Source organism: Paenarthrobacter sp. NCHU4564, assembly GCF_052156435.1.
Lineage (GTDB): Bacteria > Actinomycetota > Actinomycetes > Actinomycetales > Micrococcaceae > Arthrobacter.
In genome coordinates this window covers 1-56,280 of record NZ_JBQLIS010000013.1, presented here as the reverse complement: position 1 = coordinate 56,280, position 56,280 = coordinate 1, and the positions used below count along the sequence as shown (strand labels likewise).

54 protein-coding genes (1 of these 54 only partly in view) are annotated in these 56,280 nt (G+C 64.6%); 6 read left to right on the top strand and 48 right to left on the bottom strand.

All coding sequences use genetic code 11. From position 1 onward, the window contains the following. The 7 genes from ACSVIE_RS14150 to ACSVIE_RS14120 form a co-directional block, all read right to left on the bottom strand. Nucleotides 1–564, bottom strand: the 5' portion of a protein-coding gene (locus ACSVIE_RS14150; RefSeq protein WP_426005291.1) for an ABC transporter permease. The gene continues 435 nt to the left of window position 1, outside the view; only the first 564 of its 999 coding nucleotides appear in the window; it begins with the start codon at nucleotides 562–564; its stop codon lies off the left edge, out of view. After that, a complete protein-coding gene (locus ACSVIE_RS14145; RefSeq protein ID WP_426005289.1) occupies nucleotides 561–1,472 on the bottom strand; it encodes an ATP-binding cassette domain-containing protein in 912 nt (303 codons plus the stop codon). Before ACSVIE_RS14145 ends, ACSVIE_RS14150 begins: the two co-directional genes overlap by 4 nt. Before the next feature lie 314 nt (nucleotides 1,473–1,786). Then, a complete protein-coding gene (locus ACSVIE_RS14140; protein WP_442424235.1) occupies nucleotides 1,787–2,797 on the bottom strand; it encodes a Gfo/Idh/MocA family oxidoreductase in 1,011 nt (336 codons plus the stop codon). 36 nt (nucleotides 2,798–2,833) lie between these two features. Further along, nucleotides 2,834–4,291 carry an APC family permease gene (locus ACSVIE_RS14135; RefSeq protein ID WP_426005287.1) on the bottom strand — a complete coding sequence of 486 codons (1,458 nt, stop codon included), beginning with the start codon at nucleotides 4,289–4,291 and terminating at the stop codon, nucleotides 2,834–2,836. Between the two features lie 32 nt (nucleotides 4,292–4,323). Beyond that, a complete protein-coding gene (locus ACSVIE_RS14130; RefSeq protein WP_442424234.1) occupies nucleotides 4,324–5,337 on the bottom strand; it encodes a D-2-hydroxyacid dehydrogenase in 1,014 nt (337 codons plus the stop codon). A gap of 69 nt (nucleotides 5,338–5,406) precedes the next feature. Then, a complete protein-coding gene (locus tag ACSVIE_RS14125) occupies nucleotides 5,407–7,164 on the bottom strand; it encodes an IlvD/Edd family dehydratase (protein WP_442424233.1) in 1,758 nt (585 codons plus the stop codon). A 53-nt stretch (nucleotides 7,165–7,217) separates the two neighbouring features. Then, on the bottom strand, nucleotides 7,218–7,970 hold the full coding sequence (locus ACSVIE_RS14120; RefSeq protein ID WP_442424232.1) for an SDR family NAD(P)-dependent oxidoreductase: 753 nt from the start codon (nucleotides 7,968–7,970) through the stop codon (nucleotides 7,218–7,220). A 187-nt stretch (nucleotides 7,971–8,157) separates the two neighbouring features. Here ACSVIE_RS14120 and ACSVIE_RS14115 point away from each other — a divergent pair, with 187 nt between their 5' ends. Beyond that, on the top strand, nucleotides 8,158–9,342 hold the full coding sequence (locus ACSVIE_RS14115; RefSeq protein WP_442424231.1) for a Gfo/Idh/MocA family protein: 1,185 nt from the start codon (nucleotides 8,158–8,160) through the stop codon (nucleotides 9,340–9,342). Nucleotides 9,343–9,418: 76 nt separating this feature from the next. Here ACSVIE_RS14115 and ACSVIE_RS14110 read toward each other — a convergent pair whose 3' ends face one another. From ACSVIE_RS14110 to ACSVIE_RS14065, 10 genes are all read right to left on the bottom strand, one after another. Further along, a complete protein-coding gene (locus ACSVIE_RS14110; protein ID WP_442424230.1) occupies nucleotides 9,419–10,774 on the bottom strand; it encodes an aldehyde dehydrogenase family protein in 1,356 nt (451 codons plus the stop codon). Nucleotides 10,775–10,852: 78 nt separating this feature from the next. After that, entirely contained in the window at nucleotides 10,853–12,814 is a 1,962-nt protein-coding gene (gene iolD / locus ACSVIE_RS14105) for a 3D-(3,5/4)-trihydroxycyclohexane-1,2-dione acylhydrolase (decyclizing) (RefSeq protein WP_306845569.1), read from the bottom strand. Nucleotides 12,815–13,001: 187 nt separating this feature from the next. After that, entirely contained in the window at nucleotides 13,002–14,135 is a 1,134-nt protein-coding gene (locus ACSVIE_RS14100; protein ID WP_262276846.1) for a Gfo/Idh/MocA family protein, read from the bottom strand. An 82-nt stretch (nucleotides 14,136–14,217) separates the two neighbouring features. Beyond that, nucleotides 14,218–15,978 carry a hydantoinase B/oxoprolinase family protein gene (locus ACSVIE_RS14095; protein ID WP_426005277.1) on the bottom strand — a complete coding sequence of 587 codons (1,761 nt, stop codon included), beginning with the start codon at nucleotides 15,976–15,978 and terminating at the stop codon, nucleotides 14,218–14,220. Nucleotides 15,979–15,980: 2 nt separating this feature from the next. After that, nucleotides 15,981–18,071, bottom strand: coding sequence for a hydantoinase/oxoprolinase family protein (locus ACSVIE_RS14090; RefSeq protein ID WP_442424229.1), 2,091 nt, complete (start codon nucleotides 18,069–18,071; stop codon nucleotides 15,981–15,983). 33 nt (nucleotides 18,072–18,104) lie between these two features. Continuing rightward, nucleotides 18,105–19,004: a fumarylacetoacetate hydrolase family protein gene (locus ACSVIE_RS14085; RefSeq protein ID WP_442424228.1), complete on the bottom strand. Its 900-nt coding sequence runs from the start codon at nucleotides 19,002–19,004 to the stop codon at nucleotides 18,105–18,107. Nucleotides 19,005–19,006: 2 nt separating this feature from the next. Further along, nucleotides 19,007–20,302, bottom strand: coding sequence for an aspartate aminotransferase family protein (locus tag ACSVIE_RS14080; protein WP_426005272.1), 1,296 nt, complete (start codon nucleotides 20,300–20,302; stop codon nucleotides 19,007–19,009). Between the two features lie 37 nt (nucleotides 20,303–20,339). Beyond that, on the bottom strand, nucleotides 20,340–21,287 hold the full coding sequence (locus ACSVIE_RS14075) for a C-terminal binding protein (protein ID WP_426005270.1): 948 nt from the start codon (nucleotides 21,285–21,287) through the stop codon (nucleotides 20,340–20,342). Between the two features lie 264 nt (nucleotides 21,288–21,551). Then, nucleotides 21,552–23,348 carry a sigma-54-dependent Fis family transcriptional regulator gene (locus ACSVIE_RS14070; protein ID WP_426005269.1) on the bottom strand — a complete coding sequence of 599 codons (1,797 nt, stop codon included), beginning with the start codon at nucleotides 23,346–23,348 and terminating at the stop codon, nucleotides 21,552–21,554. 30 nt (nucleotides 23,349–23,378) lie between these two features. After that, nucleotides 23,379–23,603: a hypothetical protein gene (locus ACSVIE_RS14065; RefSeq protein WP_426005267.1), complete on the bottom strand. Its 225-nt coding sequence runs from the start codon at nucleotides 23,601–23,603 to the stop codon at nucleotides 23,379–23,381. A gap of 141 nt (nucleotides 23,604–23,744) precedes the next feature. On the opposite strand from ACSVIE_RS14065, the gene ACSVIE_RS14060 reads away from it, so the two are divergent. Beyond that, nucleotides 23,745–24,398 (top strand): TetR/AcrR family transcriptional regulator, encoded by a 654-nt coding sequence (locus ACSVIE_RS14060; protein WP_426005266.1) that lies wholly within the window; start codon nucleotides 23,745–23,747, stop codon nucleotides 24,396–24,398. A 39-nt stretch (nucleotides 24,399–24,437) separates the two neighbouring features. Continuing rightward, nucleotides 24,438–25,241: an SDR family NAD(P)-dependent oxidoreductase gene (locus ACSVIE_RS14055; RefSeq protein WP_442424227.1), complete on the top strand. Its 804-nt coding sequence runs from the start codon at nucleotides 24,438–24,440 to the stop codon at nucleotides 25,239–25,241. Nucleotides 25,242–25,285: 44 nt separating this feature from the next. On the opposite strand, the gene ACSVIE_RS14050 is transcribed toward ACSVIE_RS14055, so the two are convergent. From ACSVIE_RS14050 to ACSVIE_RS13965, 18 genes are all read right to left on the bottom strand, one after another. Continuing rightward, nucleotides 25,286–25,648, bottom strand: coding sequence for a VOC family protein (locus ACSVIE_RS14050; RefSeq protein ID WP_442424226.1), 363 nt, complete (start codon nucleotides 25,646–25,648; stop codon nucleotides 25,286–25,288). A gap of 3 nt (nucleotides 25,649–25,651) precedes the next feature. Then, nucleotides 25,652–25,912 (bottom strand): DUF4235 domain-containing protein, encoded by a 261-nt coding sequence (locus ACSVIE_RS14045; protein WP_426005262.1) that lies wholly within the window; start codon nucleotides 25,910–25,912, stop codon nucleotides 25,652–25,654. Nucleotides 25,913–26,009: 97 nt separating this feature from the next. Continuing rightward, on the bottom strand, nucleotides 26,010–26,186 hold the full coding sequence (locus ACSVIE_RS14040) for a CsbD family protein (protein ID WP_426005261.1): 177 nt from the start codon (nucleotides 26,184–26,186) through the stop codon (nucleotides 26,010–26,012). A gap of 86 nt (nucleotides 26,187–26,272) precedes the next feature. Continuing rightward, nucleotides 26,273–26,956, bottom strand: coding sequence for a dihydroxyacetone kinase phosphoryl donor subunit DhaM (gene dhaM, locus ACSVIE_RS14035; protein ID WP_442424225.1), 684 nt, complete (start codon nucleotides 26,954–26,956; stop codon nucleotides 26,273–26,275). Continuing rightward, the gene (gene dhaL, locus ACSVIE_RS14030; protein WP_442424224.1) at nucleotides 26,953–27,621 is read right to left on the bottom strand and encodes a dihydroxyacetone kinase subunit DhaL; all 669 of its coding nucleotides are present in this window, start codon (nucleotides 27,619–27,621) and stop codon (nucleotides 26,953–26,955) included. The genes dhaM and dhaL overlap by 4 nt, the downstream gene beginning before the upstream one ends. A 2-nt stretch (nucleotides 27,622–27,623) precedes the next feature. After that, on the bottom strand, nucleotides 27,624–28,625 hold the full coding sequence (gene dhaK, locus ACSVIE_RS14025) for a dihydroxyacetone kinase subunit DhaK (RefSeq protein WP_442424223.1): 1,002 nt from the start codon (nucleotides 28,623–28,625) through the stop codon (nucleotides 27,624–27,626). Nucleotides 28,626–28,719: 94 nt separating this feature from the next. Then, complete coding sequence (locus ACSVIE_RS14020; protein ID WP_426005257.1) at nucleotides 28,720–28,953, bottom strand: hypothetical protein; 234 nt, start codon at nucleotides 28,951–28,953, stop codon at nucleotides 28,720–28,722. 9 nt (nucleotides 28,954–28,962) lie between these two features. Next, the gene (locus ACSVIE_RS14015; protein ID WP_442424222.1) at nucleotides 28,963–30,408 is read right to left on the bottom strand and encodes an FAD-binding oxidoreductase; all 1,446 of its coding nucleotides are present in this window, start codon (nucleotides 30,406–30,408) and stop codon (nucleotides 28,963–28,965) included. A gap of 125 nt (nucleotides 30,409–30,533) precedes the next feature. Then, complete coding sequence (locus ACSVIE_RS14010) at nucleotides 30,534–31,046, bottom strand: amino-acid N-acetyltransferase (protein ID WP_426005255.1); 513 nt, start codon at nucleotides 31,044–31,046, stop codon at nucleotides 30,534–30,536. A 431-nt stretch (nucleotides 31,047–31,477) separates the two neighbouring features. Further along, complete coding sequence (locus tag ACSVIE_RS14005) at nucleotides 31,478–32,152, bottom strand: SDR family NAD(P)-dependent oxidoreductase (RefSeq protein ID WP_442424221.1); 675 nt, start codon at nucleotides 32,150–32,152, stop codon at nucleotides 31,478–31,480. Beyond that, nucleotides 32,149–33,390, bottom strand: a complete 1,242-nt coding sequence (locus tag ACSVIE_RS14000; protein WP_442424220.1) for a sialidase family protein — start codon at nucleotides 33,388–33,390, stop codon at nucleotides 32,149–32,151. The genes ACSVIE_RS14005 and ACSVIE_RS14000 overlap by 4 nt, the downstream gene beginning before the upstream one ends. Before the next feature lie 2 nt (nucleotides 33,391–33,392). Further along, nucleotides 33,393–34,187, bottom strand: a complete 795-nt coding sequence (locus ACSVIE_RS13995) for an HpcH/HpaI aldolase family protein (protein WP_442424219.1) — start codon at nucleotides 34,185–34,187, stop codon at nucleotides 33,393–33,395. Between the two features lie 39 nt (nucleotides 34,188–34,226). After that, nucleotides 34,227–35,216: an aldo/keto reductase gene (locus ACSVIE_RS13990; protein WP_442424218.1), complete on the bottom strand. Its 990-nt coding sequence runs from the start codon at nucleotides 35,214–35,216 to the stop codon at nucleotides 34,227–34,229. Between the two features lie 51 nt (nucleotides 35,217–35,267). Further along, a complete protein-coding gene (locus ACSVIE_RS13985) occupies nucleotides 35,268–36,101 on the bottom strand; it encodes an ATP-binding cassette domain-containing protein (RefSeq protein WP_442424217.1) in 834 nt (277 codons plus the stop codon). Next, on the bottom strand, nucleotides 36,098–37,036 hold the full coding sequence (locus tag ACSVIE_RS13980; RefSeq protein WP_442424216.1) for an ABC transporter ATP-binding protein: 939 nt from the start codon (nucleotides 37,034–37,036) through the stop codon (nucleotides 36,098–36,100). Before ACSVIE_RS13980 ends, ACSVIE_RS13985 begins: the two co-directional genes overlap by 4 nt. A gap of 1 nt (nucleotide 37,037) precedes the next feature. Further along, nucleotides 37,038–37,967, bottom strand: a complete 930-nt coding sequence (locus ACSVIE_RS13975; RefSeq protein WP_442424215.1) for an ABC transporter permease — start codon at nucleotides 37,965–37,967, stop codon at nucleotides 37,038–37,040. After that, nucleotides 37,964–38,899, bottom strand: coding sequence for an ABC transporter permease (locus tag ACSVIE_RS13970; RefSeq protein ID WP_442424214.1), 936 nt, complete (start codon nucleotides 38,897–38,899; stop codon nucleotides 37,964–37,966). Before ACSVIE_RS13970 ends, ACSVIE_RS13975 begins: the two co-directional genes overlap by 4 nt. Before the next feature lie 3 nt (nucleotides 38,900–38,902). Then, nucleotides 38,903–40,477: an ABC transporter substrate-binding protein gene (locus ACSVIE_RS13965; protein ID WP_442424213.1), complete on the bottom strand. Its 1,575-nt coding sequence runs from the start codon at nucleotides 40,475–40,477 to the stop codon at nucleotides 38,903–38,905. Between the two features lie 186 nt (nucleotides 40,478–40,663). Between ACSVIE_RS13965 and pdxA the strand changes: the two genes are divergently transcribed. Together pdxA and ACSVIE_RS13955 are read left to right on the top strand one after the other, a co-directional pair. Further along, nucleotides 40,664–43,042: a 4-hydroxythreonine-4-phosphate dehydrogenase PdxA gene (gene pdxA, locus ACSVIE_RS13960; RefSeq protein ID WP_442424212.1), complete on the top strand. Its 2,379-nt coding sequence runs from the start codon at nucleotides 40,664–40,666 to the stop codon at nucleotides 43,040–43,042. A 76-nt stretch (nucleotides 43,043–43,118) separates the two neighbouring features. Beyond that, complete coding sequence (locus ACSVIE_RS13955) at nucleotides 43,119–43,955, top strand: DeoR/GlpR family DNA-binding transcription regulator (protein WP_442424211.1); 837 nt, start codon at nucleotides 43,119–43,121, stop codon at nucleotides 43,953–43,955. A gap of 455 nt (nucleotides 43,956–44,410) precedes the next feature. Here ACSVIE_RS13955 and ACSVIE_RS13950 read toward each other — a convergent pair whose 3' ends face one another. Then, nucleotides 44,411–44,791: a DUF7793 family protein gene (locus ACSVIE_RS13950; RefSeq protein WP_442424210.1), complete on the bottom strand. Its 381-nt coding sequence runs from the start codon at nucleotides 44,789–44,791 to the stop codon at nucleotides 44,411–44,413. A gap of 111 nt (nucleotides 44,792–44,902) precedes the next feature. On the opposite strand from ACSVIE_RS13950, the gene ACSVIE_RS13945 reads away from it, so the two are divergent. Beyond that, complete coding sequence (locus ACSVIE_RS13945; RefSeq protein ID WP_442424209.1) at nucleotides 44,903–45,643, top strand: ANTAR domain-containing protein; 741 nt, start codon at nucleotides 44,903–44,905, stop codon at nucleotides 45,641–45,643. 10 nt (nucleotides 45,644–45,653) lie between these two features. Here ACSVIE_RS13945 and ACSVIE_RS13940 read toward each other — a convergent pair whose 3' ends face one another. The 12 genes from ACSVIE_RS13940 to ACSVIE_RS13885 all read right to left on the bottom strand — a co-directional run bounded on the left by ACSVIE_RS13940 (nucleotide 45,654) and on the right by ACSVIE_RS13885 (nucleotide 56,017). Next, nucleotides 45,654–45,974 carry a hypothetical protein gene (locus ACSVIE_RS13940; protein WP_442424208.1) on the bottom strand — a complete coding sequence of 107 codons (321 nt, stop codon included), beginning with the start codon at nucleotides 45,972–45,974 and terminating at the stop codon, nucleotides 45,654–45,656. Beyond that, nucleotides 45,971–46,573 (bottom strand): Asp23/Gls24 family envelope stress response protein, encoded by a 603-nt coding sequence (locus ACSVIE_RS13935; RefSeq protein ID WP_442424207.1) that lies wholly within the window; start codon nucleotides 46,571–46,573, stop codon nucleotides 45,971–45,973. Before ACSVIE_RS13935 ends, ACSVIE_RS13940 begins: the two co-directional genes overlap by 4 nt. After that, the gene (locus tag ACSVIE_RS13930; RefSeq protein ID WP_426005208.1) at nucleotides 46,570–47,145 is read right to left on the bottom strand and encodes an RNA polymerase sigma factor; all 576 of its coding nucleotides are present in this window, start codon (nucleotides 47,143–47,145) and stop codon (nucleotides 46,570–46,572) included. Before ACSVIE_RS13930 ends, ACSVIE_RS13935 begins: the two co-directional genes overlap by 4 nt. Before the next feature lie 227 nt (nucleotides 47,146–47,372). Then, nucleotides 47,373–47,603: a CsbD family protein gene (locus ACSVIE_RS13925; RefSeq protein WP_442424206.1), complete on the bottom strand. Its 231-nt coding sequence runs from the start codon at nucleotides 47,601–47,603 to the stop codon at nucleotides 47,373–47,375. A 35-nt stretch (nucleotides 47,604–47,638) separates the two neighbouring features. Next, the gene (locus tag ACSVIE_RS13920; RefSeq protein WP_442424205.1) at nucleotides 47,639–48,244 is read right to left on the bottom strand and encodes a hypothetical protein; all 606 of its coding nucleotides are present in this window, start codon (nucleotides 48,242–48,244) and stop codon (nucleotides 47,639–47,641) included. Continuing rightward, on the bottom strand, nucleotides 48,241–48,822 hold the full coding sequence (locus tag ACSVIE_RS13915; protein WP_442424204.1) for a hypothetical protein: 582 nt from the start codon (nucleotides 48,820–48,822) through the stop codon (nucleotides 48,241–48,243). The genes ACSVIE_RS13920 and ACSVIE_RS13915 overlap by 4 nt, the downstream gene beginning before the upstream one ends. After that, nucleotides 48,819–49,166 carry a hypothetical protein gene (locus ACSVIE_RS13910; protein WP_442424203.1) on the bottom strand — a complete coding sequence of 116 codons (348 nt, stop codon included), beginning with the start codon at nucleotides 49,164–49,166 and terminating at the stop codon, nucleotides 48,819–48,821. Before ACSVIE_RS13910 ends, ACSVIE_RS13915 begins: the two co-directional genes overlap by 4 nt. Beyond that, nucleotides 49,163–49,354 (bottom strand): DUF2273 domain-containing protein, encoded by a 192-nt coding sequence (locus tag ACSVIE_RS13905; RefSeq protein ID WP_426005203.1) that lies wholly within the window; start codon nucleotides 49,352–49,354, stop codon nucleotides 49,163–49,165. The genes ACSVIE_RS13910 and ACSVIE_RS13905 overlap by 4 nt, the downstream gene beginning before the upstream one ends. Then, nucleotides 49,351–49,854, bottom strand: a complete 504-nt coding sequence (locus ACSVIE_RS13900; protein ID WP_442424202.1) for an Asp23/Gls24 family envelope stress response protein — start codon at nucleotides 49,852–49,854, stop codon at nucleotides 49,351–49,353. The genes ACSVIE_RS13905 and ACSVIE_RS13900 overlap by 4 nt, the downstream gene beginning before the upstream one ends. 146 nt (nucleotides 49,855–50,000) lie before the next feature. Beyond that, entirely contained in the window at nucleotides 50,001–52,097 is a 2,097-nt protein-coding gene (locus ACSVIE_RS13895) for a S9 family peptidase (RefSeq protein WP_442424201.1), read from the bottom strand. A 110-nt stretch (nucleotides 52,098–52,207) separates the two neighbouring features. After that, entirely contained in the window at nucleotides 52,208–53,428 is a 1,221-nt protein-coding gene (locus ACSVIE_RS13890; protein ID WP_442424275.1) for a glycosyltransferase, read from the bottom strand. A gap of 96 nt (nucleotides 53,429–53,524) precedes the next feature. Beyond that, nucleotides 53,525–56,017 carry an ATP-dependent Clp protease ATP-binding subunit gene (locus ACSVIE_RS13885; protein ID WP_426005196.1) on the bottom strand — a complete coding sequence of 831 codons (2,493 nt, stop codon included), beginning with the start codon at nucleotides 56,015–56,017 and terminating at the stop codon, nucleotides 53,525–53,527. Between the last annotated feature and the right edge of the window lie 263 nt (nucleotides 56,018–56,280).

Genomic DNA, 56,280 nt, shown 5'->3' with positions numbered 1-56,280 from the left:
CACGATGACCGGGACCGGGATCGGTCCGACGAACCCGGACCCGAGCCACTCAGCGGGTCCGCTGAGTCCCGAGACGACCTGGCCATCCGTCACCACCAGTGCTGCGGTGCGGGCGATCGCCATGGTGGCCAACGTCGCCAGGAAGGGAAGGATGGCACCCCAAACCACCATCGCTGCGCTAAGGAATCCCACCAGGAGGCCCACTGCCAGGCCGGCTATCAGGGGTATCCAGAATGCCCCGCCGCTTGCTGGTGCCATAATGGCGAACACCATGCCGGCCAGGCCCACAATGGAGCCGACCGACAGATCAATGCCGGCGGTAATCATGACGAAAGTCATTCCAAGCGCGATCAGGCCAATGATGGAGGACTGCCGGACCACGTTGACCAGGTTGTTCACCGTCAGGAAGTTCGGGGCGGCAACCGCGAGGAAAATGATAATGAGTGCGAAGAAGATCAGGATGCCGTAATCGCCGACGAACCTCTTGACCTTGGTGGACAGGTCACCGTCTTTCAGATCAGCCGGACCCAACTTAGTCTTCAGGCTTTCCATGGTGAGGCTCATGAGTTGCTCCCGTTGATTGTTGTTCCGCGGGCAGCCATGGCGTCCACTACAGGCAGGGACGAGGTGCTGCCGATCTTCCGCCGCTCGTCAGGTATGCCGTCCCCGTTATCGATGTAGTCGTCCAGGGTCCCGTGGGAAATAAGGTGGGCTACCTGGGCTTCGGTGACGTCCCCAACGTGGAAGCGACCCACCACCTGTCCCTGCCGCATCACGGCGAACCTGTCAGCCACGGCAAACGCCTCGTCGAGGCGGTGCGTGATGATAATGACGGCAATGCCCAGGTCTTTGAGTCGCTGGGTGACTTCAATGAGCTTGTCCACCTTGGCCACGGACAGGTTTGCCGTGGGCTCATCCATGATGATCAAGCGTGCATCGAAGGCCAGGGCGCGTCCGATCGCGACGGCCTGCCTTTGACCGCCGGAGAGCCGTTTGACCTTGAGCCGGGGGTTGATGGGGATGTCCAGGCGGTCCAGTACGCGCTTGGTTTCCGCTTCCATCTTCTTACGGTCGATGATCCGCACCAAGGGGCCAAGGAGGTTCTTCTGCGGTTCCCGTCCCAGGAATACATTGGTCCGGACATCGAGGTTGTCTGCCAGGGCGAAGTCCTGGTAGACCATCTCGACGCCTTGGTCGCGGGACGCTGACGGTGTGGGAAACTCCGTTTTCTTTCCGTCCAGCTCTATCGAGCCCCGGTCCGGCTGGTAGACACCGGTGAGGACTTTCATGAGCGTGGATTTGCCGGCAGCGTTATCGCCAAGGAGCGCAAAGGTCTCGCCTGGCATGACATCGATGCTGACGCCCCGCAAGGCGGACACCGCCCCGAATGTCTTGTGAATGTCTTTTAGTGCGACCAGCGGAGGGGTCGCAGGTGGTGCATCGGTCATCTCGTCCTCGTTTGATTGGGCCATGTAATGAACCGGTGAAACGCCTCCGGCGAGGATCAACCAAACAACGTTGTTTGATTCTGCAGATGATAGGAGCGGTTTTTAAAAAGCCCCGTCACTGCGTGACCTCCGCCACAATGTTTCACTTACTTGAACTTTGACGGACGGGATGATGGGGCATTTGTGCCAATTTGGAACACGGCTCTGAATCGATTCATTCCAGCAGGTCAATTCCTGGAGAATCGACCGGGCAACACCTGGTCCTTAAACGGCAAAACCCGGCCCCGGGCATGGACGGTTGCGAAAGCATCCATGCCCGGGCCGGGCATCAAGGGGTCCTAGGCGGACAGGTCCACGGCGATCGCAACCCCGGTCCTGGCCGACCTCTCCGCGGCATCCGCAAGAATCAGGGCAGCCCGGCCGTCCTCGAAACCGGGATTCCGGTAAGGCAGGCCGCGGACGGCGCGAAGGAACTCAGCGACCTCGAGCCGGTACGCCTCCGCATAACGCTCCAGGAAGAAGTTTTGGTACGGTGCGATCCCCTCCACGGTTCTGGAACCCCAGTGCCGGACAAGGTTGTCATTCTTGTTTGATACGTGGAGCAGGCCGGTGGAGCCGAAGGCCTCTATGCGCTGGTCATAACCAAAGGCGGAATGCCGCGAGTTCAGGATGGTCACAAGTTCACCCGTGGATCCCCTGAGGGTAACCACGGTCGAGTCGAAATCATCAGCCTGTCGGATAGCGTCGCTGAACACATTGGCGCCCCGGGCCGATACCTCCACGATGTCCGGAATGAAATAGCGGGCCATATCCAGGTCATGGATGGTCATGTCCCGGAAGATCCCGCCGGATTGGGGCAAGTACGAAGCGGGTGGCTCACCCGGGTCACGGCTGGTGATGATCAGTTGTTCCAAGGTTCCGATCTCGTTGGCAGCCACGCGCCGTTTCAACTCCACGAAGTGTCTGTCGAAGCGCTTGTTGAAACCCAGGGCTATGGGAACGTCGGTGGCCGCCGCCTTTGCCCGGAGCGCGTCAACCCGGGAAATGTCCAGGTCGATGGGCTTTTCGCAGAGAACCGGGATGCCTGCATCGATGGATTTCTCCATCAGGTCCACGTGCGTGGCTGTTGGAGAAGCCACGATCACGGCGTCGACCTCCCCGGAGGCAAAGACTTCGGCCGGGTCATCGGTGACCCGGCCACCGAACTCGGCGGCCGTGCGCTTGGCCCCCTCAATAAAGGGGTCGCATACCCAGGTGAGGGTTGCTTCTTCCAAAGTTGTCAGGCTCATGGCGTGCACCTGACCGATCCTGCCGGTACCGAACAGGCCAACTCTGATCTGTTGCGTCATTGCAGATCTCCAAAGTATTCAAATGGAAAGGGATTTTTAGTCGATCTTTTGCCGACCCAAACGCGCATAAACGTCCGGCCGCTTTGAGCGCAGGAAGTATGCGTAGACAATTCCGCCGATGAACAGAGCGAAAGTGAAGGTCATGAAAATAGCTGTCATGATCGCCGAACCACCGATCAGCTCGGGGTAGTTTGCGATGGCCAGGTACGTAATCAGGCCAAGGAACACCACGCTGACGATCGGGGCCACGATGGTCTTCCACGCAGACTCAGGGGCGTAACCACGTCGGCGGACAAAGTAGACCAGCACGGCAAAGCTCGTGATGAACATCAGGAGCAATACAGAGAAGGTGCCACTGCCGCTTGCGATCGGGTACAACGCCTCAGGAGCCACCCCCAGCAGGGTGAAGACGACAGTGGCCACCGCCCACAGCAGCCCGACGGCCAGCGCTGATACATAGGGGGACTTGTGCCGGGGGTGCACACGGCCAAGTGCGGGGGGAAGGGCTCCATCGGCGGCCAGCGAGAAGCTGTACCGTGCGGCAATGTTCTGGATCGAGAGCATGGAAGCCAGGATCGAGGTGATGAGCAGAACCACTCCGATGTCAGCGAAAATCTTGCCCACCAAGGCAGTAGCCCCATCGTTGAAGAGGTTCACTGTGTTGGCTTTGGCAGCTTCCTGCACGTTGTCTGCGCCCAGGAATGCCGTGTAAGCCCAGGCTGCCACCGCGTAGAACAGGCCGATTCCAACCACGGCCAGGTAGGTAGCCCTGGGGATGGTGCGGTCGGGATTCTTCACCTCGTCGCGGTAGATGACCGTCGCTTCGAACCCGAAGAAGTTACCGACGGCGAACAGCAGCGCGAGGCCCAAACCGGCGTCGGTAATCCACGGCATGGAAAAGCCAACACCCTGGGAGGCGTCTCCTGCGGCAAACGCGGCAACGTCGAAAATGATGACAACGGCAGACTCAAGCAGCATCACCACCGTGAGGACCTTGGCGGAAAGGTCGATCCGGTTGTATGCCAGCACAGTGGTGATGGCTATGATGCCCAGCCCGTACCAGTACCAAGGGATGTCCGGTCCGTTAAGCGTGTTCACCACGAAACTCTGCAGGGTCAGGGCGAACAGGGAGGGGGCAAAGAATCCGATGAACACGTACCCGACAAGCGCCAGCAGCGCCCCGCCCAGGCCCGCCGGCTTGCCCAGCCCGGCCGTGACGAAGGAGTAGAAGCCACCGGGGGCCTCGACGCTCCGACTCATCTTGACGAATCCCACCGAGAAAATCAGGAGCATCAGGGTCACCAGGAGGTATATCCCTGGAGCCGTGTGGCCGCTGAAAAGGAGCATCACGGGCAAGGTGCCTGCGACGGTGGTCAGCGGGGAGGAAAACGCAAGCACGTTCATCACGAGCTCGCCCACCCCCATGTTGCCGCTGAGCTTGTTTTCCTGGGTTTGGGTGGGCGTTATCGGCTTCCCCTTTGTTGAGCTTGACATGTAATCCTCGTCACGAAAGTACTAGTGCTGAATCACACTATCGACGCGGATCGTGGCAGCACTGTACCAGCTTGGGACACGGTATTTGGAGCACTTCCGCCAAGCTTTTTGAGGTCCACAACGTCGTTGAGGGGCTGGCCTGCCTTCCACTGCTGAAGGTTCCGCGCAAAGCAGTCCACTACCCGCCCACGCCACCCGATCAGGTCGCCGGAGGCGTGCGGGGAAACCAGGATGTTGTTGCGGCTCCACAACGGATTTTCGGCCGCCAACGGTTCATTCTCAAAAACATCCAAGGCTGCTGCACCGAGGTGTCCGGCATCAATGGCATCGAGCAGATCCTGCTCCACCACCACGGCCCCACGGCCCACGTTGACCAGCCGGGCGCCCGGACGCATCTTGTCGAACCGGGCAGCGTTGAACAGGCCTCTTGTCTCCTCGGTCAGCGGAACCGTCAACACCACGTCCTGCACCTCACCGAGCACCACATCCAACTCATCGAAGGAGGCGATGGCCCCCAACTGTTCGTCCTCGCGGGCACTCCTGCCAACGACAGTCACATCCATGCCCGCCGCCCGCAACAGCAGCACAGTCTCGCGACCCACAGGGCCTGGACCGACCACCAGGACATTGCGGCCCAGCAGCGGTTCAGTTTCGCGGTGCTGCCACGTCCTTGCCTGCTGCAGCTCTATGGTCCGGCGCAGGTCCTTGGTAAACATCAGAAGGACACCCAGGACCCATTCGGCGATCGGCCGCTCACAGACGCCGCGGGAGTTGCTGACGACGATGTCACTGTTGATGATCTCGTCCGTCATAAGGCTGTCGACGCCGATGCTGGACGTGTGGATCCACCGCAGCCCGCCCGGACCTACTTCTCGCAGAAGCTTGGTCCGGAAGTCGTTCAGGAACAGGATTTCCGTTCCGGGCAGCGCCGCCCTGAACTCCCCTGCCGTCCGAACCACCACCACATCGGCTTCGGCGTCTAAACGTTCCACGGGAGGAACCGGGCGGCCCTCCTGGACTATGACAATCACTTTTGGTCGTGACACACGTGCTCCCTCCCGGACCGCTCCCCGCAGGAGCGGCCCAATGTTTTGTAGTTTGTCGTTTGCGGCTGCTTACCAGCCGCCCTGCCAACCGCTCATGAGGCCGTACGGCAGCCGCTGCGGCTCTTCGTCCGGCAAGCCCTTGAGGAAATCGAAGTCGCAGCCTTCGTGTGCCTGGTTGACGTGGTCGATAAAGAGCCGGCCGTAACCACGCCGATACTTGGGCGCCGGGAGGTTGAGTTCGGCGAGTCGGGCCTTGATCTCCTCCTCCGGCAGGTCCAGGTCCAAGCGCTGGTTCTCGACGTCCAGGATGATCGGATCGCCGTCGCGAACGATCGCGAGCGGTCCGCCCACGGCGGCTTCGGGCGACACGTGTAGCACGGTTGTGCCAAATGCGGTGCCGCTCATGCGGGCATCCGAGATCCGCACAATGTCACGAACACCTTTGCGCAGCAGCTTCTGCGGAATGGGCAGCATGCCCCACTCCGGCATGCCCGGAGCACCCACCGGACCACTGTTGCGGAGCACCAGGACGGAATCCTCCGTGATGTCCAGGTCCGGATCGTCAATCCTGCGGCCGAGGTCGTAGATGTCATCGAATACCACGGCCGAACCCTTGTGCTGCAGGAGTTCCTTCGAAGCAGCGCTCCGCTTGATCACGGCACCGTTGGGGGCCAGGGAACCACGCACGACGGCGATGCCTCCTGAGGCGTCAAAGGGCGTCTCGAGCTTGCTCACGACGACGTCGTCCGGCTCGGGTGCGTTGATGTAGCCCTTTTCGAGGGACTCGCCCGTGACGGTCAGGGCGTCCCGGTTCAGGAGCGGGTCCAGCGCCTTCAGCACGGTGGAGATGCCGCCCACCTGGAACAATTGCTGCACCAGGTACTCACCGGACGGGCGGACATTGACGATCCGGGGGGTCCGCTGGGAAATCTCGTGGAAGCGGTCCAACTGCAGTTCGTAGCCGACCCTGCGGGCCAGAGCCAAAAGATGAACCACTGCGTTGGTCGAGCCACCCACGGCCATGAGCAAGGTGATGGCGTTGTCGAACGCTTCCTTGGTCAGGACCTCGCTGGGCTTCGGGCCCGACAAGGCCATTTCCACTGCCCGGCGGCCTGTGGCCTCCGCCGCCTGCCCGCGGCGTGAATCGACGGCGGGAATGGACGCAGTGCCGGGAAGGCACATGCCCAGCGCTTCAACGAGCGACGTCATGGTGGAGGCCGTGCCCATTTCGCTGCAGTGGCCGGCGGAGGGCTTGGCAGAGGACTCAAGTTCATCGAAGTCCGCCTCGGTGATCTTGCCCGCGCGCAGTTCGTCCGCGTACTTCCACGTGTCCGTGCCAACGCCCAGCTGCTTGCCCCGGAAGTACGCCGGTTCCTGCGGGCCACCCGTCAGCATGATGGTGGGAATGTCCGCGCTGGCCGCTCCCATGAGCTGTGCCGGAACCGTCTTGTCACAACCACCCAGCAGCACGATCGCATCCAGCGGGTACGCGCGGATGGATTCCTCAACGTCCATGGCCATCAGGTTGCGGAACTGCATGGCCGAGGGCTTCATCAGGCTTTCGCCCAAGGAGATGGTGGGGAACTCCAGCGGCAAACCGCCGGCCATCAGGACGCCGCGCTTCACGGCCTCGGCAAGGAGCTTGAAGTGGATGTTGCAGTTGACCAGCTCCGACCAGGAGTTTGCGATGCCAATGACCGGCCGGTCCTTGATGGCGAAGCGCGAGAAGCCTTCGGCCTGGATGGCAGTACGGTGCACGAATCCCGTGAGGTCGTGCGGCGCGAACCAGTGCGCACTGCGGAGATCGTTGTAGTTCGACTCAGGCATATCTCTCAAAGCTCCTTGGCTTGTTCGTCTCTTGTGAGGTCTTGGGCGGGCAATCAGGCAGCAGATGTGCCGCCGTCGAACGCCATGCTGGTGCCGGTGGCGAAGGTGCCGTCGACCGCCAGGAAGTAGATGGCGGCGGCCACTTCGCCGGGGTCCGCGAGCCGGCTCAGCGGAACCGTGCTTTCCTTCTGCCGCAAGGCCAGGGCGGGGTCCGGTTCGGCCTCAAGGCCGGTACGCAGCATGGGGGTGTCAATGGGTCCGGGGCAGACGGCATTGACGCGGACATCGGGGGCCAGTTCCAGCGCCAGCGCCCTGGTAAGACCCACCACACCGGCCTTGGCTGCACAGTAGTGGGCCAACCCTGCAACCCCCATGGCCGCCAGGTCAGAGGCGACGTTCACGATGGCCCCTCCCTCGGACCTGCGCATGTGCAGGCCGGTTTCCCTGGCGACGTAGAAGGTGCCGGAGAGATTGGTGCCTAACACCTCTGCCCAGCGGTGCTCGTCCAGGTCCTCCAGCGCGGCGTAGCCGGCAACCCCGGCCGCATTGACGGCTACATCCAGGCCACCCAGTGCATGGATTGCACTGCGGACACCGTTCCGCGCTGAACCGGGGTTGGAGACGTCGGCGACCACCTGGTGCGCACCGCCGTCGATTTCCTCCGCAACCCGCCGGAGTTCAGCAGGCCGCCGACCCAGCAGCGCGACCCGGGCTCCGCGACGGGCGAAAAGTTTGGCCGTTGCTTCACCGACACCCGATGTGGCTCCGGTGACGAGCACCCGCAGGGGTTTGGTTCGATCCATCATCGTCGACGGGCTCCTTTGTTGGCGTTGGCGGACTAGTACGTTCTACATAAACAGCACGCCACACTCTCCGGATGTCTCAGATTGAGACACAGCACACACCGGCAGACTTCATAGGCTGATCGGCAGATGCCGCCATTTGCGTGGCACCGTTTCCCCGAACCCAGTTGCTAGACAAGAGGAGTCTCCCTTGGAAGACCAGAACCGCATTGGCGTAGGCCTTATCTCAGTTGGGTGGATGGGACGCCTGCATTCCCGCGCCTACCTCGCCACCAAGCAGTTCTTCCCTGAACTGCCGCGTCACCCTGAGCTTGTGATCGCCGCAGACCCCGACGACGCCGGCCGTCACCACGCGGAGGACGCGCTCGGTTACAAGGAAACGGCTACTGACTACCGGAAGGTGCTGGAGAACCCGGACGTCGATGTCGTCTCGATCTGTTCCCCCAACTTCCTGCACCACGAGATCGCGCTGGCCACCATCGAGGCGGGCAAGCATTTCTGGATCGAGAAGCCCATGGGCCGCAGTGCCCGGGAATCCCGGGAGATCGCCCAGGGCGCCGAAGCTGCCGGGCTGATCACCTCGGTGGGTTTCAACTACCGGCACACCCCGGCTATCGCTGAGGCACGACGGTTGATCCGTTCCGGGGCGCTGGGCAAGGTGACCAACGTGCAGATCCGCCTGCTGACCAGCTACGCCTCGGACCCGACGCAGGTGTTCACATGGCGCTACGAGCAAGCGCGCGCAGGTTCCGGCGTATTGGGCGACATCCTGAGCCACGGTTTCGACCTGGCCCAGTTCCTGGTAGGCCGCATCACGTCGGTCAACGCGGTGACGGAAACGTTCATCAAGGAACGTCCGCTGCCAGCCGGAACGTCGTCGAATTCCTTCAACAAGGGTGAGGCCTCGGATGTGACCCGGGAGGTGGAGAACGAGGACTACACGGCCATGCTCGCCCGGTTCGAGGGCGGTGCAGTGGGCATGTTCGAGACAACCCGCGTCGCGATCGGCCCGCACGCCGAATACATCGTGGAGGTTTACGGCACCGAAGGATCCATCCGCTGGAACTTCGAGCGCATGAACCAGCTGGAAGTCGCAACGGACCGCAGTGGATACCGGACCATCATGACCCCGCCCTCCTTCGGCGAATTCGGGCGCTTCCAGCCCAACGCCGGGCCCGGCATCGGCTTCAACGACCTCAAGACCATCGAGGCCGCGCTGTTCCTGCGTTCGGTGGCCGAAGGCAAGCAGCTTGGACCTTCTGTGGCCGACGGTTGGTCGGCATCGGAACTGGTGGATGCCTCCCTGCGCAGCGCAGAGTCTTCCGCTTGGGTGGAGGTCCCGGAAGTCACAGGGAACACCACGTACGGGGCCTAGGCTCCTGCGACAAAGATGGAGGCCGGATCACGTGATCCGGCCTCCTTTTGCTGCGCTGAAATTTAGTCGCTGAAACCTACTTCGCGAAGCGGAACAGCTTCTTGTTGGCGAACTCCAGCATGCCCACCTTGCCCAGTTCGCGGCCGTAGCCGGACTTCTTGACGCCGCCGAACGGCACGTCCGCACCGCTGAGGTCGTAGGCACCCACGAAGACCATGCCGACGTCGAGCTGGTTGCCGACGCGCTCGGCGCGCTCAACGTCGTCGCAAATCACTACCGATCCCAGGCCGTACGGCGAGGAGTTGGCCAGCTTGATGGCTTCCTCGTCGCTGCTGACCTTGTATAGCTGCGCAACAGGGCCGAAGAGTTCCTCGCTGTAGACGTCCATGGCCGGCGTGATGTTGGTGATCACTGTCGGGGTGAACACGTTGCCCTGGGGCTCATTGTTGCCCACCAGGATCTCTGCGCCTTGGTCCAGGGCACCCTGCACCTGGGAAGCCAGGAACTTTGTGGCCGAATCGGAGGACATCGGTCCGAAATCGCCGTTCTCGTAGGACTGTCCGGCGATGGCTGCCTTGAACTTCTCGGAGAACTCGTCGAAGTACTTGTCCAGCACCACGATCCTCTTGGAACCGTTGCACGACTGCCCGGTGTTGCCCATGCGGCCCATGACGGCCTTCTTCACGGCAAGGTCCACGTTGTCCGTGTCCAGGACCAGGAACACATCGGCGCCGCCGAGCTCCAGCACGCACTTCTTCAGCGCACGTCCGGCCTGTTCAGCCACGATCGCTCCCACCTGCTCGGAGCCGGTGAGCGAGACACCCTGCACCCGGTCGTCCGCGATCATGGTGGAGATCTGCTGGTGGGTGGCGAACAGGTTGACGTAGGCACCCTCCGGGAAGCCTGCATCGCGGAAGAGTTCCTCCAATGCCAACGCCGACTCCGGACACTGGCTGGCGTGCCGGACAATGACGGTGTTGCCCAGGATGATGTTGGGAATCGCGAACCGTGCCACCTGGTAATACGGGTAGTTCCACGGCATGATGCCCAGGATCACACCGAGGCCCTGGTAGCGGAAGAAGCTCCGCAGCCCGTCGGCTACCTCCAGTTGCTCATCGGCGAGCCATTCTTCGGCATGTTCAGCAAAGGCAGCGGCAATGGAGCCGGAGAACTCGGCCTCGCCGGCGGCCTGCTGCAGCGGCTTGCCCATCTCGCGGTTGATGATAGCGGCCAGCTTGTCCTTCCGCTCAACAAACAGATCCGCGAGGCGTTTGGCCAGGGCAGCGCGCTCGGCGACTGTGGTGGTGCGGGACCACTCCTGGTAGGTCTGCTGGGCGGCGCTGAGCCCGGCTTCCACCTCTGCGTCAGTGGCGGCGGGGTACTCGGCGTGGATGGTTCCGGTAGCCGGATCAGTAACGGCAAATGTGCTCATAATGATTGCTCCTTGGTCAGTAAATCCCGTAAAAGAAACGGGCGGGACCGCTGGATGGAGCGGTCCCGCCCGGTGCGCCTAGCGTGCGTCAGGTGCGGTGGTGGCAGCGTAGAAGCGCTGGCGCTCACGGCCCTTGAGGTGCTTGGCAGCACCCTCCAGGGTGGCAGGCCGCTCCGAGGTCATCGGAGCTCCAACGTCCCAGAAGGCGCCGTTGCCGGAAAGGTAGCGCCACGGCTCCACCCGGGCGACGATCACTGCGGGACCCTCTGCCTCCTGCGCCTCGGTGAGGGCGGCAGAGAACTCCTCGACCGTCGTCGTCGACCATGCCGCACAGCCCATGCTGGCCGCGTTGGCGGCGATGTCGAACTCGAGTACTGCCCCGTCCAAGCGGCCGGACTCCTTGCTGCGTTCCCGGTACTGGGTGCCGAATTCGCGGCCCGGACCGCCCTTGGCAACCTGGAGCGGCCAGATGCACTGGTGGCCGCGGTTGTCGATCACGATCGTGATGATCTTCTTGCGTTCCTGGACGGCCGTGACCAGTTCCGTGGGCTGCATGAAGTAGGTGCCGTCACCGATTAGGACATACACCTCGCCCGGCGCGTCATCGCGGGCAATCCGGTAACCCAGGCCTGCGGGGATCTCGTGGCCCATGCAGGAGTTGGCGTACTCGAAGTGGATCTCGGTGCCGTTGGACGGGTCCCAGGCCTTGTGGATACCTTCGACCACGCCGCCGGAACCCAGGATCAGGGCATCCTGGCTGGTGGTGCGCTTGTTGAGCACGTCGATCACCTGGGCCTGGCTCATCAGTTCGCCCGGGAAGGCCTGGAGGTCGTGCTTGCGCACTTCCAGCGTGGCCTTGCGTGCGTCCGCGATGTCGCTGCGGAACTCGTCCGACGTCGAGTACCCGACGGCGGTGAGCCGCTCACGCAGGCCGGCCAGGTTGAGCCTGGCGTCGCCGATGACGGGGAACGAGCCCATCTTGTGGGCGTCGAACGAACCCACGTTGAGGTTCACGAACTTCACGTCCGGGTTCTGGAACAGCGAATGCGAGGCGGTGATGAAGTCCTGTAGGCGCGAGCCAACGGTAATGACGCAGTCCGCGCCGTCGGCGATCTCGTTGGCTCCCACCGTGCCGGTCACGCCCAGCGCACCGAGGTTGAGGTCGGTGATGGGTCCGCTTCCCTTGCCCGCGTAGGTCTCGGAGACCGGGATGCCGAACTCGGAGCTGAAGCGCGCCAGTTCTTCCTGCGCCTTGGAGTAGCGGACGCCGCCACCGGCGATCAGCAGCGGACGCTTGGCGTTGCGGATGATTTCCGCGGCGTCGCGAAGCTCGTCCTCAACAGCCGGACGACGGCGGATGTGCCAGACGCGCGGGGTGAAGAAGGACTCCGGGAAGTCGAACTCCGCGCCCTGGATGTCCTGCGGCAGGCAAACCACCACGGCACCGGTTTCCGCGGGATCGGTGAGGACGCGCATTGCCTCCGGGAGCGTGGACAGCAACTGGGCGGGGTGCGTGATGCGGTCGAAGTAGCGGCTGACAGGACGGAAGCAGTCGTTGGCGGACACGTCGCGTTCCACGGGGTGCTCGATCTGCTGCAGCACGGGATCGCCGAAGCGGTTGTTGATGATGTCCGCGGGGAAAAGCAGCACGGGCAGGCGGTTGGTGGTGGCTGTGGCGGCACCGGAAACCATGTTGGTGGATCCCGGACCTGCGGAAGCGGTGCAGGCCAGGGTGGCGGCACGGTTGGAGGCCTTGGCGAAGCCGATGGCCGCGTGGACCATCGACTGTTCGTTCTTGCCCTGGAAGTGCGGGAAGTCCACACCGTACTCGTCGATGCCTTGGGCCAGGCCCACGGAGTTGCCGTGCCCGAAGATGCCGTACATGCCGGCGATCAGGCGGCGTTGTTCGCCGTCGAGTTCGCTGTACTGGACCTGCAAATACTCGACGATCGCTTGTGCGACAGTGCGGCGGCGGACGGCCTTTTTATCGGCTGCGATATTGACCTCGGTGCCGATATCAGCAGCGGCTGTGCTAGTCATGCGTTCTCCTAAATTCGTAGGTGCGTCGGCATTTGCAAACCGATTCGCCCGAACATCAGGTTTTCACCGTGGGGAAGCAAAGTTGTGTCCCAGTTTGGGACGCGGGCCACCTGCCCGGACACGCAAGAACAGCAGCCGACGGCGGTACGCGCGTACCGCCGTCGGCTGCTGTTTGTTTTCGCTTGTCTTAGTCGAAGCGGTAAGGCTCCTGCGGTCCCACGGAGGGCAGCGGCCGGGGCCGCTCGCAGGTGCTTTCGATCGCGATGTGCTTGCCCTGCTCCGAAGATGCCTCGAAGGCGAGGAGGACTTCCAGCACGTGGTAGGCGAAGTCGCCGCCCGTGCGGGGTTCCACGCCGTTGCGGATGGCGTAGCCGAACTCGGCCAGGCCAATGCCGCGGTAGGCGTCGTCGCGGTGGGTGATGGGCGTTTCGCGCCAATCGCCGCCGCCGGGAGGCGTCATGTCCAGCGCGAGGTCACCAGGCTCACCGCGCCGCAGCACGGGAGCGCCAGAGAAGTGGTCTGGGTTCGGTGCTGCCAAGGAACCACCCGTGCCGTAGATCTCCAGGTGCGGCAGGTTGTGGTTCCAGATGTCCCAGCTGACGATCACGGTGGCAGAAGCGCCGGACTCGAAGTCGAGGGTGCCCGTGACGTGCGTGGGGGTCTGGATCTGGATGACTTCGCCGTCCTTGCCGGGGCGGGGACGGGTCTCGGACGAACGCGGCGTGGTTGCGGAGACGCGGGAAACGGGACCGAAGAAGTTCACCAGGTTGGTGATGAGGTAGGGTCCGATGTCCAGCATGGGGCCGGCTCCGGGGCTGTAGAAGGGGTCCACGTTCGGGTGCCAGTGCTCGTAGCCGCGGCACGCGAAGGAAGCGAATGCTGCAACGGGCTCACCGATCCAGCCGTCGTCGATGAGCTTGCGGCTGGTCTGCATGCCGGAACCCAGGAAGGTGGTGGGCGCGGAGCCAACCTTGACACCGGCTTCCCGTGCCGCGTCCAGGATCTGCTTCGCTTCCTCAAGGGACGTGGCGAAGGGCTTCTCTGAAAGGACGTGCTTGCCGGCCGCGATCGCCTGGAGCGTGACAGGCGCGTGGAGCTTGGGCGGTGTGAGGTTTAGGACCAGCTCCACGTCCTCGTCCGCCAGCAACTCGTCCGGGGTGAGTGCTTTGGGAACGTCATACTCGGCGGCGCGCTTCCGCACGGCCTCGGGGTTCACATCCGCGAGCGCCACGATGTCCACGTCAGGGTGGACGCCGATCTTGTCCAGGTATTGGTTGAGGACGTTTCCGACGCCGATAATGCCGACTCGAATGGGTTCCATGTGAATCTCCGTTTAATGATTGTTGGAACATCCCGGGGCGAGGACTATACCCCGCCCCGGGATGGGTTGCGATAGCTGCGGTTTAGCCGGCCAGGCGTTCCACGCGGGTCTTCGCCGTGGCTGCCTCGTCGATGGCACCGTCGGTGATGACCACGCCGTAGTGTGCGGCCGCGGCTTCGAGGGTCACGCGGGACTCGCGGTAGTCGTCGAGTACAGCCAGGACGTCGCGTTCCAGCGGGTCGCCGTAGCCGCCACCGCCGGGAGTGATGGAAACGACCTTCTCGCCCGACTGCAGGTCGTAGCGGCCCACTACGGGAATTTCGCGGCGTTCGCCGGTCTTGAGGTCTTCCACCCACGCGGACGGTTCGGCTCCGTCGTGGCCACCGCGGACACCCTTCGGCGGGTTGATCTTGCCTTCGATGCCATAGGTAAGGGTGACGCTCTCGCCGCGAGGCTCCATGGTGACGCGTGTGGCGAGTCCGCCGCGCTGGCGGCCGGCTCCGCCGGAGTCGGCAACCAAGGTGCGTTCGTGTACCAGGATCGGGTACCGCTGCTCGTCCACCTCCACGCTGTCGTGGTAGAGCAGGGCCCCGCAGACGGGACGTTGGTAGGTCGGCCAGCCGTCAACGTAAGGTGTGGCCGGCCCGCCGACGCCGCCTACCAGGATCTGGTTCACGTACGGGTTGCCGTTGCGTTCGTCCGTCCCGGAGATGACCGACTTGGCAGGTGCCTGGCCGGCTGCGCCCTCGGCGGTGCCGTAGCCGTCGTCAATCTGGGAGAAAGCGGCCTGGACGATGTTGACGACCCGGTCCGCCAGGTTGGTGGTGCCGGACGAGCAGGAGTACGGGTGCTTGGGAACACCGACGGCGCAGCCGTCCCGCAGCAGCACCTCGACACGGCGGAAGGTTCCCGCATTGCTCGGCAGGTTCTCCGGGATGCCGGAAAGGATGCCGGCCAGGGCGGCGCCGGTGGCAGTTGCCTTGGTGAGGTTCAGGCCGTTGGGCAGGTTGTCCGGGTTGTCGCGCAGGTCGATCACCACTTTGCCCTGCTTGGGCTTCACCTCGAGGGTTGCCTGCAGCTGCACTCCCTCCGGTCCGGTTCCGGGGAACGGATCGTGGGCGGAAGTGCCGTGTAGGACGTACTCGGGCAGCTTCTCGATCGCGCTGGCGGTCAGGCGCTCGGAGTAGTCGAACCAGGCGTCCACGAAGTCCACCAGGTCATCCACGCCGAACTTCTCGGCGAGTTCGTGGATGCGGCGCTCGGCGATGCGCGAGGCGCCGACGGAGGCCAGGTAGTCGCCGTACCACTGGTCCGGAACACGGATGCGGGACCGGCACATGCGGATGATGTCGTCGATGTCCGTGTAGTCGCGCTGGATCCGCACGCAGGGGAAGATCAACGCGCCTTCCTCGTACACGTCCCGCGCGGTGGCGAAGAACGTGGTGGGAAGCGAGTTGCCGCAGTCGGCCTGGTGGGCCTTGGTCACGGCGGTGAAGAGGTGGCGGCCCTGGATGAAGATGGGCACCAGGATCACGTGGTCTGCTGCGTGTGAGTTACCCATGTAGGGGTCGTTGTGCAGGAACGCGTCGCCTTCGCGGATGTCCTTGTGGAGTTCCACCATGTCCTCGCCCAGCGGGCCGGCACCGAAGACGTGCACGGGAACACCTTCAGCCGCGGCAAGCAACTGGTTGTCCGCGGTCAGCACGGCGCAGGAGAAGTCGCGGGCCGTGTTGATCACGGAAGAGCGGGCGGAGCGGAGCAGGCCGCTGGTCATCTCGCGGACAATGCCGTCGAATGCGTTGGCAAGGACCGAGAGCTTTACGGGATCGAATTCGCGGGTCACGGTTACGCCTCCTTACGGGTGAGGTAGATGTTGGATCGTTCATCGAGCGTCGCGTCCCATTCCGGCGGTACGACGATGGTCGTGGTGGGCTGGTCGATGACGGCCGGTCCCACGATCTTGTCGCGCGGAGCGAGCGTCACACCGCGGTAGCGCTGGGTGCTGAAGGGTTCGCCGCCAAAGACGATGCTGTCAGTGCGGTGGATTTCCGCGGTGCGGCTGAGTTCACTTTCGGACCTGGTGTGCTCCGGACGCGGGATTTCCACGCGGACACCCCAGGTGATGATCTCCACGCGGCTGTCCGGATCGTGGGTGCCGTTGCGGCGGTCGTGCTCTTCGTGGAAGGCCCGCTCGATGATGCCTGCCGCGTCACCGGAGGTGTCCGGGGCGGCGTCGAGGTAGACGCGGAGGTCCCAGGCCTGGCCGGGGTACCGAGCATCCACGAAGTAGGTGACCTTGGGCGCTTCGCCTACGCCGTCGAAGCGCTTCACGAAGAGCTCAGCCTTGGCTGTCAGATCCTCCACGGCGCGGGAGGCCGAACCGGCGTCGAAACTGCGGGTGTCGTTGTGCAGCGGGGAGAGGAACTCGGTGGCTATCGGGGCACGGTGGGCGCCGTACGCGGCCAGGACGCCGGCTGTCGCCGGGATCAGGACGGTGTCCGCTTCCAGGAGCCTGCCAATGATCGCTGCGACCATGGCGCCTGCGCCGCCGCCGGCAACAATAAGCGCACCCCGGGGGTCAACGCCCTGTTCCAGGGCAGACTGCCGGATGGCGGTAGCCATGTGGTTGGCGGAGACATCCAGAATGGCCTGGGCGGCCTGCAGGGTGTCCATCTTCAAAGGCCCGGCGATGCGGGTATCGATGGCCTTGACGGCGGCCTCGCGGTTCAAGGTAAACCCGCCTTCGAAGCCCTCCGTGTCGAGGTAGCCAAGCGCCACGCAGGCGTCGGTGACGGTCGGTTCTTCGCCGCCGCGGCCGTACGCTGCCGGACCGGGAGTGCTGCGCGCACTCTGCGGGCCCACGCGAAGGAGGCCACCGCCGTCGATCCAGGCGATGCTGCCGCCACCAGCGCCGATGCTGGAAACCGCAACGGAAGACAAGCCGGTGAGGTGACCGACGAACGGCTCCCCCAGCCAGGCTTCGCGGGTGTGGCGGACCACGCCGTTCTCCACCAGCGACACATCGAAGGTGGTGCCGCCCATGTCGCAGACCACCACGGTGTCGTGGTCCGGGGCTGCCGCCGCACCCACCAGCGGTGCCATGGACGGGCCGGAGTTCAGCAGCAGGACGGGACGGTCAAGGACATCGGCGACGTCGAGCACGGCACCTTCGGAGGTCACTACCAGGAGGTCGCCGTCGAAGCCGTATTCCTGCAGGTCCGAGCGCAGCTTACCCAGGTGGTCGGCCATGAGCGGCTTCAGGGAAGCGTCGATCGAGGCTGCCGAGGAGCGTCGGTATTCGCGGATGGTGGGGTTGGCCGCGTTGGAGAGCGTGTACGGAACGCCGGGGAGGATTTCCTTGATCAGCTCGGCAACCCGCTTCTCGTGGGCGTCGTTGATGATGGACCACAGGAAGGACACCGCAACGGCTTCGATGCCCTGTTCCTTAAAGGAACCGAGGACTTCGCGGACCTGCTCTTCGTCCAGTTCCACCAGGATGTCGCCCTCGGCCGAGATGCGCTCGGTGATTTCAAAAGTCAGGTGACGGGGAATGTAAGGCGGCGGGTAGGCAGCCTTGGAATCGAAGGCATCGCGGCGGCCACCTTCGCGGAGCAGCAGGGTGTCGGCGAAACCGTCCGTGGTCAGCAGCGCTGTTTTGGCGACCTTGCCGGTGAGCACTGCGTTGGTGGCATGCGTGGTGCCGTAGACAATGACGTCAGCGTTGCGGAGAACGTCGTCGCCGCTCCAGCCAACGGACTCGGCCGCGCGGCGGACCGAGGCTTCGAAGCCGGTGAACACGCGGTCGTAGGTGGTCAGCGCCTTGCCGACCGCCATGTCACCGCTGTTGGAACCGACCACGACGTCGGTAAAGGTACCGCCGGTGTCGACGGCGATGCGGTACCGGGCCTCGCCTGGTTGTGTTTGTACATCACTCATGGTCTTCATTACTTTCGTAGAGCTTGCAGGGGGTTAGAGCTGGGGCTTGCCCACGGTGTTGCGGAGCAGACCTACCTTGTCGATTTCGATTTCCACGGTGTCTCCCGGTTCCAGCGAGACAGGCGGGTTCCGCTTGGCACCGATGCCCTGCGGGGTTCCTGTGGCAATGACGTCGCCGGGTTCCAGGGTGAGGAAGCTTGAGAGGTAGGAGACGATCCGCGCGATCGGGAAGATCTGGAAGCTCGTGTTGGAGCGCTGCACTTCAATGCCGTTCACGCGGGTTGCGAGGTCCAGGTTCTGGGGATCGCCCACTTCGTCCAGGGTGACCAGGGCAGGGCCCCACGGGGTTGACCCGTCCACGGCTTTGCCTGCCAACCACTGGGTGCCGCGGTACTGCAGGTCGCGGGCAGTGACATCGTTCAGCGGGGCAAGTGCGGCCACATAGTTCAGCGCCTCTTCTTCCGTGACTTCACTGGCCTTGCGCCCGATGACTACTGCCAGTTCGCCCTCGAAGTCGAGGTTTTCGCTGACCTTCGCACCGCCGATTTCGTCCTCGGGCCCAACCATGGTGGAGGCGAACTTGGCGAAGACGTCAGGGTATTCCGGGAACGCGCGGCCGGTCTCGGCAACATGGTCCTTGTAGTTCAGGCCAATGCAGAGCACCTTGGAGGGATTGGGCACCGGAGTGGTCAGGCGGACATCGGCCCGGGCACCAACGTGTGCTTCCGGATCCTGTCCGGCCAAGGCGGCTGTCTCCGCGGAAATGGCCTCCAGCCGGTCGCCGTAAAGTTCCAGGAATTCCCGCACGGACGTGGTGGCTCCGTACACTGCCTGGCTGGAACCCTGCAGCAGCAGTTCCAGGTCATAGACGGTGTCCTCGATCAGGACGCCGCCGCGGATACCGGATTCGTGTTCGTAGGAAACGATCTTCATGGTTACTTGGCACCTTCCATAGTGGGAGCCTCCGAGGCGACAGCCAGGACAGCGTCGGCCAGGCGGTCAGTGATGTCTTGGACCACCTTTTCGTCCATGGGCGTGGACAGCGACAGCAGGTTGGCTGGGGAACCAAGCAGTCCCCGTTCGTAGGAGGCCCACCACAATTGGTGCTGCGTGCGCTCGTCCACCTTCTCCGCACCCGCGGGAACCGCGCGGAGCAGGGAGCCGCTGCCGCGGATCTCCCAGCCGGCGCCGGAGACCCTGGCGTTGACCGTGTCGCGGGCCGTATCACCCAGGTGGTTCAGTCGCTTGACTTCCTCCTCGGTGTAGAGCCGTAGAGCAACGGCGCCGGCCGCCATGCTCACAGGGTTGCCGGAGAAAGTCCCGCCGTGCGGGAGGCTGCCCGGACGGGTGGGGTCGACTTCGGCCATGAGCTCGGCCTTGCCGCAGACTGCCCCTACCGGGAAGCCGCCACCAATGAGTTTGCCGGTGGTCAGCAGGTCGGGGGAAATTCCGTACTCGCCGCTGAACCCGTTGTAGCCCAGGCGGAGGCTGATGACCTCGTCAATGATCAGGACAATGCCGTACTGGGTGGCGAGTTCCCGGGCGGTACGGACGAATTCCTCGTTGATGGTGAGAAGGCCGGCCCGGTTGGGCAGCAGGTCCAGGATGATGGCGGCATACTGGTCCGGGGCGGCCTCAACGGCCTGCCGCAGGAAGTCGACATCGTTCAGCGGCACGGCCGTGACATCGTCGATCACGCCGCGGGTGACACCACGCTGGTAGGACGGTCCGCCGGGAACCAAGGCAACCTCAGACGTTCCGTGGTAGCCGCCCTTGGTGACGATGACACGTTCACGGCCGGTGCTGGCTCGGGCAATGCGGATCGCGGACATCACAGCCTCGGTGCCGGAATTAGCAAAACGCACCTGGTCAAGGTCGGGAAGACGGCCCAGCAGCAGTTCGGCGAGTTCCCACTCGTAAAGGTTGGGGATGCCCCAACTCGCGCCGCTGGTCAGGGCCGTAATGGCGGCCTCGGTGATTTCCGGGTGGGCGTTTCCGTGGATCAGGGAGGTGAAGTTGTTGTTCGCGTCGATCAGTTCACGGCCGCGGTCGTCCCACACGCGGTAGCCCTCACCCTTGATGGCGTAGGGGCTCGGAGCGCCGGTGTAGTACGTTGAGCGGCCGTAGCCGCCCGGCAGCAGCGGGAAACCACGCGGTCCACGGCGCAGGTGCGGATCTTCTACGGGGTTCTGCAAAGCAGCGAGGTCTTCAAGATGATTGGTGGTTGCCAAGTCGGGTTTCTCCAGTCTCTTCAGTTCACAGGTCGTTTCAGTTCACGAGGTCGATGAGTGGCTGGCCGGTCAGCGCGAGGCGGACCCGCTCCACAGCGCCGTCCTGCAGGGCGCCCGTCGACCGGTTGGAACGCCAGGCAATGTGCGGGGTGAGGATGGCGTTGGGTGCCGTGCGCAGGGGGTGGTCAGCGGCGAGCGGTTCCTGGGCGAAGGTGTCGATGCCGGCGCCTGCGATGTGACCCGAGGTCAGGGCCTCGGCGAGCGCGGCCTCATCGATAAGTCCGCCGCGGGACACGTTGACGATCACAGTGCCCTTGCGCATCTTTGCGAGGACTTCGGTGGAAATGAGGTTCGCCGTCTCGTCGTTCAGCGGCAGGTGGAGGGAAACGACGTCGGAATTCTCCAGGATGTCTTCCAGCCCAGCCATCTCCACGAAGCTGTCCGTCACGAAGGGATCGTAGGCGCGGACCCGGGCCCCGACGGCCGAGTACATGCGGGCTACGTGCTGGCCGATGCGTCCCATGCCCAGGACGCCTACCTCCAGCTCGGAGAGGACAGGGGTGTCGTAGCCGATGGTTCCGGCCCAGCTGAGGTTGTTGATCGCTGCGTTGCCGGCGGGCAGGCGGCGGGCCAGTGCCAGGCCCATCGCGAAGGCGTGGGAGGCAACTTCCTCCGACGCCGTGCCGGGAACGATCGAGACCGGGATGCCCGCCTCGGTGGCCGCGGCGACGTCGATGTTGTCGTAACCGATCCCGTACCGGATGACTGCACGGCACTTGGCCATGAGCGGGAAGTCCGCCGCAGTGAGCTTGGCGTAGGGAGTGATCATCACAATGTCGGCTTCGGCCAGCCCCTCGCGGAAGGCGTCAGTGTCCGCCGCGGGGTTGAGTGCGTAACCGAACTCCTCCGCGAGCGCGTGCTCACGGTCCAGGTCCGGGAAATGGTGAGGGGCCACAAGAATGGTTCCCTGGGCATCGCGGGTCATAGTCAGTCGTCCTGTTCGTGTTGGTACCCTCGGTCCTGCCGGACACTCCTTGGGACGGGTGCCGGTGTCGGGTGATTTCCAGTACAACGCGATTTCGGGGCGGCCATCCGTGCCAGATCGAGACACCGCCGTGGGACACTGTCCCAGCGCCTGGGTGTCTGGGCCCTGGACGCGCAAAGCGGCCACCCGCCGTCGGGCCTTTCGCCCCGGGCAGCGCCGAGCAGCCGGCCCCTGAGGAGGTCGGCTGCTGCTCCCTGCGTGAAATCAGAGGTCGAAGCCGCGGCTGCGGAAGTAGTCCATCCGGCGGTACAGGGTGGAACGCCCTATCTGCAGTGTTTCGGCCGCGAGGCTGCGGTTGCCCTTCGCTTCCTGCAGCGCCGTGCGCAGCTCGCTGAGTTCCGCATCTTCCAGACGGGAAAGCCGTCCCTTGGTCAGGACACGGTGGAAGCCCTGTGGCAGGTCGTCGGCCGTCACCTCGGCCCCTTCCGCCCGTTCCACGGCGTTGGAGACGACGGCCCGCAACTGATCGATGTTCCGCGGCCAGTCTGCGTGGGTGAGGGTGGTGAGAAGCCTGCGGGACAACCGCCGCTCCCCCAGTTCCTCCGCTATGGCATTGGCCAGTTGCGGGATGTCTTCACGCCTGTTGCGCAGGGGTGCCACCGATACTTCCAATACATCAAACGCCTCCGACAGGACCAGGGTGGCATCGGTGGGGCGGGTGACGGTAAAGATCAATTTGGTGGTGGAGTTGTTGCGGAGGCTGCTTGCGATCTCACCGGCCTCATTTTGCGAGAGCTCATCGGCGTGTTCAACGATCAGGGTGGCCGGCAGTTCGCTGGCCACCCGGTGCAGGACATCCCTGAAATGGGAGTTCCGAAGGTCACCACTGCGGGCATCGACCAGAATGTGGCCGCCCCGCAGGGACGCCATCGCAGTGGCCAAACGCAGTTTCCCGCTCCCCAGCTCACCGATGATCACCACGGACCTGTCCTGGTCCACGGCCTTCCGGGCCAAATTTAAAGTGCGTTTGAATTCCGTGCTCGTGCCGTCCACGTGCTTCATGAGTCTTTCGGCTGTTCCTTGGGCCGCTGATTCCAACGTTAGGGCAGCGCTTCCGGAAGCGACACCGCGCTCCCTTGCAGGTGAGTGCGGGCGGACCACAACAATGGCTCCCACATTCGCGGCCGATAGCGTCACGGGCGAAATCTCCAAGGTGGACAGCCCGGGCCCTTGAAGCATGACCTCGCAGTTCATGTCGCGACCGGAGGACATCACTGCGTTGGCGTAGCCGGAAACAATCGAGAAGTCACTGTCCACCAGTGTGGCCGTGGCCGAGGCGTTTTGCAGGGAGTTCTTTCCATCCACCGCGATCACGGCCCGGTTCCCCCGGCGGCGGGAGATCCGCAGGTACTCGCTTAGGAGGGCCCGCTCCCTGGAGGAGGTGCGCACCTCAATGTCCCGCTCAATCCGGGAAGCGACACCCTCCAGCATCAGCAACGTCGAGGACGGTTCCAGGGCTGTGACGCGGTTGGCTGGGAGCGTGAGACCAATGACGGCGCGCACGCGGTTATGGAAAGGATCGCGGATCAGGGAGGCAAAGCACCAGTTGCCGCGCATGTCCTCGCGGAAATGTTCTTCGGGGGCAAGCCAAACGCCACGGCCCTCCTCCAGGGCGAGCCCTTCACCGTTGCTGCCGCAGCTCTCCTCCAGCAGCGAATATCCGGCGGGGAAACCGTCGTCGCGGAGGAAGCTTGCTTTGACCAGGACTCCGTTCGGTGCGGTGATGCTGACGTAGCCACCCAAGTCCGCAGCTACTTCGTCCAATTTCTGCAGATGCGGGCCGGCAGCAGCAATGGTGTACTCGTCAACGCGGCCTTCATCGAAAATGCCGCGGTCAGCCACTGCATCCACGCCGGCAGCCCGGCTTCTGTACCAGGACCGCGCCACGATTGGGCGGATGCCGCTGAGATCAGCGTGGGGTTGCATCAGGAAGAGTTCGCGGAGACGGTCGGTTTCACGCAGCGGTTCGTAGGGCCACGGCGAGAGCACTTCTGCAGACATGGGGCAGGTTCTTTCTGGGTTCGCAGGGCTTCAGGCGGCCAAAGCCGGTCCGGTGCCGCCGGGACGGGCTTTTCTGCGCAGCCATCGGGGCAGGCGGGGGCGGAAGGCCTGTTCAGCACTCCATTCCTCAAGCAGCGAGGCGTTGTCCTCCTGTGCCCGGGCGTTGATGTACGCGGCGACCATGCCGGATAGGCCGCTGGCGAGAATGACGTTGTTGTTCCGAGAGGCTCCCAGGCTCGTGTTTTCGGTGACCATGTGTTCTGCTCTTCCCGTTCAAACCGCTTGAGAAGCTACGGACTCATTTGTGTTCCGCGCCACTCACCAGCTTACCTAACTAACAGACGTTAGGGAAGAAGATCCAGCCACCCTAACTAACGACTGTTAGGATGGCGGCTTATGAGCACCATGTCCTACAAAGCCGCCCGGAGTGCCTTCGAACTCCAGCTGAAGGAGTGGAACTGGAGCGGCCAGAAGGCTGCGCGCCAAAACATTCTGCGGGCCTTCCTCGAGCTCGCCATCACCAACGGAGTCAACTCCGTGTCCATGCGGACCATAGCCAATGCCGTCAACATCAAGGCACCCAGCCTGTACTCCCACTTTCCCAACGGCCGGGACGAGATTGTGGCCGAATCGCTCCGCTGGCACTTCCATCGCTTCGGTGTCGCCCTCCTCGAAGCCGTCGGCCCGGCCGGGAATGCAGATGAGTTTTGGGATGCCATGGTCAAGCTGCACTTCACCCGGCAAGTCCGGCTTCCTGAAAGCAATCTCTGGGACCTGCTGGTGGCGACGGACAGGATGGCCGGGATTTTACCGAAGGACCTTCGCGCGCAGGTGGACGCCTGGGTCACGCTCCATGAGCAAATGTACGTCGCCGCCGCGGAAGACATGGGATGCGTCGAGGCCTCCGAGCACGTCAGGGTGGTCATGACGCTGCTTGAGGGCGCCACGCGCTGGGCACCCACGGATTGCACCGATGCCGAGCTTGCCAACCTTGCTGACCGCGCCGTCACCCTGTCGCGGGCCATCCTCTCCGTGGACTTCGCGGCATAAACCTGCCCATTATGGAAGATGGTAAGTAGGCTGTCTTTCATGACAACCGACGCCCGCCCCCTCGCCATGGTCACCGGAGCCTCTTCCGGGATCGGCTATGAACTGGCCAAACAGTTCCTCGCGCATGGCTTCGACACCGTCATGGTGGCGGACGGGCAGGACATCCGGAGTGCCGCTGGCAGCCTGGCGGGACTGGGCGGGTCGGCCATCCCCCTGCAGATCGACCTGGCTGACCGGACCGGCCCGGGTACCCTCCAGTCCGCGGTCAACGCACTGGGCACACCCCTTGAAGCGGCAGCCATTAACGCAGGAATCGGCGTCGGAGGACCCTTCATCGAAACCGATCTCGCCCAGGAACTGAGGATCATCGACCTCAATGTGGCGTCCACCGTCAGCATCGCCAAATGGGTGGCCAGGGACATGGCCGCGCGGAACAGCGGGAGAATTCTGTTCACGTCCTCGATCATCGCGCGCACCCCCGCGCCCTTCCAGGCGATCTACGGAGCGTCCAAGGCGTTCGTCCAGTCCTTCGGGCAGGCTTTGCGCAACGAACTCAAGGACACGGGCGTCAGCGTCACCATCCTGCTGCCCGGCCCTACGGAGACGCCGTTCTTCGAGAAGGCCGACCTCCTGGACACCAAGGTCGGAGCCGAGGAAAAGGACGATGCCGCCCAGGTGGCAGAACAGGGCTTCACGGCCTTGATGAAGGGCGAAGGCAACGTCCTGGGCGGCTCGTTGAAGTCCCGCACCATGGGGCTGGGATCGAACATCCTCCCGGACGCCTTGGGCGCGGCCTTCGGGAGGCGGCTCAGCGAACCCGGCTCCGCCGATCAGGATGAGTGAACACCAACCGCCCACAGTCCGGCGGCACGTAGCTGGTCACGCCATCAGGAAACGCACAAGCAGAACGGATGCCCTACCGGGTCCAAAAAGACCCTGAACGTCTCACCCGGCTGGTGATCATGCTTGCTGGCGCCGATCGCCAGCACGGCCTCTTCGGCCTTGTCCAGGTCCTCGACGATCACGTCGAAATGCATCTGCTGCGGGATGGTCTGGCCTGGCCATACAGGCGGCTGATAGACCTCCACCTGCTGGAACGAGATGCAGTTGCTGCCGTCGGCCGGCCGGACGTCCGCCCAGTCCTCGTCTTCCCGGGTGACCTCCCAGCCGAGCAGTTCGGCGTAGAAGGCGGCCAAGGCGGACGCGTCGGGACAGTCAATCACAACGCTGGGGTGTTTGGCGATGGCCATCGACTAAACCTCGTCCGCAGTTTTCTTGAGTCGGGCCAAGGCACTCTTGGTGCCCCGCTGGGTGAGGACGTGCACCACGGCGCCGACGCCCGCCGATACCACCGCGAAGACCAGTACGCCCGGAAGTGAGTCATCCAGGTCCGTGCCGTCCTTGGGCGCGGGCTTGCCGGTCTTCTTCTCCCAGAGGCCCTCGAGGGTCTTGTTCGCCAGGGCACCTGCACCCAGGCTGACCACCAGTCCGAACAGTTTCACGAGCAAGTTCACGAAAAAATCCTCCATCCGATCGCGGGGCAGTTCCCCACAATGTACGCCCAACAGCATGGCGGGGCCGCTGCAACCCGCAGCGGCCCCGCCATCTTTGCTAATCCTTCTTGAAGGCGTCCTTGACCTTTTCGCCGGCATTCTTAAGGTCGGCCTTGGCCTGCTCGCCCCTGCCTTCGGCTTCAAGGCGTTCGTTGTCAGTCAGCTTTCCAGCTGCTTCCTTAGCCTTGCCCGCGATCTTCTCGCCTGTGTTCTGAGCTTTGTCGTCAGCACCCATGTTGCACCTCTTTCGTAGTGAACCTGTACCTCTACAACATCACTAATCAGGATACTTATCAACGTTTTGGGTGGATTCGGCGTGTATCAGGACTCACCGAAACCCTCTTCCACCAACCGCCCTACGTACTGCACCGCTTTCAACGCATCTTTCCCGTCCGCTTCCACGTGCAGGTTTGCGCCCTGGCCGGCGGCGAGGGTCATCAGCGCCATCACGGAGGTACCGTCGACGCCGTTGATGGTCACTTCCGCGTCCAGCGAGGAGAGTCCGCCGGCGATCTTCGCGGCAGGCCGGGCATGGATGCCCATGGGATTCACGAGCTCGAAATCGCCGGATGCTTCGGGTTCGCGAGGGGCAGGTTCCCCGGCCGGCTGGCCTTCCGCGCTACCGAACCTGACGCTCTCCGCAGCATTGCGGACATCCACGACGGCGGCACCACCTTGCGCTGCCACGGCAGCAGCCACCAGCCCTTCCACCAAGGGGGCATCGGCCAGCACCACGGCATCCGGATCGCTGCAGAACTCGATCGCCGACTCCGCCGTCATCACTGCCGAGCCGAGATCGGCGAGCACCACCACGCCATCACCTCCGGCGTCCACCAGGGATTGCTCGACGGCGGCAAGCACCTTCTCCAGGCTGGTGCCGATCCGGCCGTCGTCAGTTCCCCCGGCGGCGGCGAGGTCGACGTCGGGAGCCATTTGCGCGGCGAGATCCACCGCACCGTCAGCAATTCTGCTGCTGTGCGATACCACCACAATGCCAACCGTCATGAAGGGTCGGCCCCAGAGGCTCCCGGCCCTGCAACTCCGCGCGCTGCCTCCGCGGCCGCCCGCAGGAGAAGCGCTGTGGAGGCGGCCCCGGGATCACGGTGTCCCGCACTGCGCTCCCCGAGATAGCTGGCGCGGCCCTTCCGGGCAACCAACGGGTCCGTCGCTGCGGCACCGGCTTCGGCGGCTTCGGCGGCCTTTTCCAGGACGGACACCACATCGCCGCCGTTTTCCACGGTGGTCGCGGCAGCTGCCACGGCAGGGGTCCAGGCATCCACCATCGTCTTATCGCCCGGTTCGGCCTTTCCCCGCGCCACCACTCCGTCGCGGGCCGCAGCCAGTGCGGCGGCCATGGCGGCAGGGTCGATGTCCGTAGCATCACCCAACGAGGTCGCCGCGCGCAGGTACGCGGTCCCGTAGAGCGGTCCGGCAGCGCCGCCCACCTTGGACATCAACGCCATGGCCGCTGCCTTCAACGCAGCGCCTGCCGTCTCCGGCGGAGTTTCCTCCAGCTTCTGCAGCACGGCCTGGAATCCGCGGTCCATGTTCTCACCATGGTCCGAATCGCCGATCGCCCGGTCCAATTCGATGAGTTCGGTGCGGTGTTCTGCCATGGCCTTGGCGGACAGCCGGATCCAATCCAGTGCCCAATCGACTCCGAGCCCCATGCTCACACTCCCCACCGCAAGGCTGCGGTGTGCACTGGAGCGTCCCACAGGGCGGTCAGCTCGTCATCCAGGCGAAGAACGGATACCGAGCAGCCCTGCATTTCCAGGGACGTGATGTAATTGCCCACCAGCGAGCGCGCCACCGTGGCACCACGTTCGGCCAACACTTGGGCGGCGCGGCGGTAGACGATGTAGAGCTCGCTTTGTGGAGTTCCGCCCATGCCGTTGACGAACAGCAGCACGTTGTCCCCCGAAGCAAGGGACAGGTCTTCCAGCACCGGTTCCAACAGGCGGTCCGTGATGGCGTCCGCACTTTCCATGGCGATCCGGTGCCGGCCAGGCTCGCCGTGGATGCCGATTCCGATCTCGATTTCGTCATCGGCCAGTTCGAAGCTTGGCGTTCCTGCGTGCGGAACGATGCATCCGGACAGGGCCACGCCCATGGTCCGCACGTTGGCCACCACCCGCTCTGCGATAGCTGTCACGGCGTCCAGGTCATCCCCGCGTTCCGCGGCGGCCCCTGCGATCTTCTCCACCAGCACAGTACCGCCCACGCCCCGGCGGCCCGCCGTGTACAGCGAGTCCTCCACCGCGACGTCGTCGTTGACCAGCACGGACCGGACGGCCACGCCTTCGGCCTGCGCCATCTCCGCGGCCGTTTCGAAGTTCAGGACGTCACCGGTGTAGTTCTTGACGATATGTACGACGCCGGCACCGGAGTCCACGGCGGTGGTCGCCGGAATGATCTGGTCGGGTGTGGGCGACGTGAAAACTGCCCCTGGTACAGCTGCGTCGAGCATGCCCAGGCCCACGAAGCCGGCGTGCAAAGGTTCGTGACCGCTGCCGCCACCGGATACAAGGGCTACCTTGCCCTGGACCGGGGCACCTTTCCGGACGACATACTTGGGCTCGGGATGGACGTCCACCAAATCGGCATGCGCCATGCCGAACCCTTCGACGGACTCGTCCACCACGGCGCGAGGATCATTGATGAGCTTTTTCATGGGTTGCTCCTGGGCATGCAGTGGCTGGTGCTCTGACCCTACTACCGGCGGGCCGGACCGCGGTAGGGCTTCCCGCGCGGTCCGGCCCGGCCTCTTAGCCTCGGCCGTCGATCGGCGGTTCGGTGCCGACGTCGGTGGCCGCGGGAGTGCCAACATCGGTGGCCGCGGGAGTGCCGATGTCCGGCCAAAAGGCCGCATAGAGGTCGGGGTCGGGGTGGCCGCCACCGGGCCACAGGGTTTCGTGCGCGTCGGTGCTGTACGGGATGTCGATCTGGAAAGCCGAGAAATCCGGGAACACAGGCCTGTCCTGCATAGTGGGCTCCTGCACGGCGCGCCCCTAGTTGCCCAGGGCGGCGTCGGCGCCGGAGGTCACAACGTCTTCGAGCAGCACGGTCTGGTCGATCACCGGGAGCCCCACCACGTGCCCAAAGCTGAACATGTTCTGCGGATCCAGTTCAGCCTTTGCCTTGCGGAGGCGTTCACGGATGGCCGGGCCCCAGGCACGCTCCCGGTCCTCGGCGTCCACGAAGTGCCCGTGGAGATTGACGAAAGTCCCGCTGTTGGAGGCATCGCGCAGGTCCTGGCGAACGGCGTCGTACACCTTGGGAAGCAGCTCCGCCAGAGGCGGGACAGCCATGCCCGCCATGAAGAAACTGAAAGCCGCGTCGCGGCCACCCACGGTGTCCTGGCCGTCGCCGGCGGCAAGGGCTCCGCCAAGCAGCCGGAGCTCGGCCATCAGTACGGGACTTTCGACGCCGGGACCGAAGTGCCGCAGGATGGCCTCCCGGGCCGGGCCGTCCAGGCGGTCCAGGAGGAAGCCGCATTCACGGGCCGGTACGGGCTGATCCGGGTCCATGTGGATGGTGTCGAACCGGGTGGAGTCCAGCGGACCGGTGCCGTCCATCATGAAAGGCGCACTCCGGCGCATGGGCTCCAGCAGCTGCGTGGCAGTGGCCGCGTCACCCTGGTAGGCGTACCGCAGATGCACCACGAATTTGCCGCGCAGCGGTTCGGGGATGATGTCCATGTCCGGCAACCGCAGGAAAGCCAACGACGCCGACGCCTCCGTTGGAAGCGTCCCTACCCATTCGCTGAACTGCTGGAGGACGGTGGCTGCGTGGTCGCCGTCGAAGTAGATGCCGCCGGCGAAGATGTCCTGGCTCGGAAAGAGATGGAATTCCATGGCAGTGACAATGCCCAGGTTGCCCTTGCCGCCGCGCAGGAGGAAGAAGAGCTCCGGATTCTCGTCTTGGGTGACCCGGTGCTGCGTTCCGTCGGCGGTGACGAGCTCGAAGGCGATCACATGGTCCGAGGCGAACCCGTATTTCCGGCCCATAATGGGCAGGCCGCCGCCGAGCGTGTAACCCACCACGCCCACGTCCGTTGTGGAACCGCAAAGGCCCATGAGTCCGAAAGCCGCAGCCTCGTCCACTACAGCCTTCCACCGGACGCCGGCTCCGACCCGGGCTGTCTTTTCAAGCGGGTCGATGCTGAGTTCCAGCATGCGGCGGGTGCTGATCAGCAAACCGCCCTCGATCGCATTGGTGGCGCCGTGGCCGGTGGACTGGACGGCCACGGGGATTCCCCGTTCCGCCGCCCACTTCACTGCGGCCGAGACGTCCTCTGCGTCGAGGGCGCCGAAGGCGAGGTGGGGCTGGTGCTGTGTTGAAAGGTTAAAGGCCGCTACCTCGGTTGCGAAGCCCGGGTCGGCCGGCGTGAACACGGGACCGCGCACGCTGAGTTGGAGTTCTGAAACGGCTGAAATGGACGCGTGGGACTGCATGATCTTCTCTCGATTGATGCATATTGGCGGAAGCTCCCCAGCAAGCCTCGACCAGTTTATCCATCAAGTTTAGATAAGAGAAGATGGTTTAAATCAGGCATTTTCCTTGTGTTTTGCCGCGCGTGTTACTGAAGGTGCTTGATCATACGGGTGTTACCCAAGGTATTGGGCTTAACCCGGGCGAGGTCGAGAAACTCAGCCACACCCTCATCATGCGAACGCAGGAGCTCCGAGTAGACCTGCGGATCCACGGCAGACTGGTCCGCCATCACCTCGAAGCCGTGCCGCTTGAAGAAGTCCACTTCGAACGTGAGGCAGAAGACCCTGCTGACGCCCAGGGCCTTGGCTTCCTTCAGCAGGTCCTCCACCAGGACATGGCCCACACCCTTGCCACGCCATGAATCCGCCGCTGCCAGGGTGCGGATCTCCGCGAGGTCTTCCCACATGACGTGCAGGGCGCCGCAGCCAATGATCTCGCCGTCCACGGATTCAGCGATCCGGAATTCCTGGAGGCTCTCGTAATAGGCCACGGTCTCCTTGGCCATGAGGATCCGCTGCTCAGCCAGCGGCGCCACCAACCTCTTGATCTGTGCCACGTCGCTGGTGCGGGCAGGGCGAAGGCTGAAGGCGGAATCCACTCCCCCATCCTAGCCAGCCGGGGGCAGGGTCCTTGTTTCTGTTGCTGTTAGTGCCAAGGCAACCGTTCGCTCACAAACAAACCCATCACAGAAACCGTCGTCCCGCGCACCTTTGGACCGTCGGAGTTCTGCCAAACAAGCGCCAATGAAGTACTGCCAATAGAGGTAGCGTTCCCCGGAATTCCTGAAGCCATGCCGGCCGCCATCAGATTTCGCTTATCGGCGGTGGAGCCCAACCAACAAAGGCCAAAACCCGCTGACCCCCTGCAAGCACGCTCCTGTGACGAGCACGGATGCCGGGACAGACAGCTCAACGACGGTCACGCTAAATCCCGCCATCCTTCCTTACACCCAGTAACCGTTGTTTGCCCACGCAGACAGAGGCAAGGAAAACAGGACTTCAGATGATGCTGCCCATCCGACAAGCGGATTTACAGGGATGCACCGCCACAGATGACGTAGTTCTGGCCGGTGATGGACTTGCCGTGGGGACCGAGGAGGAACGCGGCCAGCGCGGCCACGTCCTCCGGATCCACCAACGAGCCGAGAGCGGGCACCTTCACCGGAGTGGCGGCGCGGCCGGGATCATTCAGCATCGGGGTGTCGGTCGGGCCTGGGGACAGCACATTCACGGTGATCCCGCGCGGCGCCAGTTCCTGCGCCCACGTCCGGCCGAGTCCCATCAGCGCGGCCTTCGTCGCGGCGTAGTGGCTCTTGCCCGGCATCCCTGTGGAGGTGCGGCTGCCCAGCAGGACGATCCGGCCGCCGTCAGGCATGGACGGCACAAAAGCGTTGGCCAGCACCGACGCAGCCGCCACATGAACCGTGAACATCCCCTCCAGCGCCGCCGGATCCAGGTCCCCCAAATGCGCAGTCCGCTGGAACCCGGCGGCATGCACCAAGGCATCGGCCGGTTCCAGACCTGAAACTGCACCCGCAAGCGACTCCGGCGCGGACAGGTCGGTCTGCAGCCACTCGAATTTTCCGCTTAGGGCAGACTCGGTACGGCTCAGCCCGGTGACCTTCCAGCCGTCGGCCAGCAGCCGCTCAGCGATCGCCTTGCCGATGCCCGAGCTGGTCCCGGTGACCACCGCATGCTTCGTCATTCGTCCCCGCCCGGCGTGGTGGTCCCCTCGTACGCCCACTGCGGGTCAACCCGGACGAACTTGATGGCCTGCCGGAAATACGTGTACGCGATGTTCAACGCACCGTCCGGGCCCTGATGGATGGACGGGTAGGAGTATTCACGGTTCAGCCCGTCGCGGGAGTTGTTGGACAGGCAGTACCCGTCCCCCACATCCAGGTTGCGGCGGATCGGCCACGTGCGGCCGGAGTCCTCGGAAATGGCCAAGGTCATCGGTGAGCGCGGCGTGCCCCAGAAGGCGCGCTTGACGCCGTCGTCCTCGGCAAAAGCAGAGGCGTCCGGCTCGGCGACGCCCTGCTCCTCGGCCAGCCCGTCATCGTCAATCTCGTCATAGAGCGAGAGGCGCCGCTCGGTGCCCTCCCCCGCCCGGCTGTGGTTGTACACCAGCACGAGGCGGCCGTCGGCCAAGGCAACAAACTGGATGGACGAGTTGTTGTTGGGCAGTTCGGTGGGGACAGGTTCGCTCCAGGTGGAACCGTCGTCGGTGGAGCGGGATTCGTAGATGGAGTCTGCCCAACGGCTGCGGAACAGGGCAAGCAGGGAGCCGTCGGCGACTGGCTGGATGTTCATGTGAACGCAGCCGAGGCTGCCGGGGAGAACGGTTTCGGTCCAGGTGGCGCCGGCGTCGTCGGAGATCATCACGGCGCTGTCGTCGCTGTTGCCCACCCACTTCTCACCGGGCGTGGTGATGCAGCGGAAGATCGGGATGATCAGCCGGCCGGATGGCAGGACCACCGGCAGCTGGCGCACGAACACGCCGCCGGTTTGGTTGGCCGGGAACAAGGTCTCCACCTCGCCCCAGGTGCGGCCGCTGTCCGTGGAAACACGACGGCGGACCTCGGCGGTGTCCTGGTTGCCCGCCTTCTGCGCGGTGTACAGGAGCCAGAGGGCGCCGTCGGTGTTGGTGAACAGGATGGGGTTTTGTTCGGAGCGGGTGGAATCGTCCGAGAGTTGCTGCGGCTCGGACCACTGGCTGCTGCCTGGCTCCAGGGTGGAGAACCAGATGGAGATGTCCGGCACGCCCTCCTGGGTGCCGCCGAACCAGACGCAGCCCAGCCGTCCGTCAGGGAGGGTGAGCAGGTTGGCGGCGTGGCTTTGCACGGTCGGGGCGGGCAGGTAGGCGAAGTCGGCGCCGTCGGCGCGCTTCACCGCCCCGTCCGGGGTGATGGTGCTGTAGACGTCGGTGGTGGTGTTGGGCATGATTACTGCTCCTCCTTGGTTCCGGCAGCGGAGGTAGCGGCGTCGAGGTGGGATTTCGCGATCTGTTCCAGATGGGTCAGGTCCGAGGCGATCGTGGCGAAGGTGTAGCCCTGCTGGAGGCGCTGGTTGGCTACCGAGCCGGCGGGGGTGTGGATGCCGGCGGCGACGCCCGCGGAGGCAGCTGCTTCAGAAATGGTCTTGAGCGCGGCGTTAAATTCCGCTTCAACCTGAGGATCGCCGGGGAATGCACCGCCGACGGCGATGGACAGGTCCGACGGCCCCACGTAGATGCCGTCCAGTCCATGGGTGGCGCAGATTTCCTTGACGTTGGCCAGACCCTCAGGGGTCTCGATCATGGCGAATACCAAAGTGGTGCTGTTGGCGTCGGCCGGCTTGGGGCCGATGCGCAGGGCCGAGCGCATCGGCCCGTAGGACCGGCCGCCCATTGGCGGGTACTTCGCCGCCGCCACGGCCGCTGCGGCGTCTTCGGCGTTGTTGATCAGCGGCACGATGACGCCCACGGCGCCGGCGTCCAGGGCCTTCCCGATCGCGGTGAAGTCGTTGGCCTCCACCCGGACCATCCCGACGGCCTTGTTTCCGGCGTCAATGGCCATCAGCCCATTGAGCACGCCCGAGTACCCGAGCAAGCCGTGCTGGGCGTCTAAGGCGACGTAGTCGTAGCCGAGGCGGCCGACGCGTTCGGTGGCCACGGGCGCGTCCAGCACCGCCCAGTAGCCCACCGCCTGCTCACGGGCACGGATCTTACGGGCGAATTCGGTGGCCAGTTGGGAGGTCATCAGAGTCCTTCAGTTCGTGATTAGCGGTTCGGTAGGAAGTCAGCGGTTGTAGGCGGGCATCGGGCCGCGCAGTGAGATGCCGACGGCGTCGCAGGCTTCGACGACGTCGGCCGGGAGCGGTCCGTTGGCGACGGCGGCGATGTTGGCGCGCAGCTGTTCGACTTTGGATCCGCCGAGCAGCATGGAGCCCACACCTTCGCGGTAGGCGAGCCAGCGCAGTGAGAGTTCGGCCAGTGATACTCCGGCGTCCGAGGCGATGCGTGAGAGCTCCCCGATGGCGTCGAACAGTTGCTTGTCCCAGTAGCGCTGGGTGTACATGGCGGCGAGTTTCGAGTCGCCGTAGCGGCCCTCGGTGGGTTTGGCGTCGAAGCTGTGCTTGCCGGTGAGCAGCCCGCCGCCCAGCGGGTTGTAGACCATGGTGTGCACGTTGTGGATGGCGGCGAACTCGAGGTATTCCTCCTCGAGCCGGCGGGCCACCAGGTTGTAGAGCTGCTGTGCGACGACGGGTTGCGGGGCCCCCACTTCACGCGCCGCGTGAATGACGTCGGCAATCTGCCAGGCGGCAAAGTTGGACACACCCAGCGCGCCGATCTTCCCCTCGGCTTTCAGATCGGCAACTGTGGACAGTGTCGAGGCAAGCTGTGTGGCCCGGTCCGGCTGGTGCAGGTAGAACAGGTCGATGCTGTCCACGCCCAGCCGGCGGAGACTGCCTTCGACGCTGGCGCGCAGCCCCTCGGGCGACAGCGGCGAATGGGAGCCGTGGTCCGCGTGGGGCATGCCGGCCTTTGACGCCAGGATGACGCCGTCGCGCTTTCCCTTCAAAAGGCGCGCCAGCATCTCCTCGGTCACACCGCCCACGTAGGCGTTCGCGGTGTCGATGGTGGTGATGCCAGCGTCGAGCGCTTCCTCCACCATCCGGCCGGCGGTGGCCTCGTCTACGGTGTCGCCGAACGTCATGGTTCCCAGGACAAGCCGGGAGATGGGGAGTTTCAGGCCGTCCACCTGGGAGCCTTCGGGCTGGGTGCTCATGTGTTGATTCCTCGTGGTTGCGTTCGTGAGTAAGGATCTAGGCCGGTTCGGCTAATTGGCTTGGTTGGCCAGGGCCAGTGATCGGACGACATGCCGCGGCTTCAGCCCGGTCATGGTGGAGGGGTCCAGCGCGGCGCGGCGGAGCTTGCGGGTGTAGTCCTCCTTGGGCGCGGTCAGGACGGACGCGGTGGTGCCGTGTTCCACGAGCTTGCCGCGCTGCATCACCATGACGGTATCGCTGATTTCCTGCACCACTCCCAGGTTGTGCGAGATGAAAACGTAGGTAATGCCGGTTTCGTCCTGAATGGACTCCAGCAGCCGCAGCACCTGGGCCTGCACGGACACGTCAAGCGCGCTGGTGGCCTCGTCACAGACCAGCAGTTCCGGCTTGGAGGCAAGTGCCCGTGCGATGCCGATGCGCTGGCGCTGGCCGCCGGAGAACTCAGAAGGCCGTTTCTCCAGGGACCGGACGGGCAGGCCCACCTGGTCGATCAGCTTCGCTGCCGCCTTGTGCCGTTCGGCCTTGGAGCGGACACCTTGCAGCTTCAGCGGCTCGGCCACGATTTCCTGCGCGGTCATGTGAGGGTCCAGCGAACCGTAGGGGTCCTGGAACACCATCTGGAACTTGGAGCGTAGCGGCCGCAGCTTGGCCTCGCTCATGGGTGCGATGTCCGTGCCGTCCAGGGTGATGGACCCGCTGGTGGGGGCGACCAGCCGCATCAGGGCCTTGGCGACTGTGGACTTGCCGCAGCCTGATTCGCCTACAACGGCGATCGTTTTGCCTTTGTCCACAGAGAAGGAGACGTCGTCCACGGCCCGGAAGGTGCCGCCGGGCACGTGGTAGTCCACCACCAGGTTGTCGACGGCGAGGAACGGCTTCGTCATGGCTTTGCTCCGGTCTGGGTGAGGGCTGGGTCGGTGCTTGCTGCGGTTCCTGTAGTGCCGGCGGAGCGGCGGCCGGTAGAGGCAGGTGTTTCGTCCCACTCCCCCAAGACGGGAATGGCGGCCAGCAGGGTTTGGGTGTATTCGGTGGCCGGGTGGTCCACTATCTGCTGGACCTCGCCGGATTCGACGAAGGAGCCGTCCTTCATCACGTGGATGCGGTCCGAGATCAGCCGGGCCACACCCAGGTCGTGGGTGATCATCAGGATGCCGACGCCGCGCTGTTCCTGGAGTTCGAGGAGCAGGTCCAGGATTCCGGCCTGCACGGTAACGTCCAGGGCCGAGGTGGGCTCGTCCGCCACCAGCAGCTGCGGCTCGGAAGCCAAAGCGATGGCGATCAGCACACGCTGGAGCATGCCGCCGGAGAGCTGGTGCGGATATTTCTTCAGTTGCTTTTCCGGCGTTGGGATGTGCACCTGTTCCAGCAGGCGCACGGCCCGGGCCTGAAGCGCAGTCTTGTCTTTGGCCGAGGCGGCGTCGGCGATCTTGATGGCTTCGAAGAGCTGGCTGCCGATCGAGTGGACCGGGCTCAGCGCCGTCATGGGATCCTGCGGAATCAGGGCCAGGGTCTTGCCGCGCACCTTGTCGATGGCCTTGGGGTCAGCTGAGATGTCGACGCCGTCGATCTTCACTGTGCCGGACAGGACTGCCAGGTCCTCGGGCAAGAGACGGAGGATTCCCATCGCCGTCGTGGATTTCCCCGAACCGGACTCCCCGATGATGGTGACCGTCTCGCCGCGGTGAATGCTGAAGCTGACGGCGTCGACGGCGCGGACGATGCCGGTCTCCGTGATGAGCTCCACCTGGAAGTCGCGGACTTCCAGCAGCGGCTGCTCGATGGGGTTGGGCTGATCTGCAGGTGAGTTAGCAGTGCTCATGTCAGGCACCCTTCTTCTTGCGGCGGGGACGGTCGCGGAGGCCGTCGCCCAGCAGGTTGACGCCCACCACCATGAGCACGATCACCAGGCCGGGCAGGGTGACCATCCACCAGGAGGTGGTGATGTAGTCCTGGCCGTCGGAGATGATGCGGCCCCAGGTGGCGAACGGCCGTTGTGGGCCGGCACCCAGGAAGGACAGCGCGGACTCGAGGAGCACGGCCTGGGCCAGCAGGAGCAGGACTACCAAGGTTGCCTGTTTGATGACGTTGGGGATGATGTGCTGGATCAGGATCTTGACCTTGTGCAGGCCTAGGATCCGGGCTGCGGAGACGTATGGCTTTTCGCGTTCCACCAACACCATTGAGCGCGTGAGGCGGGCGACTTCGGGCCATTGGGCGATGGCGATCACGAAGGTGATGACCGGGATGGACGGGCCGAACAGGGCCACCACCAGCAGGAGCATCATCAGCAGCGGCAGGGACATCTGCGCTTCGAGGATGCGGGAGACAATGGTGTCCACCCAGCCGCCGTAGTAACCGGCGGCCGCTCCGAGGATCACGCCGATGGCCCCGGACACCAGGACGGCCAACACCCCAATGGTCAGGGAGACCTGGCCACCGTGCAGGACCCGGGAGAGGAGGTCGCGCCCGAGTTGGTCGGTGCCAAACAGATGACCGTCGGTCAGCGGCGGGAGGCGCCGGGCGGCGAGGTCCTGAAAGTTCGCGTCCGGGAGCGGGAGCACCTGGGCGAGAATGATCGGGATGGTCACCAGCAGGGTGCAGATGGTGCCAACGATGAGCTTCCACTGGGCGGATTTACGACGCCGTGTGGCGCCTGCCTTGGCGATGTCCGCTTTGGTGACGGCGCTGGGGCCGGGCTGTTTCGCTGGTGCGCCGGAAGACGCTGCCGGGTTTGCGGTGTCGAGGCTCATGCTGTGGCCGCCTTTCCAAGACGAACGCGGGGATCAAGGAGCGGGTAGGCGAGGTCGATGAGCAGTTGCACTCCTACCGCCAGGAGCGCGGTGATGAGGACCGTGGCCTGAATGAGAGGGTAGTCGCGGGTTTCGAGGGCCCGGACGATCAGGGAGCCGACGCCGGGCCAGGCGAACACTACTTCCACCACCACGACACCGTTGAGCATGGCGGCGAACCGGGTGCCCAGTGCGGTGAAGACAGGGATGGCGGAGTTGCCCATGGCGTAGCGCCAGGTGAGTGCGGAGTTGGTGACGCCGCGGGAGCGGGCCACGGTGAGGTACGGGGCGGCGAGGTTGTTGCTCATTTCGCGGCGGACCATCCGGGAGATCAGGGCGATCTGCAGGATGGCGATGGTGATGGTGGGCAGGACCAGCCCGCCCCAAGTGGCGAAGCCGGAGGCCGGGAACAGCGGGATCAGCACGGCGAAGCCGGTGAGGAGCATGATGCCGGTCCAGAAGTCGGGCATGGACTGCCCGGCGATGGTGAGCACGTTGACGCCGAACTCGCGGCCGGTGTCCGGGCGGCGGGACATCCATACACCCAGCGGGATGGCGACGACGGCGGTCAGCAGGATCGCCGACGTCGCCAGGGTCAGGGTGTAGGGCATCCGTTCGAAGACCACTTGCATGGCCGGGGCCTGGAAGGAGTAGGACTGGCCGAGGTTTCCGGTGAACAGTTGCTGGATGAAGATCCAGTACTGTTCCAGCACCGGCCGGTCCAGGCCGAACTGCTCACGGACGGCGGCGAGCTGCTCGTTGGTGGCCAGCGGGCCGGCGTAGGAGACAGCGGGGTCGCCCGGGGCCATGCGGATCAGGATGAACACGGTGGATACGGTGAGGAACACGGTCAGCAGGCCCTGTCCCACACGCTTGAGGATGTAGTTCGTCATGGCTTAGGCCTCCAGCCGGACATCAACGAGGGGGTAGGAATTCGTGGGCGCCAGGTTGATGCCGGATACCCGCTCCCGGTGGGCGAGGACGGACTTGGGCACGAAGGCCCAGGCGCATGGCCACGTGTCCCAGACTGCCTGCTGGGCTTCGTTCAGCAGTTCGGTCCTGCGCGCCGGCTCTGCTTCCTCTGCAGCGGCCCGGACCTTGGCGCTGACCTCCGGGATCACGTAACCCTGGTAGGTATCGCGGGTGGCTTCCTTTTCCGGGGTGCCGGCGTACATGCCCTGCAGCATGGTGATGGCCAGGCCGGTGGGGCTCGGATAGCCGTTGCCGAGCAGGTCCCAGTCGCCCTGCTTGCCTTGGCGCCAGGCCAGGATGTTGCCGCCGGGTTCGAACTGCTGCAGCTCGGCCTTCACACCGATCTTGCCGAACATTTCCACCAGCGCTTCCATCACGGAGGTGTCCGAGGCGAACTCGCCGGTTTCCCAGATGATCTTCAGGGTGAGGTCCTTGACGCCGAGTTCGGCCAGCGTTGCCTTGGCCTTATCGGGGTCGTAGACATATTCGCCGGTCTTGTAGTAGCCGGTGAGGCTGGACGGGGTGACGCCCTCTGCCTGAGTGACGGAGTCCACCAGGACGTCGCGGACCAGAGATTCGCCGTCGATGGCCATGCTCAGGGCCTGCCGGACGCGCGGGTCGGCGAGGGGGTGACCGGCGGGCTTGCGGAAGTTAAAGAAGATCTGGTTCAGGCGCAGGCTTGACGCTTCCTGCAGTTCGACGCCGGGCAGGCCGCCGAGCTGTTCGCGGGAATCCGGAGTGATGGAGTCGATGACGTCCACCTCGCCGCTGCGCAGGGCGATCACGCGGCTGGATTCCTCCGGCAGGAACCTGACTTCCACGTTTTCGATCTCAGGCTTGGGGCCCCAGTAGTTCTCGTTACGCTGCAGGCTGTAGGTGCCGGCACCGCGATTGAACTTGGTCACCACGTACGGGCCGGTACCGATCCCTTCCTGCAGTTCCTCCGGCTTGTTCTGCGCGGCGGGGGTTATCAGGATCATGCTCATCAGCGAGTCCAGGATGGGGATCGGCTTCTTGGACACCATCTTGAAGGTGCGGTCATCCACCGGGACCACTTCGGGGAATTCGGGGAAGAAGCCGGCGACAAAGGAGCCCTGGACCTGCTGATACATCTTCAGGGCGGTGGCGACGTCCTCCACCTCCACCGGGCTGCCGTCGGAGTAGCGGATGCCTTCGCGGAACCGAACAGTCCATTCGGTGGGGCCGGTCATCTCGAAGCGTTCGGCCAGCATCAGCACGGGCTTGGTTTCGGGACCGATGGCCGTCAGGCCCTGACGGACCGAGCGCTGCACGGTGACGGCTGCGTCGAACTGGTTGAGCTTGTTGTCCAGGCTGACCAGGGAGCGGTTCAAGGCCAAGGTCAGGGTGCTGGGGCCCGGGAGGCCGGTGGGGCCGGCGCAGCCGGCGAGGCTGCCGGTGCCCAGCAGAAACCCGGCCGCCGCGCCGAACTGCAGCAGACGACGGCGGGAAATCTCACTTCCTTGAGGAAGAACGGTCATCGTTGACCTCTCGGTAGATCGGGGACGGCGTACGAGGTGGCTGCGCCGAATGTTGTCTCCATCACTTTGCCACCTTTGCACAAACTACGCAAGCCATCTAGCGTGATTCGCGCAGCCATGCCATGATGGTGGAAAGCTTCCCGCATCTTTGGCGGGGTTCCAGCCAACTATGACGAGAGGAGCAGCGTGGCTTCCGTATTTGTGCAGGCCGACGATTTCTCCGGCGCCGCCGAGGTTGGCTACTGCTTTGTGGAGCACGGCTTGTCCGCACAGGTTCTGCTCGCCACGGATTTATCGAACGCTGCGATAAGGCACGACGGGGCCACCTCTCTCAAGGGGCCCGCTACCGAAGTGGTGGTCACTGATACGCATTCCCGCGGACTGTCTGACGTTGCAGCCGAGGCGTTGGTGAAGGACGCCTTTTCCGGCCCCGAAGCGTCCGACGTACAGGTGATGTTCAAGAAGATGGACTCCCTGTGGCGCGGCAACGTCCGTGCGGAAATATCGGCGCTGACCAGCCTTGGCTTCCACGCTGTTGTTGCGGGAGCACTCCCCCAGCTGCAGCGCTCTGTTGTGGAAGGCCAGCCGCTGGTGGCTGGCACTCCGCTGGCAGAGACGGGCCTGTGGCAGGCGGAAGTTTCGGCCCCGCCGACGGACGTTCCGTCACTGCTTCGGCCCAAGGATCCCTCGTCGGTCCACACGGTGAATCTGAACGCGGTCCGGTCGAGCGTCCTCAACACCACGCTGGCCGGGCTGCTGAACACCAACGAGCCTCAGGTGCTGGTAACTGACGGCGAGAACGTCCAGGACCTGGAGCGGGTGGTTGACGCACTGCTTGACCTGGATTTCCAGGCTGGTGGCCGCCGCATCGTCCTGGTGGGAACCGGAGGGGCGGCGGACGTCCTGGCCCAGCGGCTCGGTGCTCAACCTGCGCGAAACACGCAGAGAGCGTCGGCCGTGGACTTAACCGTTGCGGAACGGCACCAAGCGGAACTGCCGGTGCTCGCCGTCGTCGGCTCCGCGTCCACGACGGCGCAGGTACAGTTGGCCAGTCTTGAAGCCGAAGGCTTCACAGTGGTCCGGCTACATCCTCAGTACGCAGGTGCAGCGGGCGCATACGCAACGCAGCTTGAGGAAACCAAGCAGGCGTTGCAGTCAGGCGCCAGCGTTGCCATCACGCTGGCGTCGACAAAAATCGATCCTGCGAGGGCGGCAAGCATCGTGCAAGCTCTGTCAAAGTTCGCCGCCGAGGTCGCGAAGGAAACCCGGGCCGACTTGATCCTCACCGGCGGTGAGACGGCCAGGGAAGTCCTGCAGACCGTCGGCCGCTCCAGCCTGGTGCCGCTCGCCGCGGTCCAACACGGGGCCGTGGTCAGCCGGGCCGACGATGGCACGCTGGTGGGCACCAAGCCCGGCAGCTTCGGCGACGACCTCGCCCTCCTGCAGCTTTATCACGAGATCCGGGAGCGCCGCCGCCAGACCGCGGCAGCTCCCGCCTCCACCCTTCCCCGCAAGACTTCCGAACAATCTGGAGCAACAATGACAACCGTTGAAACCACTTCATCCCTCCCCTACGTCGCCGTCACTATGGGCGACGGTGCCGGCATCGGCCCGGAAGTTATCGTCCCGGCCGTCCTTCACCAAGGCATCCTGGCCGAATGCCGACCGGTGGTGGTCGGCGATGCGCTGCGCTTGCGCCAGGCCGCTGAAATCGTGGGTGTTAAGGCCGACATCCAGGTGATTGAGATCGTTGCGGACGCGGTGTTCACGCCGGGCCGGGTGAACGTGATCGACCTGGCGCTGCTGCCGGAGGACCTCGCCTGGGGCCAGCTTTCCCCCGTCGCCGGGCACGCAGCCTACGAATACATCCGGGTGGCCAGCGAGCTGGCGATGGCCGGGAAGGTGCAGGCCATCTGCACGGCGCCGCTGAACAAGGAAGCACTACACTCGGCCGGGCACATCTACCCGGGGCACACCGAGCTGCTGGCGCACCTGACCGGCATCGAGGAAGTGTCCATGATGCTCTCTACTCCCAAGATCCGGGTGATCCACGTGACCACGCACATCGGCCTGATGGATGCCGTCCGCAAGATCAACCCGGACCTGGTCGAACGCACCATCCGCCGCGGGCACGAAGCGCTCGTCCGGGCGGGCATCCCCAACCCGAAGATCGGCGTCTGCGCCATCAACCCGCACGCCGGTGAGAACGGCCTGTTCGGCCAGGGCGAGGAAGCCGAGAAGATCGAACCCGGCGTCAAGGCCGCCCAGGCGGACGGCATCAACGCCGTGGGCCCGCTGCCCGCCGACACCCTGTTCTTCCTGGCCGGCCGGGGCGACTACGACCTGGTAGTGGCCATGTACCACGACCAAGGCCACGGGCCGGTGAAGGTGCTGGGCATCGAGGCCGGGGTAAACATCACCGTGGGCCTGCCCGTCATCCGCACGTCCGTGGACCACGGCACTGCATTCGACATCGCCGGCAAGAACATCGCTGACTCCCGCTCCATGGTCGAGGCGCTGCACCAGGCAGCGGAAATGGCCACTCGCCCATCCGTTGCCGTGTAGGTGACTGGTTTGATTGGGGGCCGGAACTAGGATGGTTAGCACTGCAACCGCCATGCCCACGGGGAGGAAACCGGGAATGCTGTCCGCTAATGCGCGGCGCGAGGAGATCTACCACCTCGCCGTGACCACCGGCCTCGCTTCCGTGGAGGAACTGTCCGACCGGTTCGAGGTTACCGCCTCTACCATCCGCCGCGACCTCGCACTGCTAAACAGCCAGGGCCGGCTGGCGCGGACCTACGGTGGTGCGATGGCGCTGGGCGCGCACCCGGAGGCGTCGCTGCGGCAGCGGATTGGCGAGGCGTTCGACCAAAAACACGCGATTGCCCGGTGGGCGGCGTCGGTGATCCACAACGGGGAGAACATTCTGCTCGACGCGGGTTCCACCGCGGGTGCCCTGGCCCACGAGCTGCGGGGGTTCGGTCGGTTATCCGTCACCACCCCGGGAATCAACACTCTGCAGGAGCTTGCGGACTCCGTGGGCGTCGAGGTGGATTGCCTCGGCGGGAGGTTGCGTGGCGTGAGCCAGAGTTTTGTAGGACCGCTGGCCGAGGCGGCGCTGGAGCGGATGAGCTTCGACCGCGTCTTCCTCGGCGCCGACGCCGTCACCGCCGAGGACGGCATCTGCGAGGCCGACCACGCCCAGACCCGCCTCAAGGAACTAATGGCCCGCCGCGGCCGGGAAGTCTATATTTTGGCGGATTCCTCAAAGCTCGGCCTCCGGCCGTTCCACGCATGGGCACGGCTCCCGCTGCCGTGGACGCTAGTAACGGACGATCACGCCGACCCCACCCAGGTCCGCAAGTTCCGTGACGCCGGAGTACAGGTGGAAATAGCGTCCACCGAAGCCTCATCCTTCAGCAGTGTCAACGAGCCGATCCCGGACGACGCCCAGCAGCCGCAGCCTTCCGCGTGAAAGTAAGTTGGGCAGATGGAGCCTGGCCATCTGGATGTTCATGAGATCCGGGGTAAAGCCCCTCCGATGCAGGTCAGCGAAAAGTGAATCATGGCCTCAAAGTTGGATCTAAAACCTGCTCAAGAAGACATCGGCGGAGCCATCAGTGCACCGTAAATGTCTTGTGGCGCAGAGATCCTTGACCACCGCTTACGGCCAGATCGGCTTTGCCATCCCAGGCCCACCCGAATACCGCAGAAAAACGCTCGCAAGTTACCGTTGTGGTTTACCACGGGCCCGCCGACGGGTCCCACGGAAACTTGGCACGGCGAAGTGAGTCTTCAAGGTCGTCATGACATGCTGGCGGCCAGGTGTGCCGCTGCCAGCGTCGGCGTTGCTGCATCCCGTGCCCGGCCCGGCTTCGCGGGCGTTGGTCGGGCTGCGGAAGCCTTCGGCCGCCGCGCCCCGGCAACGAATCAGGAACACTCAGGAGTCAGCAGCCAGGTGATGGCTTCATCGTGGGAGGCGAAGAACCGGGTGGGAACCGGCAGCGTGCGCCGTGACATGGCGAAGTTGGCGATGACCCGGTTGACCGGGTTTGAACCCACCAATGCGATCCGCGAAGCAGCGCATTTTGTACTGAAAGCCGATTTGGCTTCCCGGGTGACCGACTGGGTGTGGGTGATGTCGATCAGCATCGGATACTCGGCGTCACCGGCGAGTTTGTTGATCTTGTCCATTGCCGCGCGCACGTCCTCCGCCGTCAGGACGGTGCCCTGTCCCCAGATCAGCTGCAGGATTCCTTGCCCGTCGAGCCCGATGGTTCCCTTGCCGCCGTCCACGGTCTCCTGCTCCATTTGGCACTCCCCCCATTGCGTCCTGTGACGCTAGGACTAACCCGCAGCACCCGGCCCGTCCGGGAGGTGCCATATTGCGAGGTCAAAATACCCGCACCTACAATGCTGGATGTGGAAACTGAGGAGCAGAATGAGGACTTCCAGCGACTGCACCAACTCATCGCTGGTTCCGACGATGTTAAGTCCTTTTTGGACCGCATGACCGGCTACGCCGCGGCCACTCTGAGCCGGGCTACCGGCACCCGCATCGAATGCGCCGTGACCCTTTGGCGCCGCAAGCGGGCCGTGACCTTGGCTGGCAGCAGCGATAACGCCATCCTCTGGGACGGCATCGAACAGGCCCTGGGTGACGGTCCTGTCCTGGAAGCCCTGCAAACCCGGTCACCGGTGGTTCTGGCCGACACCAGCACAGCTTCCCCGTGGCCTGCATACGCAGCGACCCTGGATTCCGCCGGGGCACGCAGCGTCCTCGCGGCGCCGCTGGAGCTGGGCAAAGACGCTTCCGCAGCACTGAACTTCTTCGCCCCCAACACCCACGCGTTCACCGACGACGCAGTCAGTGAAGCGAAGATATTCGCGGACATGGCCGGGCAGGCGCTGCGGCTTGCGCTGCGGATCGCGGCAGCGGACCTGCTCGCCGAGGACCTCAAAGCCGCCATGAAACGCCGCACCGTCATCGACCTTTCAACCGGAATCATCATGGCCGAAAACAACTGCACCCAGGAACAAGCCTTCGCTTTCCTGAACCAGGCCTCGCAGAACCGCAACCAGAAACTGCACGACGTAGCCGCTGGCATCATGTCCGAACGCAATGGCACCAACGCCGTCCCCTCAACGCACTTCGAAGACTAGCGCCTGCCGGTCAGCCTCCGATTTTGACCACGGAAACCTCGACGGCGGCAGCCGGCCGGTGCAGGTGGCTTCGGATCGCTTGGGCTACTCTTCGCGCCACCGCTGGGGCGGAATGGGCAGCGTCGACCCCGATCCTCACCTTGACGGACACTCCGCCGGGGCTTTCCGTCAGCGCAACCAAGGGCAGCGCTTCACCCGTTATGGCTTGCAGGGCCACTCCCGCCACGGACTGCCACAATGGCCGGGCGGGGAACAGCGCACTGACCCCATCAACTGTCTGGGCTATCCGCGTCAGTTCGTCGGCGAGCGCACCGGTTGCCGGTTTGGTCATGGTTGCTCCTCCCGGTTGTTCTCTGGACTGGCAGCGGGTTCGAGCACGTCGGTGATGGTCACGTCGATCCCGGTGACGTTCAACTCCGTATGCGTCCCCAGTGCCTCTGCCAGACGGGCGCGGACTTCACTGGCCCGTTCTTCAAGGTGCCGGCCATACACCACGGCCACGTCCACGTGGACGCTGATTCCAGCGCCTGGCTCCGTGACGTCCCCCAGCAGGCTGCACCTCCCCGCGGCGGTTCCGGGAATCCCATCCACGAGGGACCGGATGAGCGCAGTAATGGCTCCTTCTGTTTCCGAAAGCACATCGGCCGGGTTGTCCGAACGCAGCGGGATGGTCCGCCCGGGCCGAAGCTCCAAGCGCAAGTTGGACAGGATCGATTGCATCCATTCATCGGTGCCCGAGCCTGCCTCGGCCGTATCTGCGTGCACAAGGTCGCCCGCGAAACGGGAGAGGCGGCGGAGGCTTGCCAGTCCTGCTTGGCATTCGGGACACGATTCCAGATGCGCCGGATCACTGAATTCGCCGGTATCAAGGTAGTCGCTCAACTCCGCAAGGGAATGTCCGCAGTCCATGGTGTCATGCGAAGCGTTCATCGCCATTCCTCCATTCTGCGTGCGAGGGTGATGCGGGCCCGGGCCAGTCGGCCGCGGACGCTGTCAGGGCTGATCTTCAACGTCTCGGCGATCTCCTCATAGCTTTGGTCATTGAATTCCCTGAGAACCCAACATCGCCTTTGTTCTTCCGGTAACTCGGCGAGGGCAGCCTTGAGGGCTTCCACCCCGGATCCGTTGAGGGCGGCCGGTTCCGGATCCTGGGCCCTGGGCTGCGGCGCCGGCACTTGCGCAGATTCGAGTTCCGCATGGTTCCGGCGCTTCCGCAGGTGGTCGATGCTCCGGCTGCCAACAATCCGCAACAGCCAGCTTCGGACCGCCGCAGGGTCCCGCAGGCTCTCGAGTTGCCTCCATGCCTGGACCAGCGACTCCTGGACAACGTCGTCGGCGTCGGCCCAGGATCCGGTGAGGCGGCGGGCGCTGGCCCGCATCACAGGTCCATGCCGCCGGGCCAAAGCCTCGAAGGCTGCGGTGTCACCGTCGCCCGCCCTTCCGGCAAGAATGGCGTCCGGAACATGATCCAACGGATTCCGGGCCCGTTGTGCGTTTGTCACGCGACTCCTTCCTTCGCTGCTTTGCGTGATGCCCGGGGAGGCACTGCGCAAACTCGGGAAACGTCCCGCCTTGTTCAAGCCGATTCAGGCATCGATGGTGATTCGGATCAGGTCCGGCACCGGATGGCTCAACCTTGACTTTGCTGCCCGGCTTCCAGCGAGGGGATCCCGGAGGGCGGGCTGCCGCGTCCGTTCTTCGCTGCAGTCCGCCCTCACGGGTTCAGTGGCTATTTCCTGGAGAAGCCTTCCTTGATCTTCTGGGCTGCGTCCTTGAGGTTTTCGGCGATGTCGGCTGCTGCGTCCTTGACCTTCTCGCCGGCCTGCTGAACCTTGGCCTCTGCCTGGTCTTGCTGGCCTTCACGTTCCAGGGATTCGTTCCCGGTCAACTTGCCGGCATTTTCCTTGGCTGCGCCGAGGTGCTCAGTGGCTGCGTTGTTGATTTTGTCGTTGATTCCCATGATGGTTTTCCTTCCTGTTGTGTTGTTGATGGTTCCTAGCGGGCCCGGCCGGTGCCGGCCAACCGGCTTCGGGTGCCGGCGGTGATGCGCACCAGCACGGGTGTCTGGCCCCCAAGCCACGTGTCGATCGACTGGACCAGCAGTTCGGCTGTCTCCACCAGCTCACGCGGCGAAGCTCCCTTGCGTGCCTCTATCCGGAGTTTGATCGCCGTCCCTTTGCGCAACTCCCATGCTGAAACGGAACTGGCGAGGATTTCGCGGTTGCCTTTGACTGCTTCCTGCACGGCCGAGTTGATGAGTCCGGTGTCCACCACGGTGCGTCCGCGGTCGCCGTCGTGCACTTCCGCCAAGCGGGCCGTGCGACCGCCGCCCTGCGAGACCAACCAGCCCACACTGAGTGCCGCCGCAACCAGCAGCGCAGCGACGGCCACCACTGCCCACCAGCTTCCTGGCGGATCTGCCAACGGGGCGGATGTGAGCAGTTCCCGCGACTGGTCGCGGAGCCGGTTTCCGGTGGAGGTCCACGTCTGCGCGAAGCCGGGAACGACCCCGGCCGCGATCAGTGCGGCGCCTGCACCCGCCAGGACTACGCCCAGAAGGGCAAGGAGTGTCCGGTTCAAAGCCCTGTTGGTCTTCCTCATTGCCCCACCGCTCCTTGGCTGGCCACCTTCACTGACGATGTGAACGGGCCAGCCATTCCGTAGGCGGCCAGTTCGTCGTCCACCGCTTTGCGGATGGCGTCCGGGTCCAGCGCAATGCCCGACGTCGGACGCACCCGGACGCGTACGGACCGTCCACCGACGGTGGTGGTCACTTGGCCGGGCGCGAGGCCCGCGACCTGGCGGGTCTTGCCGGAGACCGCCGCTGCAATGACCTCGTCGTCAACGACGACCGCACTGCGGTCACTGCTGAGGGCTCGCCGTGCCTTGCGGCCACGCCCGAAGGCAAGACCCAGGAGAAGCAGCCCAAGCAACCCAAGTCCCGCTCCTGCGGCGGCCAGGCCCGCCGGGATGGTCCCCACCGGCAGGTCCGTCAGCCACTGAAGCAGTTGCGCCGGCCCTGCGATCACGGCTGGCCCGCGCACCAGCCACAGCACGATTTCCGCTGCCAGCCACAGGAAGACGCCAGCCACCAGTACTGCGCAGATGGATGAGGCCAGCGCCCGCGAGGAGTGGGTCTCCCTGCGGATCATGCGCCTGCTGATGCTGTCCGCACTCACCGCACCCTCCTTTCCTGGTTGTGTGGCGGTTTGCCAGCTGTGAGCCTGATGTCTACCCGGCCAAAGGTCATTCCCGTCAGTTGCAGCCCGCGGGCCACGATCCTGGAGCGTGCGCTTTGGGCCTGTTCAAAGACGTTTCCCCCGTGGCGTGGTTCGGACGACTGCGGGGCGGGCAACCGGGGGAGGGCCAGCTGTACGGCTACCCTCACACCCAGCTTGCCGCCGTCGTCGTCGAGTTCCGCGGTGACGTTCCTGCCACTCACCCGGAAAGCTTCTGCTGTGACGGCCTCCACGGTCTTTCGCAGCGCCGTGCGGGCAATCCGGGTGTGCCCGGCCCGCGTCATGAGGACGAGCGCTTGCCGCGCAGGGCGTCCAACACCCCGCCGAGGTCAAGCTTGCCTTCTGCCGATCTGCCCAACACTGCTCCGATCCCCATGAACAGCGCCGTCAGCAGCAGCCCCCAGAATCCGAACCACAAGCCGGCAATCGCCAGGACGGCTCCTATGGCGATGCCGGTGACCGTGGGACTCATGCCACCCTCGGTTCCCGATCGTCGTCGTCGGATTCATCGGAGGGGACGTGGATGTCGGTGATGGTGATGTTGACTTCGGTGACTTCCATGCCAACGAGGTCTTCGATGGCGGTGTAGACAGCGTTGCGGGCGTTGTCGGCAACTTCCTGAAGGGGGTACGGGTATTCGACGACGAGGGTGACGTCAACAGCAACCTGGGTTTGGCCGACTTCCACGCTGACGCCCTGGGTCAGGTCCTTCTGGCCCACCTTTTCGCGCAAGGTGCCGATGGCGCGTGCAGCGCCGCCACCCAGTGCGTGAACGCCGGGGATTTCCTGGATGGCGATCCCGGCGATCTTGGCCACCACACCGTCAGCGACGTTCGTTGCTCCGCGGCCGTCCTTGCCCTTGTACTCCACGGCTTCCTTAAGGGAAGGAGCGGACGTCGCTCCGGTCTTTGCCACAGCAGATGAGGTGTTCTTTGCTGCAACCTCTGCGGGGGTATGCGTCTGGTTTGTCATAGCACTCGCTCCTGTCGGTGAGATGGTCGCGTTTTGCGCCTTCATAAGGAGGACGGGAGGAGGCACCGAAAGCTCACGGAACTTTATGTGTGATATGGCTCACACATGGAACACGGTGACGTAAACAGCGGCATCGGCGCCCAGGGCTAAACTCCCAGCTCCTCCGGCAGCTCCACGTCCTCCCCGAGCACCTGCTTGGCCAGGAAGTGCTCCACCACTCCGTACCAGATTTTGGCGTGCTGCGGCTGGAGTACCCAGTGGTTCTCGTCCGGGAAGTACAGGAACCGGTGCGGGCTCTGCCCATCCTCACGCGCAGGCAGCCCGGACGACGAAAGCAGCTCATACCAAAGCCTCAAGCCTTCGCCGATCGGCACGCGGTAGTCCTTGTCCCCGTGGATCACCAGCATGGGCGTCGTGATGTTGCCGACGTTCAGGTGCGGTGAGTTCTCCATGGCCATCTCCACGGTCATTTCCTTCAGCCAGTACTGCGCAGCATCAGTCGTGGGCCCGAACTGGTCCAGCGCCCACAGGCTTGCGTGGGTCACGATCGCCTTGAACCGGTCCGTCTGCCCGGCAACCCAGTTGGCCATGTACCCGCCGAACGAACCACCCATGGCCGCGGTCCGGGACTCGTCGATGTCCGGGCGCGCAACCACCGCGTCCGTCATGGCCATCAGATCGGAGTACGGCTTCTTTCCCCACTCACCCCAGCCACGCTGAATGAACTCCTGCCCGTACCCCGTGGACAGCGCCGGATCCGGAAGCAGCACAGCATAGCCCTTGGCCACCAGGAGCCACGGGTTCCAGCGCCAGGTCCACGCGTTCCAGGAACCAAGCGGTCCACCGTGGATCCACAGCAACAGCGGGGCAGGCGCGCTCTCCGACGCCCCCGAAGGCAGAGCCAGGTACGCAGGCACCCGCGTACCGTCAGCCGCCGTCGTCTCCACCCGCTCCAGCCGCCCGTCAAAAACGGGCCGCTCCGCTGGAGCCGGAAGCCGGACAACGTCACCGGAGGCAAGGTCGATCCGCACAGCTTCCGACGGGAATTCGTACGAACTCCGCAGCGCATACGCTGTGCTGCCGTCACGGGAAACCACGACGTCGGTATACGCCGCCGCGTCATTCGTCACCCGGGTTACCCCACCGTCGCCGACGTCCACCCGGAAAACCGGCGACGCGCCGTCGTCGTCCGCCGTGACAAGGACGGCACCGCCGTCCGGAAGCCAGGCAACCGGGGTGGCCCAGCGGTCCCAGTTGTGCGCAAGCGGCACCAGGTCAGTAGTTTCACCGCCTGAGACATCGAGCAGATGCAGCTTGACCTGCGGGGCCTGGGTTGGGGTGGTGTCGCTTTCGCTCTGCACCACCAGCGTGCGGTTGTCCGGGCTGACCGGGCCGGGGAAGTAGCTCATGCCTTCGTGGTCAAGCAGCACCTTGACAGTGCCGGTGGCGACGTCGACGGCGGCCAGCACCTCGCGGCTGTCAGCCTTCGCAAGCGCTTTGGTGAGGCTCGTGTAGATGGTCTTGCCATCGGGACTCACCACGGTCTTCGCCTCCCGCAGCGAACCTCCGACGGCGGGAGTCAGGTTCCGGAGCCTGACCGGCGGCCCGGCGTCAATGGTCGCGGGCTTCCCTGGCTCACCGACCTCGCCTGCCTCCACCGCGAAAATCCTCGGCTGCGAAGGACCGAGGTCGGCATCCCAATAGCGCACCGGATAGCCGCTGTGCAGGATGGCCGAGACCTTGTTGTCCTTGCGGGCCTTGCGGCGCTCTTCATCGTTTTCCTCGTCCGTGGAGCCGGCCAGGACGTCCGCGACAACAAAGGCGGCATCCGCGTCTGCCGCGGCGAGGACGGAACCGACGCCTCCGGCGCGGGAATGCGCCACCCGGGCCTCGCCCCCAGCCGCGGGCAGCAGCCAGAGTGCGTTCACAGGATCCTCATCCGGGCTCTCAGGGTCCGGCCGGGCCGAGGTGAAGTAGAGGTCGCCGTTGGCCGCGAACGCAGCGCCGGCCTCGCCCTTGGCACTGCGGGTGATCCGGCGCGCCTGCTTGTCCCCCGCGGGGTCGAGCTCCCACAGGGCCGTCACGAACTCGGTGCCCTTGCCGTTGAGTGTCGTCACCGTGGTGACCAGCCGCGTGCCGTCCGGGCTGAGGGTGAGGCCACTGACCCGGGGAATGGCCAGGTAGTGGTCCAGATCGTGGAAAGGAGTCTTTGGTTGCGGGGTGTGGGAGTCAGTCGAAGGCATGATCCGATTCAACACTTAATGTGCCCTCAATCACAGAGTGGTTCACTAAGAGTGAAACACTGCTTTCACATCCACCCCCTCACCCAACTGGGTCGCATTTGTGCGCGTTTTCAGCCCTGTAAACGCGCTCTGCTGCTACTTAGTTGGGTGAGGGCTTGGAGGACCGGGCCGGTTCCGTCCTCGGCCGCGATGCGTCCGGCGAGCAGCCTTGCCCGGGAAGCGTACGACGGCGACCTGACCGCCTTGGCGATGGCGTCGCCAAGGCGCTCCGCCGTGAGATCACGGAACGGGACAGGCCTCGGCCCGGCGCCCAGCGCAGCAATGCGGGAGGCCCACAGCGGCTGATCCGTGAAGACCGGGACGCAAACTGTTGGTACCCCCGCGCGGAGACCGGCCGCCGTCGTACCTGAACCTGCGTGGTGCACAACAGCCGCCATCCTGGGGAAGAGCCACTCGTGGGGGACGTCGCCGACGCCCAGGGCGTCATCTTCCCGCACGCTCCCGCCCTGCATCACCACACGGACACCGGCCCGCCGGGCAGCCTGCAGGACGAGCTCCACGTCCAGGGCGGCGCCGCTGCCGAAGCCAACGAACACCGGCGCGGGACCTGCGGCAAGGAAGTCCACCAACTCCGCATCCGGACCCCATTCCGGCCGGGATGGTGGCCACCAGTACCCGGCCATGACCAAACCGGGGTGCCAGTCGGCCGGCCGCGGAAGGACCGTGGGACTGATGCCATGGAGGACGGTTGCGTTCCGGCGCCTTCGACGGCGGTCCGCGGCTCGGCGGGACAGCTTGGGCAACCCGAGTTCCCGCCGAAGCCGGGCGCCCGGCGCATCATAGGGAGCAGGTCCGGCCAGGGCACGCTCCCCGACGATCCTGTTGCCCAACTTTCCCAGGTCCCGGGCGGACCCCATCAGCACGGGCGGGTAGTCGGCGCTGGGTTCCACCGGTTGCAGGTGCGCGCCAACGGCGGGGATGCCCAGCGCCTCCGCGACGTCGTACGCGTAGGGAGCCACCGAATTGGCGAGAATGACATCGGCCCCCGCTTCCGCCGCCGCCAGCGTTCCTGTGGCGGCGCGGTCCATGTACTCCCCCAGCGCCCGCCATGTGGTGGCCAGGTCCCCCATGGCCGGTTTGGTGCCAGGGGCCGTCCGCGTGATGATGCGCGTCAGGTCCCCGGGCAATGGGCTGTACCCGCAACCCGACGACACCACCAGCTGTGCATAGGCTGGGTTGGCAGCAACCGTGACCTCAAACCCGTGCTCCTGCAATCGGCGACCGAGGCCCGCCATGGGAGCAACGTCCCCACGGGTCCCCGGCGCCACCATCAAAACCCGCATCAAGAAACCCACTTCCTGGAAACACGAATGCCCCGCACACTCCCAGGAGAATGTGCGGGGCACTCTGCTTGTGTAGCTTCTGCCTTACGCGGTAGGAGCGATCTCCGGGATCCGCGGCTTGGCGTTGCCTTCGAACGTGAACTTGGCGTCGTCGCCTTCGCCTTCCACATCCACCACAACGATGTCACCGGTGTGGAGATCGCCGAACAGGATCTTCTCGGACAACTGGTCCTCGATCTCGCGCTGGATGGTGCGGCGCAGCGGCCGGGCACCCATTGCGGGGTCGTAACCACGGGTGGCGAGCAGGACCTTGGCGGCCTTGGTGAGCTCGATGCCCATGTCCTTGTCCTTGAGGCGACGCTCCAGGCGGGTCACGAACAGGTCCACGATCTCGATGATCTCGTCCTGCGTCAGCTGCGGGAACACCACGACGTCGTCAACACGGTTGAGGAACTCGGGGCGGAAGTGCTGCTTGAGCTCCTCCGTGACCCGGGCACGCATCCGGTTGTAGCCGGTCTGGGTGTCGGTTCCGGACTGGAAGCCGGTAGCGACGCTCTTGGAGATGTCGCGGGTACCCAGGTTGGTGGTCATGATGATCACGGTGTTCTTGAAGTCCACCACGCGGCCCTGGGAGTCGGTCAGGCGGCCGTCTTCCAGGATCTGCAGCAAGGAGTTGAAGAGATCGGCGTGAGCCTTCTCAACTTCGTCGAACAGGACCACGGAGAACGGACGGCGACGGACCTTCTCGGTCAGCTGGCCGCCTTCTTCGTAGCCGACGTAGCCCGGAGGAGCACCGAAGAGACGCGAAACCGTGTGCTTCTCGGAGTACTCGGACATGTCCAGCGTGATGAGGGCGTCCTCTTCACCGAACAGGAACTCGGCAAGTGCCTTGGCGAGCTCGGTCTTTCCGACGCCGGTGGGGCCGGCGAAGATGAACGAGCCACCCGGACGCTTGGGGTCCTTCAGGCCGGCACGCGTGCGGCGGATGGCCTGCGACAGGGCCTTGATGGCCTCGTCCTGGCCAACAACGCGCTTGTGCAGTTCCTCTTCCATCTTGAGCAGGCGCGAGGATTCTTCCTCGGTGAGCTTGAAGACCGGAATGCCCGTGGAGTTCGCGAGGACTTCTGCGATCAGGTCCTCGTCAACCTCGGAGATGTCGTCCATGCCGCCGGACTTCCAGTTGCGCTCCTTCTCTGCGCGCTCGGCAATGAGCTTCTGCTCCTTGTCGCGCAGCGAAGCGGCACCCTCGAAGTCCTGGGCATCAATCGCCGATTCCTTCTCCAGCTTCACGTCAGCAATACGCTCGTCCATGGCCTTGAGCTCCGGCGGAGCGGTCATGCGGCGGATGCGCAGGCGGGCGCCGGCTTCATCGATCAGGTCGATCGCCTTGTCCGGCAGGAAGCGGTCCGAAATGTAGCGTTCGGCCAGCTGCGCAGCGGAGGCAAGGGCGCCATCGGTGATCGTCACGCGGTGGTGTGCCTCGTAGCGGTCACGCAGGCCCTTGAGGATCTCGATCGCGTGGGCGACGGAAGGCTCCTTGACCTGGATCGGCTGGAAGCGGCGCTCCAGGGCGGCGTCCTTCTCGATGTGCTTGCGGTACTCGTCCAGCGTGGTGGCACCAATGGTCTGGAGTTCGCCACGGGCCAGCATCGGCTTCAGGATCGACGCGGCGTCGATGGCGCCTTCTGCCGCACCTGCACCGACGAGGGTGTGGATCTCGTCGATGAACAGGATGATGTCGCCGCGGGTGCGGATTTCCTTGAGGACCTTCTTCAGGCGCTCTTCGAAGTCACCACGGTAGCGGGAGCCTGCCACCAGCGAACCGAGGTCAAGCGTGTACAGCTGCTTGTCCTTGATGGTCTCCGGGACGTCGCCGCGCACGATCGCCTGGGCGAGGCCCTCGACGACGGCCGTCTTGCCGACGCCGGGCTCACCAATAAGCACGGGGTTGTTCTTGGTGCGGCGGGAGAGGACCTGCATGACGCGTTCCATCTCCTGCTCGCGGCCGATCACGGGATCAAGCTTGTTCTCGCGGGCAGCCTGGGTCAGGTTGCGGCCGAACTGGTCAAGCACCACGGAACCTGCCGGAGTGCCTTCCTGCTGGCCCTGGCCGCTGCCCGCGCCGGCAGTTTCCTTGCCCTGGTAGCCGGACAGCAGCTGGATGACCTGCTGCCGGACGCGGTTGAGGTCCGCTCCGAGCTTGACCAGCACCTGGGCAGCAACGCCCTCGCCCTCGCGGATGAGGCCGAGCAGGATGTGCTCGGTGCCGATGTAGTTGTGGCCGAGCTGAAGTGCCTCGCGAAGGGAAAGCTCCAGCACCTTCTTGGCGCGCGGCGTGAACGGGATGTGCCCGGACGGAGCCTGCTGGCCCTGGCCGATGATCTCCTGCACCTGCTCGCGGACGCCATCGAGCGAAATGCTCAAAGACTCAAGCGCCTTTGCGGCAACACCTTCACCCTCGTGGATCAGACCCAAGAGGATGTGTTCGGTACCGATGTAGTTGTGATTCAGCATCCGTGCCTCTTCTTGGGCAAGGACTACCACGCGACGGGCACGGTCTGTAAATCTCTCAAACATTTCGCCACACTCCTAGCTACGACGTACTTTGATGCTACGTGGCGAAGCCGGAGATTTGGAGCGTGTTCGCCACAGGGGAAACATGACGCCTTGCGGAATAAATTTCCCCCACTTCTCCCGCAGCCCCCACATGCCGCCAGGGCCGGTGCCGGGGAGCACGGCGCTCGGGACCCGCAGGACTTTTCCGGCTCTTCACGGTTCGTGGTGAATGTTCTGCCGTGGCGGATGTTCATGCCGCTGTTCTAACGGCACTGCGCAACAGG

Bases quoted from the DNA above. Each gene is read 5' to 3' on its own strand.
- ACSVIE_RS14145 (WP_426005289.1), bottom strand. From the start codon at position 1,472: ATGGCCCAATCAAACGAGGACGAGATGACCGATGCACCACCTGCGACC.
- ACSVIE_RS14140 (WP_442424235.1), bottom strand. From the start codon at position 2,797: ATGACGCAACAGATCAGAGTTGGCCTGTTCGGTACCGGCAGGATCGGT.
- ACSVIE_RS14135 (WP_426005287.1), bottom strand. From the start codon at position 4,291: ATGTCAAGCTCAACAAAGGGGAAGCCGATAACGCCCACCCAAACCCAG.
- ACSVIE_RS14125 (WP_442424233.1), bottom strand. From the start codon at position 7,164: ATGCCTGAGTCGAACTACAACGATCTCCGCAGTGCGCACTGGTTCGCG.
- ACSVIE_RS14120 (WP_442424232.1), bottom strand. From the start codon at position 7,970: ATGATGGATCGAACCAAACCCCTGCGGGTGCTCGTCACCGGAGCCACA.
- ACSVIE_RS14110 (WP_442424230.1), bottom strand. From the start codon at position 10,774: ATGAGCACATTTGCCGTTACTGATCCGGCTACCGGAACCATCCACGCC.
- iolD (WP_306845569.1), bottom strand. From the start codon at position 12,814: ATGACTAGCACAGCCGCTGCTGATATCGGCACCGAGGTCAATATCGCA.
- ACSVIE_RS14100 (WP_262276846.1), bottom strand. From the start codon at position 14,135: ATGGAACCCATTCGAGTCGGCATTATCGGCGTCGGAAACGTCCTCAAC.
- ACSVIE_RS14090 (WP_442424229.1), bottom strand. From the start codon at position 18,071: ATGAGTGATGTACAAACACAACCAGGCGAGGCCCGGTACCGCATCGCC.
- ACSVIE_RS14085 (WP_442424228.1), bottom strand. From the start codon at position 19,004: ATGAAGATCGTTTCCTACGAACACGAATCCGGTATCCGCGGCGGCGTC.
- ACSVIE_RS14075 (WP_426005270.1), bottom strand. From the start codon at position 21,287: ATGACCCGCGATGCCCAGGGAACCATTCTTGTGGCCCCTCACCATTTC.
- ACSVIE_RS14070 (WP_426005269.1), bottom strand. From the start codon at position 23,348: ATGTCTGCAGAAGTGCTCTCGCCGTGGCCCTACGAACCGCTGCGTGAA.
- ACSVIE_RS14065 (WP_426005267.1), bottom strand. From the start codon at position 23,603: ATGGTCACCGAAAACACGAGCCTGGGAGCCTCTCGGAACAACAACGTC.
- ACSVIE_RS14060 (WP_426005266.1), top strand. From the start codon at position 23,745: ATGAGCACCATGTCCTACAAAGCCGCCCGGAGTGCCTTCGAACTCCAG.
- ACSVIE_RS14055 (WP_442424227.1), top strand. From the start codon at position 24,438: ATGACAACCGACGCCCGCCCCCTCGCCATGGTCACCGGAGCCTCTTCC.
- ACSVIE_RS14050 (WP_442424226.1), bottom strand. From the start codon at position 25,648: ATGGCCATCGCCAAACACCCCAGCGTTGTGATTGACTGTCCCGACGCG.
- ACSVIE_RS14040 (WP_426005261.1), bottom strand. From the start codon at position 26,186: ATGGGTGCTGACGACAAAGCTCAGAACACAGGCGAGAAGATCGCGGGC.
- dhaM (WP_442424225.1), bottom strand. From the start codon at position 26,956: ATGACGGTTGGCATTGTGGTGGTATCGCACAGCAGCAGAATTGCTGAC.
- dhaL (WP_442424224.1), bottom strand. From the start codon at position 27,621: ATGGGGCTCGGAGTCGATTGGGCACTGGATTGGATCCGGCTGTCCGCC.
- dhaK (WP_442424223.1), bottom strand. From the start codon at position 28,625: ATGAAAAAGCTCATCAATGATCCTCGCGCCGTGGTGGACGAGTCCGTC.
- ACSVIE_RS14015 (WP_442424222.1), bottom strand. From the start codon at position 30,408: ATGCAGTCCCACGCGTCCATTTCAGCCGTTTCAGAACTCCAACTCAGC.
- ACSVIE_RS14005 (WP_442424221.1), bottom strand. From the start codon at position 32,152: ATGACGAAGCATGCGGTGGTCACCGGGACCAGCTCGGGCATCGGCAAG.
- ACSVIE_RS14000 (WP_442424220.1), bottom strand. From the start codon at position 33,390: ATGCCCAACACCACCACCGACGTCTACAGCACCATCACCCCGGACGGG.
- ACSVIE_RS13995 (WP_442424219.1), bottom strand. From the start codon at position 34,187: ATGACCTCCCAACTGGCCACCGAATTCGCCCGTAAGATCCGTGCCCGT.
- ACSVIE_RS13990 (WP_442424218.1), bottom strand. From the start codon at position 35,216: ATGAGCACCCAGCCCGAAGGCTCCCAGGTGGACGGCCTGAAACTCCCC.
- ACSVIE_RS13985 (WP_442424217.1), bottom strand. From the start codon at position 36,101: ATGACGAAGCCGTTCCTCGCCGTCGACAACCTGGTGGTGGACTACCAC.
- ACSVIE_RS13980 (WP_442424216.1), bottom strand. From the start codon at position 37,036: ATGAGCACTGCTAACTCACCTGCAGATCAGCCCAACCCCATCGAGCAG.
- ACSVIE_RS13975 (WP_442424215.1), bottom strand. From the start codon at position 37,967: ATGAGCCTCGACACCGCAAACCCGGCAGCGTCTTCCGGCGCACCAGCG.
- ACSVIE_RS13970 (WP_442424214.1), bottom strand. From the start codon at position 38,899: ATGACGAACTACATCCTCAAGCGTGTGGGACAGGGCCTGCTGACCGTG.
- ACSVIE_RS13965 (WP_442424213.1), bottom strand. From the start codon at position 40,477: ATGACCGTTCTTCCTCAAGGAAGTGAGATTTCCCGCCGTCGTCTGCTG.
- ACSVIE_RS13955 (WP_442424211.1), top strand. From the start codon at position 43,119: ATGCTGTCCGCTAATGCGCGGCGCGAGGAGATCTACCACCTCGCCGTG.
- ACSVIE_RS13950 (WP_442424210.1), bottom strand. From the start codon at position 44,791: ATGGAGCAGGAGACCGTGGACGGCGGCAAGGGAACCATCGGGCTCGAC.
- ACSVIE_RS13940 (WP_442424208.1), bottom strand. From the start codon at position 45,974: ATGACCAAACCGGCAACCGGTGCGCTCGCCGACGAACTGACGCGGATA.
- ACSVIE_RS13935 (WP_442424207.1), bottom strand. From the start codon at position 46,573: ATGAACGCTTCGCATGACACCATGGACTGCGGACATTCCCTTGCGGAG.
- ACSVIE_RS13925 (WP_442424206.1), bottom strand. From the start codon at position 47,603: ATGGGAATCAACGACAAAATCAACAACGCAGCCACTGAGCACCTCGGC.
- ACSVIE_RS13920 (WP_442424205.1), bottom strand. From the start codon at position 48,244: ATGAGGAAGACCAACAGGGCTTTGAACCGGACACTCCTTGCCCTTCTG.
- ACSVIE_RS13910 (WP_442424203.1), bottom strand. From the start codon at position 49,166: ATGACGCGGGCCGGGCACACCCGGATTGCCCGCACGGCGCTGCGAAAG.
- ACSVIE_RS13905 (WP_426005203.1), bottom strand. From the start codon at position 49,354: ATGAGTCCCACGGTCACCGGCATCGCCATAGGAGCCGTCCTGGCGATT.
- ACSVIE_RS13900 (WP_442424202.1), bottom strand. From the start codon at position 49,854: ATGACAAACCAGACGCATACCCCCGCAGAGGTTGCAGCAAAGAACACC.
- ACSVIE_RS13895 (WP_442424201.1), bottom strand. From the start codon at position 52,097: ATGCCTTCGACTGACTCCCACACCCCGCAACCAAAGACTCCTTTCCAC.
- ACSVIE_RS13890 (WP_442424275.1), bottom strand. From the start codon at position 53,428: ATGGTGGCGCCGGGGACCCGTGGGGACGTTGCTCCCATGGCGGGCCTC.
- ACSVIE_RS13885 (WP_426005196.1), bottom strand. From the start codon at position 56,017: ATGTTTGAGAGATTTACAGACCGTGCCCGTCGCGTGGTAGTCCTTGCC.